The organism is Streptomyces sp. NPDC008086 (genome assembly GCF_042957325.1).
Classification (GTDB): Bacteria; Actinomycetota; Actinomycetes; order Streptomycetales; family Streptomycetaceae; genus Streptomyces.
Map to the genome: position 1 here is coordinate 452,242 of NZ_JBIBIA010000005.1, position 56,391 is coordinate 508,632.

Sequence of the window (56,391 nt, forward strand, 5' to 3'; positions counted from 1 at the left end):
GTACGAGTGGGCACGGTTCGGGCCCTTGTGGGGCGGGCGGACGACGGGGTGAGGGGAGCGGCGGGGCGGGTGAGGGGCGGCGCGGGGCCGGTCCCTCAGTGGGCTGTCATGGCACCCGGCAACGCCCGCCCCAGAATGCCGTCCAGGTCGGCCGCGTCCGGCAGGGTCCCGAACGCGTGCCCCCAGTCGCCGCTCAACCGGCTGGCGCAGAAGGCGTCGGCGATCGCCGCGGGGGCGTGCCGGACCAGGAGGGAGGCCTGGAGAGTCAGTGCCATCTGTTCGACCAGGCGGCGGGCGCCGGCCTCGGAACCGGTCGCGAGCAGACCCTTCAGGCGGGTGACGGCAGCGTCCAGCCGGGCGTCCGCCCCCTGCGCCAGGGCGAGTTCGGCGAAGAGCGCCTCCGCGGTGCCCGGTTCCCTGCTCAACGCCCTGAGCACGTCGAGGGCGTTGACGTTCCCCGAGCCCTCCCAGATGGACAGCAGCGGAGCCTCGCGGTAGTGGCGGGGCATGCCCGACTCCTCGACGTAGCCGTTGCCGCCGAGGCACTCCAGGGCCTCCGCGGTGAAGGCGGGCCCCCGCTTGGTGACCCAGTACTTGCCGACCGCGGTGGCGACGCGGCGGAACGCCGTCTCGGTCCCGTCCGGGTCGGCGCCGCGCACCGCACGGTCCGCCGCCCCGGCCAGCCGCAGCGTGAGCGTCGTCGCCGCTTCGGACTCCAGCGCCAGGTCGGCCAGGACGTTGCGCATCAGGGGCTGGTCGATCAGCCGGGCGCCGAACGCGCTGCGGTGCCGCACATGGTGCCCCGCCTCGACGAGCGTCTTGCGCATCAGCGTCGCCGACGACATCACACAGTCCAGCCGGGTGCAGTTGACCATCTCGATGATCGTCTTCACACCCCGCCCCTCGGGCCCCACCAGCCAGGCCACGGTCCCGTCGAACTCTGGCTCGGAGGACGCGTTGGAACGGTTGCCCAGCTTGTCCTTCAGCCGCTGGACGCGGAACGTGTTACGGCTGCCGTCGGGCAGGACGCGCGGCACGAGGAAGCAGGACAGACCGCCGGGAGCCTGCGCCAGCACCAGGAAGACGTCGCACATCGGCGCCGAGGTGAACCACTTGTGCCCGCGCAGCGTGTACACGCCGGGCTCGGCGGTCGGCGTCGCCGTGGTGGTGTTCGTCCGGACGTCTGAGCCGCCCTGCTTCTCGGTCATCCCCATGCCCGCGAGCAGACCCCGCTTCTCGGTCGGCACACGCAGCTCCGGGTCGTACTCCCGGCTCGTCAGCAGCGGCTCGTACACCTTCGCGAGCTCGGGTTGTCGGCGCAGCACGGGGACGGCGGCGTACGTCATCGACGTCGGACAGCCGTGCCCCGCCTCCGTGTGCCCCCACACCAGCCCGCCGGCCGTCCGGGCGACATGCGCCCCGGGCCGCTCGTCCGCCCACGCCGCCCCCGCGAGCCCCTCGGCGACCGCCACCCGCATCAGGTGATGCCAGCTCGGATGGAACTCGACCTCGTCGACCCGATGGCCGTACCGGTCGTGCGTCCGCAGCTCGGGTTCGTGCCGGTTGGCCAGCTCACCCCACTCCTGCGCCTCGGCGCTTCCGGCTCGCAGCCCGAGTCGCCGGACACCCTCCTCGGCCCACCCGGCCCCCTCGCGGCGCAGCCCTTCGAACAGGGCCGAGTCCTCGGACGCGTCGTACGGGGCCAGCGGAGGGGGCTGGTTGGTGACGTCGTGGGTGGCGTACTGCCCGGCGTGCTCCTGCGTGACTGCGGACCGCTCCTGCGCGGGTATCGAGACCATGCCGCCAGTGTTGCATCTTCGCTGCGGTCGCAGCAATGGTGTAATACGTTGCCGTGGTCGAGCCCGTACAGTCGTGACCATGCCGAACGACGCGTCACCGCAGGCCGACGAGGTGGAGCTGCGCCCGCTCTCCGCCCGGTCGGTCGTCCTGAGCCTGCTGCTGGGCACGCATCCGCCCGAGCTGCCGGTGAGGGACCTGGTGCGCGGCGTGGAGCCGTTCGGGATCGCGGGATCCACCCTGCGGGCCGCGCTCAGCCGAATGGTGGCGGCCGGTGATCTGCGGCGCGCGGACACGGTGTACGGCCTCAGCGAACGGCTGCTGGAACGCCAGCGGCGGCAGGACGACGCCGTCCACCCCGAGACCCGGCCCTGGGACGGCGACTGGGAGATGGTCGTGGTCACCGCCACGGGGCGCGGTCCCGCCGAACGCGCCGAACTCCGCACCGGGTTGACCCGGCTCCGGCTGGCGGAACTGCGTGAGGGCGTCTGGCTGCGCCCGGCCAATCTGCTCCGCCCCCTGCCGCAGGCCCTCGGCCAGGTCGCCGAACGCTGCACGGCCCGCCCCGACCGTCCGGCCCCCGAACTCGCCGCGACCCTGTGGCCGCTGGACACATGGGCGGAGACGGGGCGCGCCCTGCTCGCCCATGTCACCCACGCCCGCCGGCCGTCCGACCGCTTCACCGCCTTCGCGGCCGTCGTACGGCACCTGCTCGCCGACCCCGTGCTGCCCCCCGAACTCCTCCCGGCCGACTGGCCGGGTGCCCGGTTGCGGACCGCGTACGCGGACTACCGGCGGGAGTTGGCCGGGGACACGCGCGTGCGTGACGTCCGGGACGCCGTCGAGACCCCGCGCGCGCGTACCCGCCGGACATGACGGGGCGGCCGTACGAAGCGCCGTGCGGGGACGCTTCGTGCGGCCGCCCTCCCCGTGGGGGGACCACCTATGTGTGGGGTCTATCTGTGTCGCACCCGCCCAGGTGTGAGAGCCACATGTGTGAGCCCCCACATGTGGGCTAGCCCCTACCGGTAGGTGATGTCCGAGGTGGAGTACAGGCAGTTCGTGCTGTCCGGCCCCGTACCCACCGCGGTGTTGTTGTTGTACTTCTGGCACGGCACGACCTTGCGACTGGAGTCGTTGAGGATCGTGATGCCGCGCAGTGTCGCCACGTCGTTGCGGTTGACGTTGATGCCGACAAGACGCGCCGTCGACCCCGTGCCGGTCACCTCGATGTTGCTGAGGTTGACCTTGCGCGTGTACTGCGTCGAGCAGTCGCCGCACGAGCGGTACAGCGTCTTGAACTCGCTGACCGCGAAGTTGGAGATGTTCAGCGTGCCGGGTCCGTTGTGCTGGAAGACCTTGTCCGCCGCCTTCTTCGCGCCACCGCCGGTCACCGTGTAGGTGGAGCCGCCCCGGAACGTGGCCGCGTCCTCGCCGACGTCCTCCCACCACACGTTCTGCAGCGTGCAGTTGCCCTCGCAGTGGATGCCGTCGGCGCCGGGCGCGCCGATGATGACGTTCTTCAGGGTCGCGCCGGGCGCGAGCTTGAAGATCGGGTCCTGGCCCTCCTCCTGGCCGTCACCGGCCAGCTCGCCGCTGCCGTAGTAGCGGACCATGCCGCCGTCGCGGACGCCGGAGACGTTGATCGTGGAGCTCACCGGCTGGCTGCTGCTGGGCGTCGGCCAGGTGGCGGCGCTCGCCGGCGGCGCTCCGACTGTCGTGATCATGACAGACGAGAGGCCGAGTGCGGTCAGGGTGCCGGTCAGTGCGCGCCGGCGGGCGCGGGGCTTTGCTGGTGAAGTCATGTCCCGGATGCCTTCCTCCAGTTGGGGGGTGGTCAGAGCTTTCCGGCGCCCGCGCCGGACGTCACCGAGGCGACGACGGTGGACGCGGACTCCGCGGTGTAGCTGTAGGGCGGCGAGGTGAAGGAGCCGACCTGGGAGATCTCGGTCGCGGCCCCGCCGAGATCGTTGCCGCGCAGATTGGCGTGGCCGTCGACGTCACTGCTGCGGTTCGTGGTGACGGCGATCTTGGTGTTGCGGAAGACGTTGTTCTCCACGAGCATCTGGGCGCCCATGCGCGAGTGGCAGGCGGTGTCCGCGCCGGCCACGTAGTTGTTGTAGAAGTGCCCGGTGCCGAAGCGCAGGCTGGGGATGCGCGAGTAGACGTTGCTGAACTGGTTGTGGTGGTACGTCACCTTCAGATGGCCGGTGTCCTCGCTCGCGTTGTTGTCGCTGTGACCGACGAGCGAACCCTTGAAGTGGTCCTTGAAGGTGTTCCAGGACACCGTGACGTTGTCCGAGCCGTGATTGATGTCCAGCAGGCCGTCGTAGTAGTCCTTGTCGTGGTTCCGGTCGGCCGAGAAGGAGTTGTGGTCGATCCACACCTTCGTCGACGCCTGGACCGTGACGCCGTCGGCCGGTGCCACCGGCTTGCTGATGTTCAGGTTGCGCACGACGACGTTGGTGACGTTCTTCAGCCGCAGCCCGCCTCCGGTGAACCCGGACGACGAACCCACGCCCAGCACCGTGGTGTTGGAGCCGATGTCGACCTGACCGCTCAGCGAGATCAGGCCGTTGACCCGCACGACCTTGGCCGAGTTGCCGGTGACCGCCGTCTTGAAGGCGGCCAGCGTGGAGACGGTGACCGCCGACGTGCTGCCGCCGCCGGTCGTCCCGGCGCCGAATCCGATCGGCGAGGTTTCGGCCGCGCCGGCGGACTGCGGCAGGACCAGGACGGCCGCGGTGGCGAGGGCGGCCGCGGTGGCCGTCACCAGTGTGGTTCTTTGCGAGCGTGCACGTGGGGGGAGCGTACGCATGTGGATGCGTCCCTTCGGAGGAGCCGATCGATCGTGTACATGAACGATGTGCTTCATGCTGAACGCTGTGCGCGGACGAGGCGACCGTGTGGGGGTGCGCCAGTGCGGCTCGGTCACCCTGCTGAACGGAACGTAAAGGGCAAGCGCTTTCTGGTCAACGCCTTTGCGCGGAGGAATTCCGTCAGTCCTGGTGAGGGGTAAGGGCTCTCTTCAAGGCCAGTGGGGGAGTGGCGTGGGAGCGCTTCCATGGTGAGCGTGTCCATGCCACGATGCCTTCGGGCGTGTCGGCTGCCACCTGTCCGGTCGCGCAGTTCCCCGCGCCCCTTCAGGGCGCACGCCCGGCCCGCGGACCCGCACCCACAGCGCCAGAAGGGACATGGACGTGCCCACCCCCATCGGCACCACCCCCAGAAGACCGCTCCCGTCGCTCGTCGCCCTCCTCGCAGCACTCCTGCCGCTGCTCGCGACCCTGTTCGTCACCGCCCCCACGGCCGCCGCCCGCGCCGAGGCCGCCGACGTCGTCCCCACCGCGACCCTCACCGAGGTCACCGACTTCGGCACCAACCCCAGCGACCTGCGCATGTACGTGTACGTCCCGGATACCGTCACTGCCGCCCCGGCCGTCCTCGTGGCCGTGCACTGGTGCACCGGCTCCGGCCCGGACATGTACAACGGCACCGAGTACGACACGCTCGCCGACCAGTACGGCTTCATCGTGCTCTACCCGTCCGTCACCCGCAGCAGCAAGTGCTTCGACGTCTCCTCGCCCCAGGCGCTCAAGCGGGGCGGCGGCAGCGATCCCGTCGGCATCAAGTCCATGATCGACTGGGTCAACCGCACCTACGACGCCGACGAGAGCCGCGTCTACGCCACCGGCATCTCCTCCGGCGCGATGATGACCAACGTCCTGCTCGGCGACTACCCCGACGTGTTCGCCGCCGGCGCAGCCTTCTCCGGCGTCCCCTTCGGCTGCTTCGCCACCACCGACGGCTCCGAGTGGAACAGCGCCTGCTCGGGCGGCACCGTGTCCCACACCCCGCAGGAATGGGGTGACCTGGTCCGCGGCGCCTACCCGGGCTACAGCGGCCCCCGCCCCCGCATGCAGCTGTGGCACGGCACCGAGGACGACGTCCTGCGCCATCCCAACCTCCGGGAGATGATCAAGCAGTGGACCAACGTCCAGGGTGTCGGCCAGACCCCGGCCGCCACGGACACGCCCCAGTCCGGCTGGACCCGCACCCGCTACGGCGGCACCGGTGACCGCGCCCCCGTCGAGGCGATCAGCCTCCAGGGCGTCGGCCACAACCTGTACGGCTACGGCATGGCGGCCCGCGTCCTCACCTTCTTCGGCCTCGACAGCGACGGCCCCGCGCCCCAGCCGCAGCCCGGCGCCTGCAAGGTGACCGCCACCACCAACGCCTGGAGCACGGGCCTGACCGCCTCCCTGACCCTCACCAACACCAGTACGACGGCGATCAACGGCTGGCGGCTCGGCTTCACCCTGCCCGCCGGCCAGACGATCACCAACGGCTGGGGCGCCACCTACACCCCGGCGTCCGGCGCGGTGACGGCCACCAACGCCGCCTACAACGCGGCCCTCGCGCCCGGCGCCAGTGTCAGCATCGGCTACCAGGCGAACCACACCGGGAACAGTGCGGCGCCGGGCGCGTTCACGCTGGGCGGGACCGCCTGCACGGTCGGTTGACCTTCCGGTACCTCGCGGCACGACCGGGCTCCCGCACACGGATGACATGCCGTTTTGCGGGAACCCGGGCTCCACCGAAGGCGACGTCGAACGAGGTGGAGCGAGGCGAGCGATGGTTCTGGGACTGCTCTCACGTCCGACAGCCGCCGCGGCCGGACTGGTCGCGGCCGGACCCCGCCTGCTCGTCAGAGGAGCCGCCCCCGCGGTGGGCGCCGCCGCTGGGGTGGTGGCCGGGACGGCTCGGGCGGGTGTACGAGGCGCCGACACCGCGGCACGTGTCGTACGGGTCGCCCGCGACACCTGGCCCGGGCGACCGCACCCCTGGCGGTCCGGCACCCGGGCCCACCTCGCGTTGCGGGCCGAGGAACCGGAGCGGGTACGGCGGGAGGGCGGGATCGAGCGGGCCGCGCGCAAGGTCGCCGCGGCGCTGGCGGAGCGGCCGGACGTGGCCCTCGCGTACTGGGACGGCGGACTGCGCCGGCTGGTGGTCACCGCCGTCGAGGAGTCGGCCGGCGACCGGGTGCTGGAGAGGGCGAGCGAACTCGCCGCCCGGCACGGGCTGGCCCGCACGGACGAGGAGGTCGAGGAGATCCCCCACCCGGCCAACCGGGCCGGCGTACGGGACGCCGCCGTGACGCTCGCCGCCGACGGGCTCGGCATCGCGGCCGCGTTCATCGGCTACGGCCTGCGGCTGCCGGCCTCGCCCCGCTCGGTGACCGCCCTGGTGACCCTGCTGCGGGAGAACCCCCGCTTCCGCGGCTGGCTGCGGGCGCGGGTCGGCCGTTCCCGCATGGACATGCTGCTGGCGATGGCGAACGCGGCAGCCCACGGCGCAGGACGGACCCCGACCGCCCTGGTGCTCGACGGCGCGCTGCGCTCGCTCCAACTCGCCGAGACGGTCGCGCGCGCGGCGGCGTTCGACCTGGTCCACGACGACGTCTGCGCGCCCGAGCGCGGCAGCGTGGCCGGAGACCGGCACCCGCGCCCGCCGCTGCGCACCTCCCCGGCCCAGGAGTACGCCGCGCACGCCGAGACCGGAAGCCTCGTCGGCGCGGTCGCCACGCTGCTCGTCAAGCACGACGGCACCGAGGCGGCGGAGGCCGTGCTCGCCGGCTCTCCCAAGGCCGCCCGCTACGGTCCGGCCGCCTTCCACGCCGTACTGAGTTCCGCGCTGTCCCGCGCGGGCGTCCTGGTGCGCGACACCGAGCGGCTGCGGCAGCTGGAGATGGCCGACACGGTCGTGCTGCATCCGAGCGCGCTGCGGATCCCGGGTGCCGACGCGGACCCGTGGGCCGAGACGGTGCTGGACGCGGCGCGGCGCGCGGGCCTGCGCGTCGTCATGGTGGACGACCCCGCCCTCGCGGACTTCACCAATCTCGCCGACCAAGTCGTGCGCGACGAGCGGTCGTTGAGCGACGTGGTCGACGCGCTGCGCGCCGAGAACGACGGCGTCGTCGTCACCGTCGCCAGGCCGGGGAAGGACGACGAGGACATCCTCGCCGGGCTGCTCGCCGGTGATGTGGCCGTCGCCCTCACCGACCGCGACGGGGCCGTGGTCTGGGGCGCGGACGTACTGGCCCTGCACGGACTGGCCGACGTGTGGCGGCTGTTGCGGGCGGTCCCGGCCGCGCGCAAGGTCGGTCGCAGGTCACAGGTCCTAGCCCGGTCCGGTGCCGCCCTGTCCGGGTTGCTGGTCGCCATCGGCAAGTCCCGGCGCGGCCGCCCCACCCCGTGGCCCGGGCTGCGGCACACACCGGTCGACGTGAGCGCGACCTGGGCCCTGCTCACCGGCACACGCGCCGCCCTCGGCGTGGCCACGGCCCGCGCACCGCACCCGCGGCCCCGCGTCGCCTGGCACGAACTGGAGCACACCGAGGTCCGCGAACGACTGGAACACGAACCGGGCCCGGAGCGGACCGTGCCCGAGCAGGCGACGGGCCGTGCGCGCAAGACACTTCAGGCGATGGGCCGGCACCGCGTGTTCGCGCCGCTGGCCGCGCCGGTGCAACTCGCCCGCGCCGTGCGCGGTGAACTAGACGACCCGCTCACCCCGGTGCTCGCCGTCGGCTCGGCCGCCGAGGCCATCCTCGGCTCCGTGGTCGACGCCCTGCTGGTCGTCGGCGCGCTCGACCTGAACGCACTGGTCGGCGGCATCCAGCGGATGCGGGCCGAGCGGGCGCTGTCCGGACTGCTGGCGAAGCAGACGCAGAAGGCACGCGTCACGGCCGAGGAGCCGGAGGCCCGCCCGCACCTCGTGGACGCCGCCAAGCTCAGCCCCGGCGACCTGATCGAGCTCCGGGCGGACGACGTGGTGCCCGCCGACGCCCGACTGGTGTGGGAGGACGGCCTGGAGGTCGACGAGTCCGCGCTGACGGGGGAGTCCCTGGCGGCCGACAAGGGAGTCGACCCGACGCCGGACGCCGCCGTGCCGGACCGCAGCTGCATGGTGTTCGAGGGCACGACCGTGGTGGCCGGGGAGGCCCGGGCCGTCGTCGTCGACACCGGGGAGCGCACGGAGGCCGCACGCGCCGTGGCCCTCGCCGCCCGTACACCCCCGTCCGCCGGAGTCCAGGCCAGGCTCCGGGAACTCACCGACAAGGCACTGCCGTGGACCCTCGCGGGCGGTGCCGGGGTCACCGCCCTCTCCCTCCTGCGCGGCACACCGGTCCGCCGGGCGGTCAGCGGCGGCGTCGCCGTGGCCGTCGCCGCCGTGCCCGAAGGGCTGCCGCTGGTGGCGACCGTGGCCCAACTGGCCGCCGCCCGCAGGCTGAGCCGCCGCGGAGTCCTCGTCCGGGCCCCGCGCACCCTCGAGGCGCTCGGCCGGATGGACACCGTCTGCTTCGACAAGACCGGCACGCTCACCGAGAACCGGCTCCGCCTCGTCCGCGTCACGGACGCCGACGGCACGGTCCGCAAGCCGGACGCGGACGACCCCACGCTGCGCACCGCGGCACGCGCCTGCCCCCAGCTGAACGGCGGCTCGGACCGGCCGGTGCACGCCACCGACGAGGCCGTCCTGGACGCGGCCGGGCCCGACCCCGAGTGGTCCCAGACCGAGGGCCTGCCCTTCGAGGCCGGCCGTGGCTACGCCGCCGCGATCGGCGAGGCGGAGGACGGCACCGCCGTACTCGTGGTGAAGGGCGCCCCCGAGACGGTGCTGCCCGCCTGCGCCGACCTGCCCTCCTCGGCGTCCGAGGCCGCGCACGACCTGGCCGCCGACGGACTGCGGGTCCTCGCGGTGGCCCGGCGCCGGCTCGACGCGGCGGACGACCCGGCGGACGTTCTCGAACAGCCGCTGGGCGAGCTGGAGTTCACGGGCCTGCTCGCGCTCGCGGACGTACCCCGCGACACCTCCACCGCCCTCGTCGAGGGCCTGCGCAAGGCGGGCGTACGCCCCGTCATGCTGACCGGCGACCACCCACAGACCGCTCGCGCGATCGCCGCGGAACTCGGCTGGCCCGAGGACACCGGCGTCGTCACCGGCGACGAACTCGCCTCCGCCGGCCGGGAGGAACGCGCCCGCATGCTGCGCGACATGGGCGTGGTGGCCCGCGTGGCGCCCGAGCAGAAACTCCAGGTCGTCGAGGCACTGCGGGACGCCGGGCGCGTGGTTGGCATGGTCGGCGACGGAGCCAACGACGCGGCGGCCATCCGCGCCGCCGACATCGGCGTCGGCATCAGCGCCCGCGGCTCGGCCGCCGCCCGGAACGCCGCCGACCTGGTCCTCACCGACGGCGACCTGACGGTCCTCATCGAGGCGGTCGCCGAGGGCCGGGCCCTGTGGCACAGCGTCGCCGACGCCATCGCCATCCTGATCGGCGGCAACGCCGGCGAGGTCGGCTTCGGCCTCCTCGGCACCCTCCTGTCCGGCGCGGCGCCCCTGTCCACCCGTCAGATGCTGCTGGTGAACCTCTTCACGGACCTGTTCCCGGCGATGGCGGTGGCGGTGACGCCGAAGGAGCCGGAGGGAACGGAGGGGACAGAGGGTACGGACAGGACCGACGCGGAATCCGCGGCGGCCGGCCCCGAGGGCACCGAACCGCTGGGCACCTCACTCCTCGGCGCCCCCCTCACCAGCAAGATCCGTCACCGTGCCCTGACGACCACGCTGGGCGCCACGTCCGCCTGGCTGATCGGCCGCTTCACCCCGGGTACCGCCCGCCGGTCCACCACCATGGCCCTGTGCGCCGTGGTCGGCACCCAGCTCGCCCAGACCCTGGCCGACCGCCGCGGCAGCCCCTTGGTCCGCGCCACCGCCCTCGGCTCCGCCGCCGCGCTCTTCGCCCTGGTCGAGACCCCCGGCCTCAGCAACCTCTTCGGCTGCACCCCGCTCGGGCCGCTCGCCTGGACGGGCGTAGCCGCGTCGATCGCGCTGGCGGTGTCGGGGCAGCGGGCCCTGCCCTACCTGGAGCGGGCCGTCCGCCGGCAACTGCCCACGGGATGAGCTCGGCCGAGCGGAGTCTGCCAACCCAGGCGCGCGGGGAACTGCGCGAGCCCCCACGAACCGGCAGTCGCGAGACGGGACAAGCCATCCCGGCGAGTAGTAGGCGATCAAACGGACCGGTGGTACTGGTCCGGCACACGCACCTCCCCACCCAACTCGCGCGCAGCCTCCCGAGCCCACGACGGTCGACGCAGCAACTCCCGCCCGAGCAGTACCGCGTCCGCCTCCCCGTTCGCGACGATCTTCTCCGCCTGCTCGGCATCGGTGATCAGTCCCACCGCCGCCACCGGCAACGAGGTCTCGGCCTTCACCCGCGCCGCGAACGGCACCTGGTAGCCCGGCCCGACGGGGATCCGGGCACCTGCGGCGTTACCACCGGTGGAGACGTCGAGCAGATCGATGCCGTGGGCCTGGAGGTCGGCCGCGAAGCGCACCGTGTCGTCGGCGGTCCAGCCCTGCTCCTCCAGCCAGTCCGTCGCCGAGATCCGGAAGAACAGCGGCTTGTCGTCCGGCCACACCTCCCGTACCGCGTCCACGACCTGGAGGGCGAAACGGGTGCGGTTCTCGTACGAGCCGCCGTACTCGTCGGTGCGATGGTTGGAGTACGGGGACAGGAACTCGTTGATCAGATAGCCGTGGGCGCCGTGGATCTCGGCGATCTCGAAACCCGCGGCGAGGGCGCGCCGCGCGGCGTCCGCGAACTGCCCCACGATCTCCTGGATCTCGGCGACCGTCAGCTCGCTCGGCACCGGGTGCCCGTCGGCGAACGGCACCGGGCTCGGCGCCACCGGCTGCCACCCGTGCGCGTCCGCGCCCACCGGGGCACCGCCCCGCCAGGGCTGGTCGGTCGACGCCTTGCGGCCGGCGTGGGCCAGCTGGATCGCCGGTACGGTGCCCTGCGACACCAGGAAGCGCGTGATCCGGCGGAACGCCTCGACCTGGGTGTCGTTCCAGATGCCCAGGTCGTACGGCGAGATCCGGCCCTCGGGGCTGACCCCCGTGGCCTCGACGATGATCAGCCCCGTGCCGCCGGCCGCGCGGGCCGCGTAGTGCGCGAAGTGCCAGTCGGCGGGGGCACCCGCGTCGGGGCCGTCGGGGGCGGCCGAGTACTGGCACATCGGGGGCATCCACACCCGGTTAGGGATCGTCACATCGCGCAGGGTGTAGGTCTCGAAGAGCGCACTCACGGCGGACTCCATTCGTCACGGGGACCAGCGGTCGACTCGTACGATAGGCATCGTAGTACGGGAAGTGTCAAACTACGAGAGGTCTCGTACAATGAGGGAACCCGAGCAGAGGGACTCCCGAGTTCAGGGACCCCGACGAAGTGGAGCCGCCGTGACCAGCCCCGCTGTCAGCAGCCGTGACCTCCCGCACCCGACGCGCGAGGAGATCCGGCTGGAAGGCGTGCTGCACGCGCTGTCCGACCCGATGCGGATGCGGATCGTGCGGGAGCTCGCCGCCGTCGGCGACGAGCTCTCCTGTTCGCACTTCGACCTGCCCGTGACCAAGTCCACCACCACGCACCACTTCCGGGTGCTGCGCGAGAGCGGTGTCCTTCAGCAGGTCTACCGGGGCACGGCCAAGATGAACGGCCTGCGCAAGGACGACCTCGACGGCCTCTTCCCGGGGCTGCTCGACTGCCTCCTCGACGCCGCCGACCGCCAGGCCGCCCGCCTCGGCGGCGCCTGAACCGCGGTACCGCCCCGCCCGCTCACGGGGCGCTCTCGTGCGCGGCGGCCATGAGCGACCGCCAGTCCGGGAGCTTGACCACCCCGCGCCCCAGCGACGCCCCCAGCTCCGCCTCCGCCCGCTCGATGGCGCACCAGCCCGTCCACCCGACCGGCTCGACGCCTTGGGCGCGCAGGGCCGCGAGGGGGTCTTCGGGCCTCTCCTCGCGTGCGAGTGCGGAGGCGTCCGCCAGGAGGGCCGTCACCGTCTCCTTGGCGTCCGAGCGGTTCGTGCCGATGACGCCCGTCGGGCCCCGCTTGATCCAGCCCGCCACGTACTCGCCCGGCGCCACCCGGCCCTCGCGCAGGACGCGCCCGGCGAGGTGCGGCACCGTGCCGGTCGCCGGGTCGAACGGCAGTCCCGCCAGCGGCACTCCGCGATAGCCCACCGAACGCAGCACCAACTGGGCCTCGACGTCCTCGTACCGGCCCGTCCCCGTCACGCCGCCCTGTCCGTCCGGAACCGTCCGCTCGAAGCGCACCGCGCCCACGCGCCCGCCCTCGGCGAGGAGTTCGACGGGGCGCAGGAAGAAGCGCAGCCGGATGTGATGGCCGGCTTCCTGCGCCGGGGTCTCGGCCCAGCGGCGCAGGACCTCCACGTTGCGGCGCTGCGGCGCGGGCAGCCCGGAGGGTTCGGCGTAGGCCGGATCCAACGCCAGCTCGTCCCCGTCCACGCTCACGTCGGTGTCGGGCAGCGTGCCCAGCTCCCGTAGCTCCTTGGTGGTGAAGCGCGCCTGCGACGGGCCGCGCCGTCCGACCATGCTGACGTCGGTGACCCGGCTCGCGGCGAGCGCGGTGAGCGCGGCCTGCGGCATGTCGGTGGGGGTCAGCTCGGCCGGGCCGCGCGCCAGCATCCGCGTGACGTCCACGGCGACGTTGCCGACGCCGATCACGACCGCCGACCGCGCGCCGAGCACGAACCCGTCGTCCACGGCGTCCGGATGGGCGCTGTACCAGGACACGAACTCGGTCGCCGACCAGCTGCCCGGCAGGTCCTCCCCGGGAATCCCGAGGTGCCGGTCGGTTGCGGCGCCCACGCAGTACACCACGGCGTGGTACAGCTCCCGGAGCCGCTCGGCCGGCACTCCGCCAGGGCCGATCTGGACACCGCCGAGGAACCGCACCCGCTCGTGCTCGAGGACGGCCCGCAGGTTGTTCTGGAGGGACTTGATCTTCTCGTGGTCCGGCGCCACCCCGTACCGCACCAGGCCGTACGGGCACGGCAGCCGGTCCAGGACGTCGACGAGCACGTCAGGGTCCTGCTGCACCAGACTCTGGGCGGTGTAGCACCCGCCCGGTCCGGAGCCGACGACGGCGACACGCAGCACGGCGGAACTCCTCGTCCGGGGACCTACGGGGACCTTCAGGGACCTACGGGGAACCTTCGGGGATCTTGAGGATCTTCGGGAGTCGCTCTCGAGTCCAGCATCGCACCGCCGCCGCTCCGCTGACAGGGTGCTGTGCGTCGCACGGGACGCGTGTTCGTTCGTATGGAATGTGATCATGCGGTTACGTTGCGTGTGTGCTGGAAGCATCCTTTCTTAATCTTTCCGATCGCCTCGCGACGGATGGTGCCGTGTCCGTGTGGCCCGCGTGGGAAGTGCGGGACGGCACCGGGGCCACGGCCTGGTTCGGGCTCCGGCTGGAGTTCGGCGACGGCGCCCATGTCGACGCGGTCGCCGTGGTGTCCGAGGGGTGCGTCTCCATCGAGGACGTACGGGCCGAGCCGGCGCTCTCCCTGGACGACCTGGCGGCGCTCGCCGACTGGATCGAGGAGCCGCTCTCGGAGGCCTGCGGCATCGGGGCCGCACCGAAGGCGGATCCCGGACCGGACGGCACCGACGCGGACGCCGGCGAACCGGACGGTGAACAGGCCGACGGCCCCTGTCCGGCCGGGGCGGGCTGGCCGCGCGGCATCGAGGGGCAGTGGCTGGTGGCGCAGAAGTACCGCGCGGCCCAGGAGGAGGGAACCGACCCCGTTCTCGCCGTCATGACGGCGACGGGCTTCGGCCGCCGCAAGTCACTCCGGCTGATCGGCCAGGCCCGTGACGCCGGATTCCTGACGAGGCGTCGGGCCCGCCACTGACCCGCGGGCCGCGCTCGCGCCGACGCCCGCGCTGTGGCGGTGGAACGAGGCCCACTTGGTCACCGCCTGGAGCAGGTTCGCGACGGCCAGCGCCGCCCACAGCGCGGTGAGCCCGCCGGCCTCGGCCACGGGGACGGCGACCGCCGCGAGCGCCCCGAACCACACGGCGGTGGACACGAGGCTCGGCACGGTCCGTCTGAGCCCGATCAGCGCGAAGCCGGCGACCGCCTGAAGGGCGTCGGTGACCACCACCAGCAGTACCAGGGGCAGTTGGCGCACCACCTGCGGGAGCAGCGCGTCGTCCGAGGTGAACAGCGCTACGGTCCAGTGCCGACCGAGCAGCAGGAAGGCACCGAGCACGGTGATCGCGCTCAGCGTCACACCGACGCCCGCCCGCAGGCTTCGCCGTATGCCCGCGACATCGCCCGCGCTCGCGGCGCCTGCCGTCAGCGGGATCATGGCCTGGCCGACCGCCACCGCCACGGTGAACATCACGTTCACCAGCGACTCGGACACACCGTGGACGGCCGCGCTGTCCGTGCCGATCCGGGCGGCGGCGAACGTCAGCACACCCAGGACCGCGAACTTGATCAGCACCGTCCCCGCGAGCGGGATCCCCACCGCGGCCAGCCCCAGCACCCGGCGCGGATCGGGCCGTCCGGGGTGCAGCGGACGGCCGGCCAGGACGGTACGGCGGCGCAGGGTGCGCTGGTTGGCCCACGCGCCGACCAGGGCGGCGGCGAGCATGGCGACGCCCGCCCCGGTCAGACCGTATCCGGGAAGGGGGCCGGGCGCGCCGACCAGCAGGACCGACAGCGTGACGGACGTGGCGGTGCCCAGCAGTCCGGCGCGCATCACCTGGGCGCCGTGGCCGAGGGCCACCAGGACGGAGGTCGCCGACTGGCCGACGGCGACGAGCAGTACGCTCGCCGCCAACAGCCAGGGAAACAAGCCCAGTTGGTCCAGTACGGCGACGGGCACACCCGCCGCTCCGCCGATCAGCGGCACCGAGGCGACGGCTGCCGCGCACACCCCGCCCATGGCCAACGCCAGCCACATCGCGTTCCGGACGATCGGCAGCAGCGCGTCCGGCTCGTCCTTGCAGGGCACGACGAACGGCATGACGCCGCGCAACGCGCCCGCGACGGTCGCGGTGGCCGGAGCGAACACGGCGACGGCCACCGCGAAGGCCGCGAGGGAGACGGTCGCGTGCCGTCCGAGCAGGGCCGTGTCGACGAGCGCGCCCGCCGAGGCGGCCAGGGTGCTCAGGTAGAGCGGCAGTGCCGCCCTGGCGATGTCCCGTACGGCGGTCAGAGCATGTCCCGCATCCGCGAGATCTCGCTCGTCTGCTGAGCGACCACCTCGTCGGCCATCTCCTCGATCCGGATGTTGTTGCCCTGCCCCTTCACGTCCGTGGCCATGGTGATCGCCCCGTTGTGATGGGTGATCATCAGCGTGAGGAAGAGCTCGTCGAACGCCTTCCCCCGCGCGGCGCGCAGTTTGGCCAGCTGCGCCTCGGTCGCCATGCCGGGCATCGAGCCGTGGTCGTGGCCCTCGCTCTTCTCCGACTTGCCGTGGCCCTTCAGCCAGCCCTTCATGGCGGCGATCTCCGGCCCCTGCGCGGCGGCGATCCGCTCGGCGAGCTTTCCGACCTTCGTCGACTCGGCGCGGTCCGGGGCGAGTTCGGTCATCACCAGGGCCTGTTCGTGGTGCTGGATCATCATCCGTGCGTAGGCGACGTCCGCGGAGTTGGGGGAGTCGTCCTCGGCGCGCTGCCGTGCCGCCTCCTCGGCGGGCAGCACCCGGTTCGACTCGCCCGGCCGGCCCGGCACGATCACCGAAGGCCCGTCCTGCGCGGCCGAGTCGGAGCCGGATCCGGAGTCGCAGCCTCCGAGCACGAGCACGGCCAAGGCGGCCAGTGAGGCCGTAACGCAACGCGCCCGACGGAACGGCGCCTTCGTTACATGTTCATGGCACGCTCTTGAAATGCGCATGGTGAAGACCATACTCGGGCGTGCGTGAACCGTTCCAGTGTGAACGGCACAAGGGAGGAAAACAGTGATCCTGTTCAGCAATCCTCGAACGCGGCGCAGACACCTCGGAGTTGGCGCTGCCGCCGCCGGGCTTCTCGCCGCGCTGCTCACCGCGCAGCCGGCCGCCGCGATCCCCGACCCCGGGGACGGCCCCGTCGCGGAGAAGGAGGTCTCCGACAGCACCCGGGCCGAGGTGAGAAAGGCCCTCAAGGACGGCGAGATACCGGGCAAGGACGAGATCGTCCACTCCGACAACATCCAGCATCTGGCCAACATCCCCAAGGACGCCCTTCCGGGCACGAACTCGGACCTCGCCTTCCAGGGCAGGTACGCCTTCGCGGGCAACTACGACGGGTTCCGCATCTTCGACATCAGCAAGCCCACGGCGCCGAAGACCATCGCCCAGGTCCTGTGCCCGGGCTCGCAGAACGACATCTCCGTCTCCGGCGACCTGCTGTTCCTGTCGACCGACTCCTCACGCAGCGACAGCAGTTGCAACAGCACCACCCAGCCCGCGACCGAGAAGTCCTCGTGGGAGGGCATGAAGGTCTTCGACATCAGCGATAAGCGCAACCCCCGCTACGTCGCCGCCGTCGAGACCGCCTGCGGTTCGCACACCCACACGCTGGTGCCCGAGCGCAAGAACGTCTACGTCTACGTCTCCTCGTACTCGCCGAACGCCACCTACCCCGACTGCCAGCCCCCGCACGACGGCATCTCCGTCATCAAGGTGCCGCGCAAGGCCCCCGAGAAGGCGGCCGTCGTGGGCTTCCCGGTGCTGTTCCCCGGCGACGGCCCGGACGGTGGAGGCAACCCCGGCTCGCCCACCAACCCGGGCGTCTCCAAGACCACCGGCTGCCACGACATCACGGTGCTCGCGGACAAGGACCTGGCCGCCGGTGCCTGCATGGGCGACGGCATCCTGTTCTCCATCAAGGACCCGGAGCACCCGAAGGTCATCGACCGGGTCCAGGACAACGTGAACTTCGCGTTCTGGCACTCGGCGACCTTCAACCAGAAGGCGAACAAGGTCGTCTTCACCGACGAGCTGGGCGGCGGCGGCGCGGCCACCTGCAACGCGGAGATCGGCCCGGACCGCGGTGCCGACGGCATCTACGACATCGTCGGCAAGGGCGACAAGCGCAAGCTGGTCTTCCGCAGCTACTTCAAGATCCCCCGCCACCAGGCGGACACCGAGAACTGTGTCGCCCACAACGGCTCGCTGATCCCGGTCAAGGGCAAGGACCTCATGGTCCAGGCCTGGTACCAGGGCGGCGTCTCCGTCTGGGACTTCACCGACTCCTCCCACCCGAAGGAGATCGCCTACTTCGACCGCGGTCCGCTGACCACGGACACCATCAGCTCCGGCGGCGCGTGGTCGGCGTACTACTACAACGGCTACATCTACGCGAACGAGATGGCCCGGGGCTTCGACGTCCTGAGGATCGACGACCGGCGCACGAACCCGGCCCGCTGGGTCCACCTGCGCGAACTCAACGTCCAGACACAGCCGGACTACTTCGACTGATCGTCCGGGCGGCCGGGTGAGAACCCGGTGGCGAAGAACCGCGACAGATCCGTGTCGCACGTCCCGCCGGGCACGGTCACCGAGTCCGGCGGGACTCCCATCTCCCAGTCGAGCCGGTAGCGGTCGAACAACTCGGCGCGCAGCACCGGCACGGGCATCGGTGCCCCGGGCACCAGCGCCGCGTAGACGGCGCCCATGAGGAGGGAGCGCAGCATCGGGTAGTCGGCGTCGACGTCGTGCGAGCCGGCCCCCGCGCAGACCTCCCGCAACAGCTCGGCCAGCCGTCGCTGCTCCGGGCACTGCACGAAGCCCTCGGCCTGGAGGATCCCCGCCATGTGCTGGCGCATCAGCACGGGCCGGTCCCGGGCGAGCCCGAGGATCGCGTCGATGGCCCTGGCCATCCGCTCCCGGCCGTCCTCGGAGCGGGGCTCGCGCTCCAGCGCCTCCTGCAGCGTGCGGTGCATCAGCCGGTGCACGGCGGACTGCACGAGCCGGCGTTTGCCCGGGAAGTAGTACGACACCAGACCTCGCGCCGAGCCCGCCCGGTCCGCGATGTCGCCGAGCGTGGTCGCCTCGTAGCCCCGCTCGCCGACCAGCTCCACCGCCGCCTGCAGAAGTCGCTCCCGGGAACGCCGCCGCAACTCTTCATTGACCGAGGCGCTGCGCGGGGACATCCTGTAACTCCTGCGTTGACTGGCTGCCAGCCAACTATACTCAGGGCTTCCGGCCCGGCATCGATCCGGCCTGGTCGGGGTTGCCGTCTGCTCTGGGCGACGCGGGGGATCGTCCAGAGCGGGCCCGGCCCCCTCGAATGGTCGCCGGAGGCTACTTCTTCTCCGGCATCTCCTGCCGTGCGCCGACACCGTTCGCCCGATACCCGGCGCCCACCAGATCCAGCACCGGCCGCAGCGCGTCGGGCCGCTGGTCGGCCGGCAGATGGTCCACGAAGTGCACCGCACAGCCCAGGGCCGCCGCACCGCCGTCCGCCCGCCGGTTGTCGCCGACCATCACCACCTCGCGCGGATCGGCGTCGAGCGCCGCGCAGGCGACCGCGAACAGCCGCGGGTCGGGCTTCTGGATGCCGTGCTCGTACGACAGCACATAGGTGTCCACGTACGGATCGAGGCCGTGCTCCCGGAACACCGGGCGCAGATCCCAGCCGATGTTGCTGACCACCCCCACCCCGACGCCGTGCTCGCGCAGTGTCCGCAGCACCTCGGCGGTGTCGGGGTACGGCCTCCACGCGGCCGGCGCCATGTGGCGGTCGTACAGCATGTCGTGCAACCGGTCGTCGGGGAGCCGTACGTGCCGGGAGAGCCCGGTGTAGGCGGCCCGGTGCAGCTCGGCGCTCTTGTCCCGCACTCCCCAGACGCTCGCGACGTCCTCGGGCAGCCAGGACGGATCGACCCCGCCCGGCAACGCCCCCATGGCCTCCAGCGCCTGGGCCGCGCCGGCCAACTCGGTCTCGTCGAACTCCACTTTGGCCTCGGCGAGTGTTCCGCGCAGCCAGGACTCGGTGGACTCGACACGGAAGAGGGTTCCGGAGAAATCGAACAGGACGGCGGTCATGGTCCGGATCCTACGGGCCCCGCCGCCCCCGCGCGGGAAGATCGCGCGGCCCGCGCACCGAACCGGCCGCGCGCTCAGCGCCGTTGCCGCGCGTGCACCTCGATCGCCAGCACCACGACCAGGGCGCCCAGCAGCCAGCCGCCGACGACGTCCGTGGCCCAGTGGACGCCCAGCCAGATCCGGGTCAGCCCGACACCGGCCACGGAGAGAGCGGCCACGGCGACGGCCGTGCGCCACAGGACGCGTCCGGCGCCGTAGTGGTGCAGGAGCCACAGCAGGAGGCCGCAGACCACCGTGGCCGTCATGGCGTGGCCGGAGGGGAAGGCGGCGTAGTGGGCGGAGTCGACGGGGTCGGGCCAGACCGGGCGCGGGCGGTCGACCACGGCCTTCAGGGTCTGTTGGACCAGTGTGGCGAGCAGACATGTGGCCACCAGCCATACGGCCGTCCAGCGCGCGGCTCTGCGCCACACCAACCAGATCGCGACCGCGAAGGTCAGGATGCGCATCGTCCACGGGTCCCAGACCCAGTCCGTCAGGATGCGGAACGCGTGCGTGACGCCGTCCTCCTCGACGGCCCAGCGGTGCGTGGTCTCCGCGACGTCGCCGTCGAGGGTCATCAGCGGGTACCACCGGACCGCGACCAGGGCGAGCAGCAGCATGGAGCCCACGGCCAGGGCGCCGGCCCAGCGGGCGGTCCTGCGCTCGGCCGGCGGGCGGGGCGGGGAATCGACGGACTGGGTGTGCATACTGCGATCCTCGCCGACGAACGGGGCGAGAGGCCAATGAGGGGGCGTGTTTGCGTCGCCCACCAGGTTTTCAGAGGGCGAGCAACATCGCCACCATCGCGATCCCCATCGACAGCCGGCACGCCCGCGCCAGCTCCGGACGGTCGCCCCAGCCGACGCCCCCGCCCCCGCCCACAACGGGCACCAGCCGGACCCCGGACAGCAGCACATAGCCCGTGAAGTACAGGAGCAGGGTGCCTGTCACGATCGGGACGCCCAGGTCGCCGTGACCGCCGTGACCGCCGGGCGAGGCGGCCATAGTGACCGCCATGTAGACCATGGCCGAGGCCCCCACCAGGTGATGCAGATGGTGCGCGCCCTCGCGCGCCGACCACAGGGCGTGCAGGGCCGCCGCGCCGAACACGGCCGCGTATACGGGCCAGGCCCACGCCGGCGGCGTGAACACCGCGGCGGGCACGGCCATCGCGGCCATCCCGAAGCCCATCAGCGCCTCTCCGCCCGCGGCCCGGCGCTGCTCCTCGACCTGACTGCGCATCCGCAGCAGACAGTAGGCGCCGGTCGCCGCACACAGCGCGACCAGCAGCCAGCCGTGCGAAGCCGGTCCGTGCACGCGCACCTCCCCGCTCGACGGTCCCGGACAGTGCGTCGATGCCCCGGCGATCGGGCGCGCACGCGAGCGCAAGGGTGTACACGGGGAGCATTCGACGGAGCACGGCAGGTCACCTCATATGCTTTACGAGTAAAACACTTGCTAAGGTGTTGGGTATGAAACTGGTGACGAGTACGCGCGACCGCCTTCCCCTGGCCGGAGTGCTGCGCCTCGGGCGCCCCTCGGACATCTGGTTCAAACCCGCCCTGAGCGTGGTCGCCGCCGCCGCCCCGCCCAACCTCGCCCTGCTCGTCCTCGGCCGGCTGGACCTGGCCATGTACACGATGGCCGGATCCCTGTGCGCGCTGTACGCCCACAACCGCCCCTACGCGGCCCGCGCCCGCGTCCTGGCGTGGGTGGCGCTGGGCATGCTCGGTGGCCTCGCCACCGCCCTGGTCACCGCCTCGCTCACCGGCAGTGCCGTCGTCCTCGTCACCGTGGGCGCCGTGCTGGCCGCCGCCCAGAAGGCGCTGTGCGACGCGACCCGCATCGGCCCGCCTGGCAACGTGGTCCTCACCTTCATCAGCTCCGCCGCCCTGTTCACCCCGCAGACCCCGGACCGGATCCCCGGCCATCTCGCCCTGGCCGCCGCGGCTGCCGCCTGGGCCTGGCTCGTCGGCATGGCCCCCGGGCTGCCGCGCCCGCACGGTCCGGAACGCCGGGCTGCTTCCGCCGCCCTGAACGCGACCGCCGCGTACGTCGAGACGGCCGGTGCGGGCGACCGGGCCGGGCGTGACTCGGCCGGGGGCGACCCCGGCGACACCGCCCGCGCCCACGCCGGCGCCGCCGTACAGGCCGCCCGGCACGCCCTGCTCTCCGCCCGCCGCCCCACCGAGACCCGCGCCGCCCTCGAACGCCTCGTCGTCCGCGCCGATATCGCCCTGGCCGCTCCCGCCGACGCCGACCCGGCCCTGCTGCGCGCCTGGGCCCGCCAGGTGCGCCGAAACCGCCCCGTGCCGGAGGCCGACGACCTCACCGGCCTCACGGGCGTCGCCAGCGAACCCATCCCGCCCCATGGCGCGTTGTGGCACCGCCTGCGCCCCCTGGCCCCGCTCGCCCTCCGCACCGCCCTCGGCTGCGCCCTCGCCGGATACGCCTCCCTCGCGCTGGGAATCGGCCGCCCCTACTGGGCCCTGGTCACCGCCGCCTCCCTGTACCAGGCCAACCTCACCCTCACCTGGGGCCGCGGCGTCCAGCGCGTCGTCGGCAACCTGCTCGGCGTCCTGCTGTTCGCCGCGCTGGTGCCGCTCGCCCACACCGGCGAGGTCGCCCTGGTCCTGTGCTGTCTGGCCCTCAACTTCGGCGCCGAGGCGCTGATCGCCCGCAACTACTGGCTCGGCAGTGTCTGCGTGACCCCCATGGCGCTGCTCGTCACCGAGTTCGCCGGGTTCCAGGAACCCGGGCCGCTGATCACCGAGCGGGTCGTGGACACCGTCGTCGGCGCGCTGGTCGGCCTCGTCGCCGCTGTGGCCGTACCGGACCGGCGGTGGCAGCGGGTCGTGCGCACCGCGCGGACCGGACCCCGTACGCTCGCGGCCACGGGGCGGAGTCAGGGACCACGCCCGGACCGACGCACAGGCGAGACGACGGAGGGCGCACGGCCATGACGGCGACGAACGGCGGGCCGACCGGGACGAGACAGGACACGGTGGCCGCCGTGGTCCGGCAGTGGCAGAGCGTCCACCCCGACCTCGACACCGCCCCGATGGAGATCATCGGCCGGATCAACCGCTGTGCCGCCCTGCTCCAGCAGGCCGAGGACGCTCCGCTGCGCCGGGCGGGCCTCAGCCGCCCCGAGTTCGACCTGCTCGGCGCGCTGCGCCGCACCGGCCACGAGCTGACGCCCAGTGAACTCGCCCGCGAGACCTTCTCCTCGGGCGCCGCCGTCACCAAACGCCTCAAGCAGCTCACCGAGCGCGGCCTGGTCGAACGCCGCGGTGACACCCGCGACCGCCGCGTCGCCCACGTCCGCCTCACCGACGCGGGCCGGGACCTGGTCGACGGCATCCTGCCCGAACAACTCGCCTACGAGACGACCGTACTGTCCGGCCTCCACCCGCAGGGGAAGGGTGAACTCGCCGTCCTGCTGGGCGAGTTGCTCGGCGAGCTGGAGGGACGCCTGGGCGTGCCGCGCGGCTGAGACCGACCCGGCCCGCTCGCGCGGCCCGTCACTTCTCGTCGGCCGCGCGGTACACCCCGAACACCGCCCCCTGCGGGTCCCGCAGCACGGCGATGCGCGGCCCGTCGGGGACGGAGGTGGGCTCCATGAGGACGGTGCCGCCCGCCGACGTCGCGTCCGCCGCCGTGGTGTCCACGTCCTCGACGGCGAAGTACGGCAGCCAGTGCGCCGGCACCTCGTGCGGGAACTTGTCGTCCATCGTCACCATGCCGCCGAAGTCGGCGCCGTCGAGGCCCCACTGCGTGTAGTGCTCCGAGGCGTTGACGCTCCAGCCGAACACCGTCGTGTAGAACTCCACGGCCCGCTCCGGCGCGCGGGTCAGCAACTCCACCCAGCCGAGCGCGCCGGGTGCGCTCAGCAGCCCCGCGCCCGGGAACGACCGCGCCTGCCACAGCTGGAACACCGCCCCCGTCGGATCCACGGCCACCGCGAAACGGCCCACGTCGAACACGTCCATCGGACCCACCAGCACCGTCCCGCCGGCGTCGGTGACCCGCGCCGCGGCGGCGTCCGCGTTAGGCACCGCGAACGACACGTTCCACGCCACCGGCTGGCCCTCCTGGTACAGCGGCGTCAGCGCGGCCACCGCCGCGTCCCCGAGGTGTGCGATCGAGTAGCCGCCTGCCTCGCTGCGCGGATCGGTCTCGGCACGCCAGCCGAACAGCCCCACGTAGAACCGCTTCGCCGCGGCCAGATCGCTGGTGCCCAGCTCCGTCCAGCAGGGCCCGCCGGTCACCGGCTTGTCGAACTTCATGGCGTTCCTCCCGCGGGAAAACCCCTTCCAGCACGCTAAGCCCGGCGCGAGGCCCCGGCCATCCGGCCGACGCAAGCCACTGGAGCCGGGCGCCGCCAGCGACGTACCCCCGAAGCACATCGATCCGTCGGCCTGCGGCAAGGCCTGGAGCGCCCGCTGCTGGGCCGGGCGGCCGACTGGCCGCGGCTGTGCGGGGTGGGCCGCGTCCTCGCCTACGAGAGGGCCGACGACGGCACCGCGATCGATCGTCTCACCTCGGCGGGCTTCCGTGAGCTGACCCGCACCGACCGTCGCTGGGAGCACCGCCCGGAGTGAGTCAGATCCCCGGCCGGTACCGCAGCGGATGGTCCGCCGGGACCTCCACCAGCACGATCCGCGTCCCGTCCGGGTCCGCGATCCACATCTCGATCAGCCCCCACGGCTCCTTCACCGGTGGCCGCACGATCTCGACGCCCTTGCCCCGCAGTTCGTCGTGGGCCGCCGCCACGTCCGCGACCTGCATCCACAGCTGGACGGCCGGGGACGGCGGGGTCTCGGAACGGCCGGAGACCTCCAGGAAGCCACCGCCGAGGAAGTAGACGGTGCCGCGCTCCGGCCCGGTGCCGAACTCGCGGTAGACGGCCAGGCCGAGCTGTTCGCCGTAGAAGACGCGGGAACGCTCGGGGTCGGTGGGGTGGAGGAGGGTCCGGCCGCTCAGTACGTGCACCATGCAGCCGGATCCTAGCGGCGCGTTACGCTCTGCGGTGCCGAGTCGTGCCCGAGAAGTGGAGAAGCACACCATGGACACAGCCGCGACCACCGCCGCCGACGGCCTCACCTTCCGCGACGCCACCGACGCCGACGTGGACTCGCTGGTCGCGCTGATCGAGTCCGCCTACCGCGGGGACTCCAGCCGGAACGGGTGGACCACCGAGGCGGACATCCTCGAAGGCCAGCGGACCGACCCGGAGGGTGTGCTGGAGGTCGTCAAGTCGCCCGACAGCCGGTTGCTCACGGTCGAGCGGGACGGCACGCTCGTCGCCTGCTGCCAGCTCGAACACCGTGGCACCCACGCCTACTTCGGGATGTTCGCGGTCAGCCCCGCCCTCCAGGGCGCCGGCCTCGGCAAGGTCATCATCGCGGAGGCGGAGCGGCAGGCCCGCGCGACCTGGGGCGCGACGGAGATGCACATGACCGTGATCTCGGTACGCGACGACCTGATCGCCTGGTACGAGCGGCGCGGCTACCGCCGTACGGGACGGATGACCCCGTTCCCGTACGGCGACGAGCGCTTCGGCATCCCGCAGCGCGACGACCTGCAGTTCGAGCTGCTGGTCAAGAAGCTCGCCTAATCATGTGCGGCTGGACAGTGCCCTAGAGGGGCGCGGGGAACTGCGCGCCCAGCCCCCACGAAGCCGCAGACGACCGACGGCGCAACGCGGCACCACCCACGGCCCAGCCCAGCGGAGCGCTCACGCGGTGAAGCGGCCGGTGCGTTTGATCTCCGGGTAGTCGGTCGTCGCGCCGTCCAGTTCCAGGGCCCGCACGAGACGCAGGTGGTCCTGGGTGTTGACCACCCAGCCGATGATCTTCAGGTCCGCCTTGCGGGCGTGCTCCACGACCTCCAGGGTGAGGCGGCGGATGTTCAGGCAGACGGTCGGGGCGCCGACCGCTACGGCGCGGTCCACGATGTCGGTGCCGTAGCGGCTGGCGATCAGGGCGGTCCGTACCCCCGGCACCAACCGGGCGATCTCGGCCACGGCGTCGTCGTGGAACGAGGACACCTCGACCCGGGAGACCAGATCCCGCCTGGTCATCACCTCGGCCAGCGCCCGTGCCGCCGCGACGTCCTTGATCTCGGCCTGGAGCGGTGACTTCACCGCGTCCAGGACCTCCTCGAAGACGGGCACGCGCTCGCCGCGGCCCGCGTCCAGGGCGCGCAGCTCGGCGAGGGTCTTGTCGGCGATGGCGCCGGAGCCGTCGGTCGTGCGGTCCACGTCGGTGTCGTGCATGACGACGAGGGCGCCGTCCTTGCTCAGGTGGAGGTCGAGTTCGATGACGTCGAGGCCGGCCTGCTGGGCGGCGACGAAGGAACGGAGGGTGTTCTCGGGTTCGACACCCATGACTCCGCGATGACCGATGGTAAGGAAGTTCAAGGTTCAACTCGCTTCCGTCGACGGGCGGCTCGGCGCGCGCACGAACCGGAGCGGGGTGTTCGCGCGGCAGATCCGCAGCCTAGTGGCCCGGGGGCGTGATGAACCCCACGTGTACACAGGGTTTGCGCCAGTCGACTTGGCGTGCCTGGAATGCACGCCCCGCGGTGGTCACCCTGGCGTGGGCGAGTCCCCCGCGGATTGACCGACCGTGAAGGGGCGCCGCGCCCGTCCGCGGCCCTCCGTATGCCCAGCCGTGGCGGGAGTATGCGTCTGCTCGGATGACCGACAGGAAAAAGTGCGGTGACCATGGTGGTGCGCAGGATAATTTCCTGAGGCTGCTCTTGCTGGGAGGAAGCCCGTGTGTATACGGTCTACTCACGCGAGGTTCTCCCGTGGAGGATGGGACATGACGGAAATTCTTGTGCAGGCGGCTTCGGGGGAGCGGGTTCCTCCGGCGACCAGGGTGGTGGAGCACCCGGCGTGGCCGGTGCTCAAGGATGCCGTGGAGCAGATCCGGCCATGGCAGTCCAAGGACGGATCGATCGACTTCGACGCCGAGGGCGCGCCCGGGCGCGCGGACGCCGAGGCCGCCGTACGGCGTGTCGTGGACGCCGTCGAGGAGCTCTCCCCGCTGCTCCCGCACGACGCCGCCTACCACCAGGCGCTCGTGAAGGACCTGCGCCGCTGGGCCGACGACGGCTTCCAGGTGCCCGACTTCCTCGACTCGCTGCTGGCCTTCCAGCCCGCCGCGAGCCGCGCCGACGGCCTCCAGCACCTGGTCGTCTTCGCGATGTACACGCAGAACGGCAATCCCGACCGCAACCTCGAGGCCGTCGTGCTGCGCATGGTCTGGCCGGACTGGCTGGCCGAGCTGGAGCGCACCCGCTACGACAACCCGCTGTTCTGCGGCATCAAGTTCGAGGACTTCACGGCCGGCTACGACACCAACTCCGCCGTGCTCTTCCCCGAGACGATCGCCGTGCGCGAGGCGCCCGAGCGCTTCAGCTGGGGCGGCATCTTCTGCGACCGCGAGGCCGCCCGCTTCCGCCGCGTCACCGACGCCGCCGTCGACATCCTGGGCCTCGACCTGCCCGAGGACATCGCCGCGATGGTCCACGACCAGAAGCGCTGCGAGGAGGCCTTCGTCCTGTGGGACATGGTCCACGACCGCACCCACAGCCACGGCGACCTGCCGTTCGACCCGTTCATGATCAAGCAGCGCCAGCCGTTCTGGATGTACGGCCTCGAAGAGCTGCGCTGCGACCTCACCGCCTTCAAGGAGGCCGTGAAGCTCCAGGCCGACGGCGTCCCGCAGGCCCGTGACGTGCAGTACGCCGTGCTGCTCGACCGCATGTTCCGTTTCCCGGTCACCGGCGAGCGCGTGCGCAACTACGACGGCCTCGGCGGCCAGCTGCTCTTCGCCTACCTGCACAAGCACGACGTCCTGCGCTGGACCGACAACAAGCTGCACATCGACTGGGACCGCGCCCCGCAGGTCACCAACCAGCTGTGCGCCGAGATCGAGAACCTCTACCGCGACGGCATCGACCGCCCGAAGCTCGTCCACTGGTTCGCCGGCTACGAGCTCGTCTCCACCTACCTCGCCCCGCACCCCGGCTCCCGCTGGGCCAAGGGCCCGGACGCCCTGGACCTGACCCAGCCGCCGCGCAAGCTCGTCGATGACGTGCTTCCGGACGAGTTTCCGCTGAGCATGTTCTATGAGGCCCTGTCCAAGAAGCTGAAGAACGTGATCGCCTCCACCAAGGGCATCACCGCGGACAGCGCCGAGCGGATCGCCGCGTGAGCGGCACAGTCGTCCGCGTGACCCAGAACGCTGCTCAGGAGGCGAAGAAGATGGCGGGGAACGGAGCTCTCAGCGGTGCGGTGATCGCGGTGGCCGGCGCGGGTGGACCCGCGGGCCGGGCGGCGCTGCTGCGGCTGGCCGAGGCGGGGGCGACCGTCGCCGCCGCCGACAACGATCCCGAGCGGCTCGCGGAGGCCGTGGACGCGGCCCGTTACGCGTCGGGCGGCGCGACCGTCACCGGCGAACCCGTGGACCTGCTCGACCTGCAGTCCACCCGGGACTGGGCCGACCACATCGAGAAGGACTTCGGGCGCGTCGACGGCCTGGTCCACCTCGTCGGCGGCTGGCGCGGCAGCGAGACCTTCATCAAGACCAGCCTCGACGACTGGGACTTCCTGGAGCTGCTGCTGATCCGCACCGTGCAGCACACCTCGCTGGCCTTCTTCGAGGGCCTCCAGCGCAGCGACCGCGGCCGGTACGTGCTGATCAGCGCCGCCGGCGCCACCAAGCCGACCGCCGGCAACGCCTCGTACGCCGCCGCCAAGGCCGCCGCCGAGGCCTGGACGCTCGCGCTGGCCGACGCCTTCCGCAAGGCCGGGGGCGGCGAGGAGCTCACGTCCGCGGCTGCCATCCTGGTGGTGAAGGCGCTGGTGCACGACGCGATGCGCGCCGACCGCCCCAACGCGAAGTTCGCGGGCTTCACGGACGTCAAGGACCTGGCCGACGCCGTCGTCGACGTCTGGGACAAGCCCGCCGCCGAAGTGAACGGAAACCGTCTGTGGCTGACCGAGAAGCCGTGAACCCTCCGAAGACCGACGCCCGGCGCCACCACGACCCGAACGTCCGCGGCTTCGCCAGTGACAACTACGCCGGCGCCCACCCGGAGGTGCTCGCCGCCCTGGCCCTGGCCAACGGCGGGCACCAGGTGGCGTACGGCGAGGACGACTACACCGAGAACCTCCAGCGGATCGTCCGCAGCCACTTCGGCGCCACCGCCGAGGCGTTCCCGGTCTTCAACGGCACCGGCGCCAACGTCGTCGCGCTCCAGGCGGCCACCGACCGCTGGGGCGCGGTGATCTGCGCCGAGAGCGCGCACATCCACGTCGACGAGGGCGGCGCCCCGGAACGCATGGGCGGCCTGAAACTGCTCACCGTGCCCACCCCCGACGGCAAGCTCACCCCCGAGCTGATCGACCGGCAGGCGTACGGCTGGGACGACGAGCACCGGGCCATGCCCCAGGTCGTCTCGATCACCCAGAGCACCGAGCTCGGCACCCTCTACACCCCGGACGAGATCCGCGCGATCTGCGACCACGCCCACGCGCACGGCATGAAGGTGCACCTGGACGGCTCCCGCATAGCCAACGCCGCCGCCTCGCTGAACGTGCCCATGCGGACGTTCACCAACGCGGTCGGCGTCGACATCCTCTCCCTCGGCGGCACCAAGAACGGCGCCCTGTTCGGCGAGGCGGTCGTCGTGCTCAACCAGGACGCCGTCAGCCACATGAAGCACCTGCGCAAGCTGTCCATGCAGCTCGCCTCCAAGATGCGCTTCGTGTCGGTGCAGTTGGAGGCCCTGCTCGCCAAGGACCTGTGGCTGCGCAACGCCCGGCACGCCAACGAGATGGCCCAGCGCCTCGCCGAGGGCGTGCGTGCGGTGCACGGGGTGGAGATCCTCTACCCCGTGCAGGCCAACGGCGTCTTCGCCAAGCTCCCGCACGACGTGAGCGAGCGCCTCCAGAAGCGGTTCCGCTTCTACTTCTGGGACGAGGCGGCCGGTGTCGTGCGCTGGATGTGCGCCTTCGACACGACCGAGGACGACGTGGACGCGTTCGTGGCGGCACTGAAGGAGGAGATGGCGCGCTAGGGGGTGTTCCGTCAGTTGACGACGATCCACGCCTTGTTGTTGCGCAGATTCGGGTCGAACTTCCTGATGGAGAGCTCCGGATCGTCGTTCAGGGTCTCGACGGTGGTGCGTGCCCCGCGCACCACCTCGTCGATCCGCAGCCGCACGTCGAAGGAGTGCGACGCCTTGTCACGCAGGTGGATCGGCGTCCGGCAGAAGTAGGTCGCGACGGCCGGCCCCTCCTCGGACGGCAGCTCCTCCGCGCACTCCTCCTCCGGCCATCCGACGACCGTCGTGCCCTCCGGCGCCTGGAACCGCACGGTGGCGACGGCCGCGCCCGCACCCAGCGACGCCACCCACGCCGGGCCCCGGTTGGTCACGGTGACCCGAGCGGTCACGGTGTCCCCGGCGGCCCCGCGCACCTTGCTGCCAGTGACCTTCAGGTCGGCGGTGTTGCGGGCGTCGAGGATGACGGCCCGGTAGTTGTCCGACAGATCGAGGTCCTCGTCCCCGGCGGCGGCCTGCCGTGCGGCCACGGCACGCAGATCCAGCTCGGGGCCCGTGCCAGGGGTCCAGGTCTCCCCGCCGCGCGCCTCTTCCAGCGCCGCGTCCGAGTAGGGCAGTACGGAGTGGTCGAACCGCTCGTACAGCGCCTGGCGCCCTACGCGCAGGGGGCTCGTCAGCTCGTACCGCTCGCCCGGAGCCACCGGCTCGTCCAGCACGCACAGCGCGAACGTACCGATGGCGTGGTCGCGGTACTCGCAGTTGGAGTTCCGCTCCTGGAACCGCAGCCCGTAGGACGCGTAGAGCGACAGCAGCGTACGGTCCACCGCGCGGCTGCCGTTGTTGGCGACCGTTGCCCGCACCTGGGTGTTCGTGCCGGGCCTGAGGCCCCGCTGATCCTCGGCCTGGCTGAGTCCGAGGTCCGGCCCGTCACCCAGGCTGACCACGGTCTCCGCCGGGTAGGCCGTCAGGTCCCCGGCGGCGGCCGAGTAGCGCACGTGCCCGGACGCCTCGGCCTCCGCGTCCGGCAGTGCGCGAAGTCCCAGCAGGGCGGCCGCCGTGCTGTCCGTCCCGGCGGGCATCCCGGCGAAGTCGCAGACGGCCCGGACCGCCGACTCGGGCGCGCAGTTCGCGGGCCACGACACCTGAGCGAAGGCGGCGATCTCGCCGACGTCAACGGTCAGTCGCCCGGCCGGCACCCCGTGGTCGGTGTTGTCGTGGGTGACCCGCACATCGAGGGTCCGCTCGGACGCCTCACCGCCGGCGGCCGGCACGGGCAGCACCGTCTCGGACGGGGCGCTGATCCACAACTGGTCGGACGCGGCGCGCACGGGTCCGGCCCCGACCGCGGCCAGGGCACAGCCGGCGATCGCGGCCGCGAGAAGGCGATGTCTCATGGTTCCCCCTTGTCGATGAGCGGTCGGTGGCCGAGACCCGCGGGACGGGGGAGGGGTTGTAGGCCGGCTACAGGGTTGCGGCGATGTTCAGCCGTTCCTCTCAGCCGATCCGGCGTCCAATGAGATGGACTGTGCAGTCCTGTATGCTGCACTGCATTCCGATCCTCGAGGCAAGGTGAACCATGACCCTTTCGCTGACCGTCTCCGACGAGGTGCGCGCCCTGGCGCCCGGCTTCACCCACGTGGCCGTCGAGGCGCACGGTCTGGTCAACGGGCCGAGCACCGAGGAGAGTTCCTCGCTCCTCGACGACGCGGCGCGTCGGCTCGCCGTACGCCTGGAGGGGCGCGCTCCGCACGAGGACCCGCACATCGCGGCCTGGCGTGAGGTCTACACGGCGTTCGGATCGAAGCCCTCCAGGACCCGCAACTCCGCCGAGGCGCTGGCCAAGAGGGCGCTGACCGAGGCCGGACTGCCCCGGATCAATCTGCTGGTGGACGTCTACAACGCGATCAGCGTCGCCCACCTCGTCCCGGTCGGCGGCGAGGACATCGACCGCATCCAGGGCGGGATGCGCCTGGTGCGCGCCACCGGCGAGGAGGACTTCGTGACCGTCGCCGGCGGCGAGGAGGTCGTCGAGCACCCCGACGCGGGCGAGGTCGTCTGGCGCGACGACGCGGGCGTCACCTGCCGCCGCTGGAACTGGCGCCAGGGCCCACGCACCCGGCTCACCGAGCAGACCGTCTCCGGCATCTTCCTCCTGGAGACCCTGACCCCGATGCCGCCGGCCGAGGCCGACCAGGCGGGCGCCGAACTGGCCGAACTCCTGGAGAAGTTCAGCCCGGGAGCCCAGATCACAGTCCGTCGATAGAGGCGGTCCGGAAACCTGCCTCAGGGGCGCGGGGCCGTATCGATCTGCGGCCCTGCCGCGCGGGCGCGACCAGCCCCGACGGCACCGTCCCTGATCGACAACCCGTGTCCGGGCACTACCCGGCGGAGCTCTCCGCGGCACGCACCTGCTCCGGCGTGGGCGCCGTGCCGCCGAGGTGGGCCGGCATCCACCAGGTGTCGTGCGCGTCCTTGGGGCGGACGGGATAGGCACGCTGCGCGGCCTCCAGGAGCTCCTGGACGCGCTCGCGCAGCTGCCGGGTGATCGCACCCGCGTACTTGTCCTTGGAGGCCTCGATCGCCTCGCCGACCCGGATCGTGATCGGGGTGTGGCTGCGCTTGAAGTTGCGCGGGTGGCCCTTGGTCCACAGTCGCTGCGTCCCCCACACGGCCATCGGGATCAGCGGAACGCCGGCCTCCTGGGCCAGCCGGGCGGCGCCCGACTTGAAGCTCTTCAGCGTGAACGACTGCGAGATCGTGGCCTCCGGGAAGACCCCGACGATCTCGCCGGAGCGCAGCGAGTCCAGCGCGTGGGCGTACGCCGCCTCACCCTGCTCGCGGTCCACGGGGATGTGCTTCATGCCGCGCATCAGCGGGCCGGAGATCCGGTGCCGGAACACCGACTCCTTCGCCATGAAGCGCACCAGGCGCTTCTGCGGGAGCGCCGCCAGGCCGTTGAAGACGAAGTCCAGGTAGCTGATGTGGTTGCTCACCAGCACGGCGCCGCCCGAGCGTGGAATGTTCTCCGACCCCTTGCAGTCGATCTTGAGGTCCCACGCCTTGAACAACGCCTGGGCGAAACCTACGACGGGACGGTAGACAAGCTCTGCCATGGACGGGGTGGACCCTTCTTTCTCTGCCTGGGAAGGAAGCTCCCAGTGGAAAGTTACGCAGCCGTAGGTTTACGGCTTGTCGCAGATCGTGCCCCAAGAACGGCCGAGGGCCAAGCCCAAGTGCCGGGGAACGGCGAGATCCTCGTCACGTCGGCCCCTTGATCCACCTCGGTCTTTTGTGCCGCCTTTACCCTGCGCGCACCGTCACCCGCCGCACGAGCAGGTACATCTCGCAGCCCAGGCAGTACCCGAAGACGGCGTTCAGGAAGGCGGCCGCGAGGGCCGCCCCGGTCGCGGCGAGCCCCAGCCAGTCCGGCCCGAGCGTGTAACCGACCAGCCCGAGACCCGCGAAGACCAGGCCCACCGCCTGCGCGAACCGCGGCGGCTCCGGCGCCTCGAACTCGGTCGGCGGCCCGATCCGGGGCCGTACCGCCGTGCGGAACACCCAGCCGTACGGCGAACGGCTCACCCCGCCCGCCGCGCCCAGCGCGAACGCCAGCGTCTGCCAGGCCAGCAGCCAGGCGCTCCCGGTGACCAGAACGACGGCCAGCACCGCGGTCGTCACGGCCGCCCCGAAGCGCGGCCCCCTCACATCGATGTCCATGAATCAAGCATTCCGCAATGGACAGGATTCAGGGCGTCGGGAATCTTTGCAGTCTCGTGAAGGGTTGAGGACGGTGATGACAGGACTGGTGGTGTGCGTGGCGGTGCTCGCGGCGGCGAGCGCCTACGGAGTGCTGCAGCGGCGGCGGAGCGGGAGAGTACGGGTGCGCGGGCGGGACGACGGAAAGCGGATCGCGGCGGCCGACCTGGGCGGCGAACTGGGCGCCCGCGCGACCCTCGTGCAGTTCTCCAGCGCCTTCTGCGCGCCCTGCCGGGCCACCCGGCGAGTGCTCGGCGAGGTGGCCGGCATGGTCCCGGGCGTGACCCACGTCGAGCTCGACGCCGAGGACAACCTGGACCTCGTACGCCGCCTCGAGATCCTCAAGACGCCGACCGTGCTGGTCCTCGACGCCGACGGGCACGTCGTACGGCGGGCCACCGGACAGCCCCGCAAGGCGGACGTGATCGCGGCGCTGGGCGAAGCGGTCTGAGGGGCCGTGATGCCGAGGGTGAGTCATCTCCCACATACCGGAACACACTTGACTGTGCGCACCACCTATCGTCAGCCTGACCTGATGCCTGAGGAACTCCTTCTCCACGGACGGGCCCACGTCGATCTGGCCCGCACCGCGAGCGCGCGCTGTCCGGGCTGTTGAACAGCCACCGGCCCGCACGCATCCCCTCGCAGAAGGACAACTCCATGACGGCCACGTCCGGCCTCGGCACCTCGAGGCTCGCCTCACCCGATCTGCTCCGCTCCGTCTTCCGGCGCCATGCCGCCGGAGTGGCCGTGATCACCGCCCGTGGCGAGACGGGCCCGGTCGGCTTCACCGCCACCTCCCTCAGCTCCGTCTCCGCCGAGCCCCCGATGCTCTCCTTCGGCATCGGCACGGGCGCCTCCAGTTGGCCGGCCATCTCCGCGACGGACCATGTCGGCGTCCACATACTCGGCGAGCACCAGCAGGACCTGGCGGCCACCTTCGCCCGCAGCGGCGCCGACCGCTTCGGCCCGCCCACGCTCTGGAGCGAGGGTCCCGACGGCGTCCCCGTCCTCGACGACGTGCTCGCCTGGACGGTGTGCCGCGTCGTCGCGCGCGTGCCCGCCGGCGATCACCGCATCGTGCTGGCCGAGGTGCTCCTCGGCGACTCCACCGGACCGGGGCGTCCGCTGCTGTACCACCAGGGCCGCTTCAACGCCCTGCGTGACTGAGCTCACCGGGCCTGTGTGACGAAGCCCGGCCGCCCGGTGTTCTGCGAAGCCGTCGGTTTCCGATTACGCTGCGTTGCAAAGGTCACAGTTCAAAGCGCTTGCTTAGCGGGCACGAACTGGGTGTACTGACGAGTAATATTTCGCTCGGAGCGCAGGTCGCCCCGATCGGGATCGGCCGCTTGGGGCGCCTATGCTGCCTGCAAGTAGGCAGCATAGAAATGTCGACGCAGTAGGAGAGCCGGCGTGAGCTTGAGGATCGTTGTCACCGTGAAGTACGTGCCCGACGCCACTGGCGACCGGCACTTCGCCGATGACCTGACCGTCGACCGGGACGACGTGGACGGTCTGCTCTCCGAACTCGACGAGTACGCGGTCGAGCAGGCGCTGCAGATCTCCGAGAACTCCGACGACGACGTGGAGATCACCGTTCTGACGGTGGGCCCCGAGGACGCCAAGGACGCGCTGCGCAAGGCGCTGTCCATGGGCGCCGACAAGGCGATCCACGTCGAGGACGACGACCTGCACGGCACCGACGCGCTGGGCACCTCGCTGGTGCTGGCCAAGGCGATCGAGAAGGCCGGCTACGACCTGGTGATCTCCGGCATGGCCTCCACCGACGGCACCATGGGCGTCGTACCGGCCCTGCTCGCCGAGCGTCTGGGCGTCCCGCAGGTCACCCTGCTGTCCGAGGTCTCCGTCGAGGACGGCACGGTCAAGGGCCGCCGGGACGGCGACGCCGCCTCGGAGAACCTGGCGGCGTCCCTGCCGGCCGTCGTGTCGGTCACCGACCAGTCGGGCGAGGCGCGCTACCCGTCCTTCAAGGGCATCATGGCCGCCAAGAAGAAGCCGGTGGAGTCCTGGGACCTGTCCGACCTCGAGATCGAGGCCGAGGAGGTCGGCCTGGAGGGCGCGTACACCGTCGTGGACGCCGCGACCGAGCGTCCGGCCCGTACCGCCGGCACGATCGTCAAGGACGAGGGCGAGGGCGGCAAGCAGCTCGCCGAGTTCCTCGCGAGCCAGAAGTTCATCTAAGGGTCCTGGCCCGCTCGAGGCTCAACCCCCTTACCGCCCCTCAGACTTCGCATTCCGCAGGAGAGCAATCCCATGGCTGAAGTTCTCGTCTACGTCGACCACGTGGACGGTGCCGTCCGCAAGCCCACCCTGGAGCTGCTGACCCTGGCCCGCCGCGTCGGCGAGCCCGTCGCGGTCGCGCTGGGCAAGGGCGCCGCCGACACCGCCGCCGCGCTCGCCGAGCACGGCGCCGTCAAGGTCCTCACCCACGACGCGTCCGAGTACGCCGACTACCTGGTCGTGCCGAAGGTCGACGCCCTGCAGGCCGCCGTCGAGGCCGTCTCCCCGGCCGCCGTGCTGGTGCCGTCCTCCGCGGAGGGCAAGGAGATCGCCGCCCGTCTGGCGCTGCGTCTCGGCTCCGGCATCATCACCGACGCCGTCGACCTGGAGGCCGGCGACGAGGGCCCGGTCGCGACCCAGTCGGTGTTCGCCGCGTCGTTCACCACCAAGTCCCGTGTCGCCAAGGGCACCCCGGTCATCACGGTCAAGCCGAACTCGGCCGCCGTGGAGGCCGCCCCGGCCGCGGGCGCGGTCGAGGCGCTCGCCGTGACCTTCTCCGCCGCCGCGACCGGCACCAAGGTGACCGCGCGTACGCCGCGTGAGTCGACCGGGCGTCCGGAGCTGACCGAGGCCGCGATCGTGGTCTCCGGTGGCCGTGGCGTCAACGGCGCGGAGAACTTCGCGATCATCGAGGCCCTCGCCGACTCGCTCGGTGCGGCCGTCGGTGCCTCGCGTGCCGCGGTGGACGCCGGCTGGTACCCGCACACCAACCAGGTCGGCCAGACCGGCAAGAGCGTGTCCCCGCAGCTGTACATCGCCTCCGGCATCTCCGGCGCGATCCAGCACCGTGCCGGCATGCAGACCTCGAAGACGATCGTGGCGATCAACAAGGACGCCGAGGCCCCGATCTTCGAGCTGGTCGACTACGGCGTGGTCGGCGACCTGTTCGACGTCGTCCCGGCGCTGACCGAGGAGATCAAGACCCGCAAGGGCTGATCGCCGTCGGGCACGTCGAGGCCCCCGTGACCGTCCGGCGGTCACGGGGGCCTCGTGTCATCCCAGGCTCAGGAACGCCTGCACGGGCAGATGGTCGCTCGGGAACTGGCCGTCGGCGGAGAACGTGTTGATCGCCGCCCGGTGCGCCGTGACCCCCGGCGTGGTCAGGACCCAGTCGATGCGGTCGCCGTCCGGCGTCAGCGGCTTGTAGCCGTGGAAGGTCGCGTACAGCGCGCTGCGCTCGCGCGCGGTGTCCCAGGTGTCGACGAGACCGGCGCCGAGCAGGGTGTCGTACGCCGTGTTCTTGTGGGCGGCGACGTTGAAGTCCCCGGTCACCACGACCGGTAAGGAACGGTCGAACCCGGCGATCCGGGCGGCGATGAGCGCGGCGCTGCGCTCGCGCGCGTACTGGCTGACATGGTCGAAGTGGGTGTTGAGGACGTAGAACTCCCGTCCGGCGTCGGCCAGATCGCGGAAGCGGACCCAGGTGACCATACGGGCGAAGGCCGCGCCCCAGGTGTTGGAGCCGATCACGTCCGGGGTGTCGGAGAGCCAGAAGTGGTCGTACTCGGTCGGGCGCAGCCGCCGGGTGTCGTAGAAGACCGCCATGGCCTCGTCGCGGCTGCCGTGCAGCCGGCCGGTGCCCAGCCAGTCGTAGTGCGGGCCGAGGTCGGAGTCGATGTCCAGCAGCTGCGCGAAGAGGCCCTCCTGGGTGCCGATGACGTGCGGTGCCTCGCGGCGCAGCAGCTCGCGCATGACCGGTCTGCGGACCGCCCAGCTGTGGGGCTCGGCGGTGCTGGCAAAGCGCAGGTTGAAGGACATGGCCTGGAGGTGCCCGGCGGGGGACTCGCCCGCCGAGGCGGACGACGTGGGCAGTGCTGTACTGGAGAGGGGCGCGGTGACGGCGGCGGCCAGCACGGCCTTCAGGCCCAGACGGCGCGTGACTCGGCTGTGTTTCGGCACAGGGGCTCCTTCGGTGGGAACGGCCGGACGAGTCGTGCGGGGCGTGCGTATGGAAGTGTGATACCGCGTCCTGAGATGAGCGTGAACATGACGAGATGGTGGAGTGACTCCCCGTGGACATGGTGTTGACCAGTCGGAAGGTGGCCAGATAGCTTCGTTCTACGGATTGTTGATTCCGTATAGCGGAAAATAGGAGGGTGTGGGATGGGTCAGGGCCAGCAGGAGAAGGTGGCGACGAGCCTCGCGGGCGCCGTCAGCGAGGAGATCAGTGCCTCCCTCGCGCCGGTCGACGCCGAGCTGGAGCGCCGCTACCCCGGGGACCTCGGCGGCCGCCAGCCCGTCCACACCGTCTACGTCCCCGGCGACGTCTTCGCCGCCGACACCATCCGCTCCTGGGGCGAGAAGGCCCTCGCCTCCCTCGACGAACACGCCCCGGACGCCGCCTCCTTCGCCGCCGTCCTCGGCCTCCCCGACGACCTCGCCGAGCCCGTGTACGCGCGCGTGCGCGCCAAGCTGGAGCGCGAGCCCATCGAGGACCTGCGTGTCGACTTCGAGGACGGCTACGGCCCCCGCCCGGACGCGGAGGAGGACGAGTCGGCCGCCCGCGCGGCCCGGCTGATCGCCCAGGCGTACGAGAACGGCACGGCGGCTCCGTACATGGGCATCCGCATGAAGTGCATGGAGGCGCCCGTACGCGACCGGGGCATCCGCACCCTGGACATCTTCCTCACCGGCCTGATGGAGGCCGGCGGCCTGCCCGACGGGCTCGTCCTCACCCTGCCCAAGGTGACGTACCCCGAGCAGGTCACCGCCATGGTGCGGCTCCTGGAGGAGTTCGAGAAGGCGCGCGGCCTCGAGCCCGGCCGGATCGGCTTCGAGATCCAGATCGAGACCAGCCAGTCCATCCTCGCCACCGACGGCACCGCCACCGTCGCCCGCATGATCCAGGCCGCCGAGGGCCGCGCCACCGGACTGCACTACGGCACCTTCGACTACAGCGCCTGCCTCGGCGTCTCCGCCGCCTACCAGGCCAGCGACCACCCGGCCGCCGACCACGCCAAGGCGATCATGCAGGTCGCGGCGGCCGGCACCGGCGTACGCGTCTCCGACGGCTCGACGAACGTCCTGCCGGTCGGTACGACCGAGAAGGTCCACGACGCCTGGCGACTGCACTACGGCCTCACCCGCCGCGCCCTCGCCCGTGCCTACTACCAGGGCTGGGACATGCACCCGGGCCACATCCCCACCCGGTACGCGGCCGTCTTCGCCTTCTACCGTGAAGGTTTCGAGCAGGCTGCCGCCCGCCTCGCCCGCTACGCCAACCGGGCCGGTGGCGACGTCATGGACGAGCCCGCCACCGCCAAGGCCCTCAGCGGCTACCTGCTGCGCGGGCTGGACTGCGGCGCCCTCGACATCGGCGAGGTCGCCCGGCTCACCGGTCTGACCCGCGCCGACCTGGAGGGCTTCGCGGCGCCGAGGAGGGGCGATCTGACGGCTTCCGCGAAGTAGCGGACCTGTCACTTTCGCAACCACCGGCTGGTGTTGTCACCGCCGCCCCGTAGTCTGTACGCCACGCATCGACGTGTCAGTGGTGTCACAGGAACGGGGCAGCGGTGTCATCGGGGGAGAACGGACAGGCGGACGAGACCGGTCGGCTGCTGGCCGGACGCTATCGCGTGCTGGCGCAGCTCGGACGCGGCGGCATGGGCGTGGTCTGGCGGGCCGTCGACGAGGTGCTCGGCCGCGAGGTCGCCGTCAAGGAACTGCGGACCTACTCGGACGCCGACGGCCCCGAACTCGCCGATTTGCGGCTGCGGATGCAGCGCGAGGCCCGCGCGGCGGCCCGGGTCAAGCATCCCGGCGTGGTCGCCGTGCACGACGTCGCCGAGGTCGACGGACGGCCCCTGATCGTCATGGAGCTGGTCGACGGCCCCTCCCTGGAGGCGGTGCTGCGCGAGCGCGGCACCCTCGACCCGCGGGAGGCGGCCGGGCTCGGCGCCAAGGTCATGGACGCGTTGGCCGCCGCCCACCGGGCCGGCGTCCTGCACCGTGACGTCAAGCCGGGCAACATCCTGCTCGAACGCTCCGGCCGGGTCGTCCTGACCGACTTCGGCATCGCCACCATGGAGGACCCGGCCGACGGCTCGGCCACCCATCTCACCCGCACCGGCCATCTCGTCGGCTCCCTGGACTACATGGCCCCCGAGCGCGCCCAGGGCACCGACCCGGGTCCCTCCTCGGACGTCTGGGCGCTGGGCGCCACGCTGTACGCGGCGGTGGAGGGCTCCGCACCCTTCCGCCGTACGTCGACCTTCTCCACCCTCACCGCGATCGTCAGCGAGCCCCTGCGGGAGCCCCGCAACGCCGGAGCCCTCGGCCCCGTCCTGCAGCGGCTGATGGACAAGCGGCCCGAGTCCCGTCCCGAGGCCGAAGAGGCGCGCGAACTCCTCCAGGCGGTGGCCGAGTCGGGCGGCACGGACGCTGCGACCACGGCGCTGCGGGGTCCCGTGGGCGCGGGGCCCGTACCGGACGAGACGGAGCGCGACGTCCCCTCGGCGCCGCCAGGATCCGGACCCACGGCGGGTGTGAACCCGGTCGGGCAGCAGGGCGTACCCGCCTCCGACCTGCCGGGGGCCCCGCGCTTCGGGGGCACGGCACAGGGCGCGTCGGCGGCTCAGGGACCCGGGACTCCCGGACAGGGCACACCGCCCGTCCAGGGCTTCGGCGCCGCCGGTCAGCCCGGCTCGACGGGACAGGCAGGTCAGGGCCACGGATACGGCGTCCCAGGGCACCCGTCCGCGGCCCCGTACGGCGGCCCGCCCCAACCGCCGCACGGCCCGGACGCCACCGGCCCGATGGTCACGTCCTCCGGCACCCCTGCCCGCCGCAAGGGCCGTGCCCTGCTCGCCGCCGTGGCCGTCACCGTCGTCCTCGCGGCGGCCGGCGTCACGATCGCCCTGGTGAACAACAAGGGCGAGTCCAGGACCGAGGCACAGAACACCTCGGCCACCACCTCCACCGGCGCCTCCGCCCCGGCGACCGTCAGCCCCGACTCCCGCCCCTCGGGCGAGGCCGGCCTGACCGACACGGACGACGACAAGAAGTCCCCCGACGCGTCCAAGTCCCCCAGTGGTACGACGGAGGCCGACGCCACCGACGGGCCCACCGCCGCGTCCCCGACCAGGACCTCGGGTGGTGGCGGCACCGACGGAGGCAGCACGGGCGGCGGTTCCGGCAGTGGCGGCGGCACCGGCGGGGGAGGAACCACAGGCGGCGGAACCACCGGCGGTGGCGGAACCACGGGCGGTGGCGGCAGCACCACCCAGCCCGACGCCTGCCAGTCGATCGGCGGCGGCAAGTACAACTGCCAGGTCTGGACCCAGGCCAAGTCGTACACCGCGTCCGGCACCGAGGTGGGCGTTCTCAACGCGGGCACCAACTACTTCTACTGTCAGCAGAACCTGGGCCGTCGTGAGACCTCCGGGCAGTGGACCAACGTCTGGTGGGCCAAGACGGACGACGACAGGGGCAACACCGGCGTCTTCATCAGCGACGTCTACATCCAGGGCGGCAACAACGACGAGCCGGTGCCCGGACTCCCCGTCTGCTGACCCTCAGCTCCGCCGCGCCTCGACGTACTTCTCCAGCCCGGAGGCCGTCACCATCCGCTCCTGCGCGAACAGCCGGGTCCCGCGCTCGCACAGCCGCGCGTCGGCCCGCGCCCGGGCGCAGAACTCCTCGGGGGTGTCACCGAACAGCTCCCGCAACCGGGCCGAGCCCGTGAGGAGTTCGGTGATCAGCGCCCGCTGACCGGGGTGGGTGCGCGGGGCGCCGGTGCCGCCGTGCAGGACGCCATGGCGGTTGACGTACACGAAGGTGCCCGGAAGCGTGCCGCCGTCGGCCAGGTCGATCCGGACGTCGGGCGCCGGCAGCCAGGCCCGGGCGTAGTTGCCGTACGGCAACGGCACGCCCTCGCTCGCGTCGATCACCTCGAGCTGCTCGGCGTCGAGCCAGGTGACGAACAACTCCCGTACGTGGCCCGGCGCGTGGAAGGGGGACGCGGAGACGTATCCGAGGCGGCTCACGTGTGCGGAGACGCCGACGTCGATGCCGGTGATCCGGACCTTCACCATGGGGATGGGGGAGGTGATCCCGAACGCGTCCATCTTGTGCCGCAGTTGGCCGGGACAGGCGTTGGAGCCGACCGCGAGCACGGGTACGCGGTCGTCGTGCACCAGATGGTCCAGGGGCAGCAACTGGTCCCCGTCGAGCAGGCCCGAGTCCGCGGGCCAGGCGCCCGGGTAGAGGAGCGGTCGATCGCGTGGCGCGTCGGCCAGGCCGAGCGCCTCCAGCGTGCGGCGGTGCGAGGTCGAAGATGAGGGCGAGGCCGAGGAGTGCGGCGTCCCGGTCGTGAGGTCGTCCATGGGCCGCTCAGTCCGCCGGCGGCAGTTCGCCCGAGCCACGGGTGATCAGCCGGGTGGGCAGCTCGATGCGTTCGGGGGTGACCTGGGTGCCGTCGAGCTGGCGGAAAAGGCGTTCGGCGGCGGTGCGGCCGAGGGCCGCGGCGTCCTGGGCGACGACGGTGACGCCGGGCTGGAGCAGGTCGGCGAGCTCGATGTCGTCGAAGCCGACGAGGGCGACGGGGCGGCTCTGCTCGGCGAGGACCCGGATCACGGTGACCGTCACCCGGTTGTTGCCCGCGAAGATCGCGGTGACGGGGGAGGGGCCGGAGAGCATCTCCTCGGCCGCCCGGCGCACCCGCTCGGGGTCGGTGACACCCAGGGACATCCAGGAGTCCGCCACCGGTATGCCCGCGTCCTCCATGGCGGCCCGATAGCCGCGCAGCCGCTCGGCAGCCGTGTGGATGCGGGGCATGTCACCGACGAAGCCGATCCTGCGGTGCCCGTGCGCGATGAGGTGGGCGACGCCGTCACGGGCACCGCCGAAGTTGTCGGACAGCACGCAGTCGGCGTCGATCTTCCCGGCCGGCCGGTCCACGAACACCGTGGCGACACCGGCCTTGAGCTCGGGCTCCATGTACCGGTGGTCGTCACCGGCCGGAATGATCACCAGCCCGTCCACCCGCCGCGCGCACAGCGCCAGCGCCAGCTCCTGCTCGCGGTCCGGGTCCTCGGCGCTGGAGCCGTTGATGAGCAGGGCGCCGTGCGCCCGGGCGACCTCCTCGACCGCGCGGCTCAGCGGCCCGTAGAACGGGTCGGCGAGATCCTCCAGGACCAGGCCGATGCTCGCCGTCCGGCCCTTGCGCAGCACCCGCGCGCTGTCGTTGCGGCGAAACCCCAGGGCGTCGATGGCGTCCTGGACGCGGCGCTCCGTCTCCGGAGTGACCCCCGGCTCGCCGTTGACCACGCGCGAGACGGTCTTCAGACCGACTCCGGCCCGCGCCGCCACGTCCTTCATGGTCGGACGGTTGCCGTAGCGGTTCTCGGGTGCGCGGTCGGATCGGCGGATGGTCTCGGGCACGATGCGGCGTCCTGTCCTGTCGTCCACGGGGAGGCGTCGGTCCACGGGGATGCGTCGGTCCATGGGTTTGTATGAGGATGTGGCGTCGAGCATAGAGCCTGGACAACGTTGTCAGATCCAGGGGACACTGTCCACCGCAATCTCCGGCCTGCGCCCCCACCGCGAGACCGGCTCGCCCAATTCCCGTGGTTGACGGGGAGATCCGAATGGTTGACGGGGAGAACTGACACTGATGCACACCGACCTCGTGGCTGCGCTCGACATCGGCGGTACCAAGATTGCCGGAGCGCTGGTGGACGGCCACGGCACGATCGTGGCCCGGGCCCAGCGCGCGACGCCGGCCCGGGAGGACGGCGAGACGGTGATGCGGGCCGTCGAGGAGGTCGTCGGCGAGCTGACCGCCTCGCCCCTGTGGGGCCGCGCCACGGCCCTCGGGATCGGCAGCGCCGGACCGGTGGACGCCTCCGCGGGCACCGTGAGCCCGGTGAACGTGCCCGGTTGGCGCGAGTACCCGCTGGTCCGGCGGGTCCAGGAGGCGGCCGGTGGCCTCCCCGTCGAGCTGATCGGCGACGGTGTGGCCATCACCGCGGCCGAGCACTGGCAGGGGGCCGCCCGGGGGCACGACAACGCGCTCTGCATGGTCGTCTCCACGGGCGTCGGCGGCGGCCTGGTGCTCAACGGCCGGCTGCACCCCGGCCCCACCGGCAACGCCGGCCACATCGGCCACATCAGCGTCGACCTGGACGGCGACCTGTGTCCGTGCGGTTCGCGCGGCTGCGTGGAACGCATCGCGAGCGGCCCCAACATCGCGCGCCGGGCGATCGAGAACGGCTGGCGCCCCGGCCCCGACGGCGACACCTCCGCCGCCGCTGTGGCCGCCGCCGCCCGGGAGGGCGACCCGGTCGCCGTGGCCTCCTTCGAGCGCGCCGCGCAGGCCCTGGCCGCCGGGATCGCGGCCACCGCGACCCTCGTCGAGATCGACATCGCCGTGATCGGCGGGGGAGTGGGCAAGGCGGGCGACGTCCTCTTCACGCCGCTCCGCAAGGCGCTGAGCGACTACGCCACCCTGTCCTTCGTCCAGCGTCTGGCGATCACGCCGGCCCAGATGGGAACGGACGCCGGGCTGGTGGGGGCCGCGGCGGCCGCGCTCGCGGGCAAGGCCGGGGCGACGGCGGCGGGGGTGTGAGCGCCGACGCATTGCGAGGGCGCGGCGGGGCAGGAACGTTCACTCGTCGGGGCGGGAGGGCGCGGCGGGACGTGAGCGGGGACCCGCGTGGCACACCCCCTAGCGCGGCGAGGTCGTAGCGAGCGCGGCCGACAGGTCCGGCAGGGAGTCCGCCGACACGTACACCGTCGCGGCGTCCACGAGCCCTGCCGTGCCCAGGTCGAGGCGGACCGGTGGGTCCAGGCGCAGGACCGCGTTCAGTGAGCTGCCCACGGAGCAGGCCACCGCGCCCGGTTCGCCCGGCACGGGCCGCGGGCCCCGGCCCGGAACGGTGCGCACCACCGACGACACGGAGCGGACCGCCGAGCGCGGCAACGTCACCTCACCGAGGAACCCGGTCCGCAGGACCACCCGCTCCGCCGCCACCTCGTGCGGATGTCGCAGCACCGCCGCCACCAGCCCGAGCCCGGTCAGCACCAGCAGCGCCTCGAACGCCGCGTGCACCGGCCGGGCCGCGGGCGGCAGCATCGACGACAGCAAGAAGGCCACCACGATCTCCATCGCCACCAGCGGCAGCACCAGTTGCCGCACTCCGGCCGAGTGCCGCAGCCCGGGCACCGGCCCACGCCGCAGCAACACCGCCGCCAGTGACCTGACCCAGACGCGTACGACACCGAACCTGGTCGGCCCGGCCGTCACGGAACCCAGCACCCGCCCTGTCGCCGTCACCCTTGCTCCTGTTCCCTCGCTCCGTCCTCAACTCCCCCCAGGTTCGGGTGAGTCGACGGGGCGAGGGCAGTGACAAATGTCAACAACTCATCCGCGCCGCCGCCCAGTCCGCGTGATCCGAGTCGATGCCGTCGCCGCCGTCGGTGACGACCAGCCGGACCACCCGGGCGCCGGTCACGTCGGCCGTGAGCGACCGGGCCGGCATCGCGTTGGTGAGGACGCCGGTGGCGGCGGCCCTGGTCCCGTCCGCCCAGATCTCGAAGGCGACGGTGCCGTTCGCGCCCTTCTCGTCGTCCAGGCCGACCTCGGCGGTCACCGTCTCGCACGCGCCGCCGGCGTAGTACTCGACGGCACTCTCGGCGTGGACGCCGAGCCCCGTGCCGTACACGACACCCCCGATCGTGATCGGGTTCCCGTCGCCCGCGTCGCTCTCGCCGTTGCTGGTGTCGCGCTCCACCGGTCCCCAGCCGTTGCCGGCCGACAGCCACGCGAGGTCACCGAGCCCGGACGTCCCCGAGGGCGGTGGCGTCACCACGGTCGCGGTCAAGGGGAGCGCGTTGTCGACGCGGACGCCGGACAGTGAGCGGTAGCTGGTCCTGAGGGTGAGGCCGTACGCCCCCGTCGGCGTCCCCTCCGGGGCGGTGACCTTCCATGTGGTGCGCAGGGAACGGCCCGGCGGCAGCGTGGGCGAGGTGGTCGGGGAAGTCGCCTGCACGGTCCACCCGTCCGGCCCGGTCAGGGCGGCGGACACCCGTCGGGCGGCCGTACGCCCGAGGTCGGTGACCGTCGACGTCCACACGGCCGTCCCGCCCGCCTCGACCAGCGAGTCGCCGTCCAGGCCGAGTTCGACGGCCGGCGGGTGGTGGGCCCACCCGGGGTCGGCGGAGACGCGCAGGAGAACCGTGCCGTGTGCGGGGACGGTCGCGGAGATCGCGCCGGCCGTGTTGTAGCTGCGGTGCTGCCACAGGTCGCGCAGCGTGTACGCGTCGGCGTCGGGCAGGCCGACCGCGTCGGCGGTGGTGGCGATGCGCCGGGCGGTACTGGACTCGTTGAAGAGGGCGACCGCGCGGCTGCCGTCCCGCATCTCCTTGGCGACGACCCAGCGCCCGCCCTCGGACGAGATCACCGCGCCCTGCCTGCCCAGCGGGTCCTGGTCGACCGCGATGACCTCGCGGTTGCCGAGGATCTCGAAGGTCTCCTCGGAGGCCGACCGCAGATCGGAGCCGATGAGCAGCGGAGCGGCCATGATCGCCCACATCGAGAAGTGTGAGCGGTACTCGGTGTCCGTCATGCCGCCGTTGCCGACCTCCAGCATGTCGGGGTCGTTCCAGCGGCCGGGTCCCGCGTACGGCGCGAGCGGCAGGTTCCGCTTGAGGATCGACAGCATCGAGCCCCAGTTGTCGCTGATGTCACCGGTCGTACGCCAGAGATGACCGACGTCGGCCGCCCACTCCCACGGCTTGTTCTCGCCCCACTCGCAGATGCTGTAGACGATGGGCCGGCCGGTGGCCTTCAGGGCGTCGCGCATGGTCGTGTAGCGCAGCTTGGCGTCCACACCCTGGTTGTTGCAGTTGTCGTACTTCAGGTAGTCCACGCCCCAGTCCGCGAACTGCCGGGCGTCGCTGTACTCATGGCCGAGGGCGCCCGGAAAGCCCGCCGTGTTGCAGGTCTTCGTGCCCGCGCTGGTGTAGATGCCGAGCTTCAGGCCCTTGGCGTGGACGTAGTCGGCGACCGCCTTGATCCCGTGGGGGAAGCGGACCGGGTCGGGTACGAGCTTGCCGTTCGCGTCCCTGGAAGGCAGGGCCCAGCAGTCGTCGAGGTTGACGTACTGGTATCCGGCGTCCTTGAGGCCCTTCTCGACGAAGAGGTCCGCGATCCCCTTGACCATGGACTCGTTGAACTCGGCACGGCAGTGGGTGGAGTTCCAGTTGTTGAAGCCCATGGGCGGGGTGAGGGCTAGGCCGTCGTCCACGGCGGGTGGGGCGGGAGCTGTGGGCGCGGCGGGGGCCGCGGGGGCTGGGGCCGCGACGGCGGGGGCGGCGGGGGCGGCGAGTCCCGCCGCGCACAGCAGCCCCCCGGCGAGCGCTCCGACCGCTCTGCGACGGGTTGTGCGGGTGTGAAGGTGACGCATCGTTACGTTCCTCCGTACCTGCGAGATCGGGATGACGACATGTACGCGTCATGGTGGGCTCACGGTAGAACCTGTCGGAGTCTGTTGGAAGTCGTCGGATGGCAGGCGAGTTTCCGTGACGTGGTTTTGAACACGTTCAAGAGTGTGCGCTAGGCTCGTCCCCACACGCGAGGGGAAGCCGATGAAGATAGTGATCCCCGGGGGAACCGGGCAGGTGGGCGCGGTCCTGAACCGTGCGCTGAGCGGCGCGGGCCACGAGGTCGTCGTCCTGACCAGACGGCCCTCACGCAAGGGCGAACTCCACTGGGACGGGGAGACGCTGGGTCCCTGGGCCGAGGCGATCGACGGCAGCGACATCGTGATCAACCTGGCCGGGCGCAGCGTCAGCTGCCGCTACACCGCGCCCAATCTGCGGGCCATGATGGATTCGCGCGTGCACTCCACCCGGGTCGTGGGAGAGGCGATCAGTGGCGCCGCCCGGCCGCCGCGGGTCTGGCTCCAGATGAGCACGGCCACCGTCTACGCCCACCGGTTCGACGCCCCTCACGACGAGGCGACGGGCGTCATCGGCGGCGGCGAACCCGACGTACCGGACTACTGGGCGTACAGCGTCGAGATCGCCAAGGCATGGGAGCGGGCGCAGGAGGAGGCCGACACACCGCACACCCGGAAGGTCGCCCTGCGCTCCGCCATGGTGATGAGCCCCGACCGCGGCGGCGTGTTCGACGTCCTGCTGCGACTGGCGCGGCTGGGCCTCGGCGGTCCCGTCGCGGGCGGCGGACAGTACGTCTCCTGGATCCACGACCGGGACTTCGTCCGCGCGGTCGAGTTCCTGGTGGATCGGCCGGATCTCGCCGGTCCGGTGAACCTCGCCGCTCCCGAACCCCTGCCGCACCGCGTGTTCATGCGGGCACTGCGCTCCGCGTGGGGCGTCCCCGTCGGCCTGCCCGCGACGAAGTGGATGGCCGAGATCGGCGCGTTCGCGCTGCGCTCGGACACCGAGCTCCTGCTGAAGAGCCGCCGTGTCGTGCCCGGGCGGCTGCTCGACGCGGGGTTCGTCTTCGAGTACGCCCGGTGGCCGCAGGCGGCGGACGACCTCGTACGGCGCGTGCGACGGCGCCGGCTGCGAGCGGAGGGGCCGGGGGCCGAAATCGCGTCGCCGTCCCGATCGTCCCGGGGCGGAGCGTGACTCCCGCCTCCGTTTCGCAGTTGAAACGGTCATGAAGAAGCGCAGCATGCTCGCCATCGCCTCCCTGGCCACCGGATTCGTCGTCGCGGCGGTCACCCCGTCCCACGCCATCGAGCTCCCGGTCACCGGTTCCCCCGCCACCGGAACCCCTGACGCCGGGCTGCCGGCCGGCGCCGAGACCAAGCTCGGCGGTGTGAGCGTCGACAAGGCCCTGGACACCGTAGGCCGGGCCATCAACCGTGAGACGGAGCGGGCTGTGAACGACGCCCCGCACGGGAAGAAGGCAAAGAAGGGCTGACGAGCCCCCCGACTCGACCGCGGCGCCGTACCCCCGCATCCGAGGGGGCCCGGCGCCGCTGTCATGCGCTCTCTACGGGAGCTGGTTTCCGTGGCAGGGTGGAGCGGGCAAGCCACAGGGGGCCAACAGAAGAGGGGGAAACGTGATCGTCTGGATCAACGGCGCGTTCGGTGCGGGGAAGACCACCACCGCACGCGAACTGATCGAGCTGATCCCGAACAGCACGCTCTTCGACCCCGAGGTCATCGGCGGAGCACTCACCCACCTGCTACCGCCCAAACACCTCACCGAGGTCGGCGACTTCCAGGACCTGCCGATCTGGCGGCGTCTCGTGATCGACACGGCGGCAGCGCTGCTCGCCGAGCTCGGCGGGACCCTCGTGGTCCCGATGACGTTGCTGCGCCAGGAGTACCGGGACGAGATCTTCGGCGGCCTCGCCGCTCGCCGCATCACCGTCAGACATGTTCTCCTCGCCCCGGCGGAAACGATCCTGCGCGAGCGAATAGCCGGCCGGGAGATCCCGCCCGAGCTCTCCGACGGCGAGATACGGGCCCGGCAGTGGTCGTACGACCACATAGAGCCGTACCGCACCGCGCTCGCCTCCTGGCTCACGGCCGACGCCTATCCCGTCGACAACGGCCGGCTGACCCCGTACGAGACCGCCGTCCGCATCGCCGAGGCGGTCGGCAGCGGTACGGTCCCGGTCTGCGACATCGTCCAGACACCCGAGCCCACCGCCGAGACCGTCGCCTCGGGCGTCCTGCTCTTCGACGAGGAGGACCGGGTCCTGCTCGTCGACCCCACCTACAAGGCGGGCTGGGAGTTCCCCGGCGGGGTCGTCGAACGGGGCGAGGCGCCCGCGCGGGCGGGCATCCGGGAGGTCGCGGAGGAGACGGGGATACGGCTCGACGACGTACCGCGGCTCCTCGTGGTCGACTGGGAGCGGCCCTCGCCACCGGGTTACGGCGGCCTGCGCCTCCTCTTCGACGGCGGGCGCCTGGACTCCACGGTGGCCGAACGCCTTCTGCTGCCGGGACCCGAACTGCGCGACTGGCGGTTCGTCACCGAGGAGGAGGCGGCCGATCTGCTCCCGCCGGTGCGCTACGAGCGGCTGCGCTGGGCGCTTCGGGCGCGCGAGCGCGGGGCGGCGCTCTATCTGGAGGCCGGGATTCCGACGTCCTGAACCACGCCGAACGTCTCCGCGTCCGGGTACGGGGTCAGCCTGCTCTCCTGATCCCAGCGACGCACGAAGTCGTCCATCACGGCAGCGCTTCGGGCATGGCGGGCGATCAGCGCGGCGGCGGCCTCCGGGATCCCGCCGCCGGGCAGCGCGCCGTCGGCGCAGGACCGGACGAAGGCGCTCCGCTCCTGCCCGCGGTACCCGTACAACTCGGTGACCAGCCAGATCACCAGGAACCAGCTGGTGTAGGCGCGGTCGTAGTGGCGGTGACCGGCGAGGAAGTCCCGCTCCCGCCCGGACAGCCGGAAGCGTGTGGAGAGCGCGAGGCCGTAGTCGGCGAGGTAGAGCTGCCGGCCGTCGGTGAGAAGGTTCTAAAAATGGGCGTCGAAGTGCAGGAGGCCCTGCGCGCCCAGGAAGGCGGTGAGGTCTTCGAGGCCCTGCTCCACCAGGGCGCAGGCGGCCTTTGCGTCGCCCGCCGTGAGCTGGTCGCCGAGCCAGTCGTGCAGGGTGTGCGGGAGGTACTCCAGGAACAGCGCCAGGCTCGACGTGGCCGTGCGCAGGGCCTCGATGCGCTCGCGCACCCGCGGGCCGCCGCCGAAGAAGGCGACGGCCCGCTCCACGTCCGCCCGGTCGTCCGGAAGGGGCTGCGGCCGTTGCGGCAGGACCCGCCAGTGGTGCATCAGCGGAAACCCCGCGGACCGCTCGGAGACGACCCAGTTCGTCGTCATCGTGTGCACCGCCAGCTCACGCCAGGCGCCGACGCCCGGGCCTCCGACACTGCCGACGCCGTAGTGGCAGAAGACGGGCACGTCGAAGACGTTCGCGGTGGACCTGACGTTCTCCGGGAGCAGTTCGGCGTCCGTGAGCCGGACCAGCTTCACGAAGACCCGGGCGCCGTCGACCTCGATCACCTTCGTCGGCCCGCCGATGCCGGCACCCACCGGCGTCCCCTCCGCCACGAGGTCGGCGAGCTCGTGGTCGGAGAGAAGCGCCAGGGACGTGGCGATGTCGGTGTGGGCGCGGAGGCGCTCGGTTCGGTTCACGGACCCATCCTGAGCGCCGACAGCCTCAGCTCGCCGCGTAATTGCGCAGGAACAGCGCCTCGGCGACCGACAGCCGCTCCAGCTCCTGCGGCGACACGCTCTCGTTCACGGCGTGGATCTGGGCCTCCGGCTCGCTCAGCCCGATGAGGAGGATCTCCGCGCGCGGGTAGAGCGCGGCGAGGGTGTTGCACAGCGGGATCGAGCCGCCCTGACCGGCGTACTGCATCTCCTGGCCCGGGTAGGCGACCGCCATCGCGTCCGCCATGGCCTGGTACGCCGGGCTGCCGGTGTCGGCGCGGAACGCCTGGCCCTGGCCGATCTGCTCGGTGCGCACCCGGGCGCCCCACGGCGTGTGCGCCTCGACGTGCGCCTGGAGCAGCTTGGTCGCCTCGGCCGCGTCCACGCCCGGCGGCACCCGCAGGCTGATCAGCGCACGCGCGCTCGCCTGCACGGACGGGGTGGCGCCGACGACCGGCGGGCAGTCGATGCCGAGGACCGTGACGGCGGGGCGCGCCCAGATGCGATCCGCGACCGTGCCGGAGCCGATCAGCTCGACGCCGTCGACGACCTTGGCGTCCTGGCGGAACTGTTCGTCCGCGTACTGGAGCCCCTCCCACGACGCCTCACCGGTCAGCCCGTCCACCGTCGTGGAACCGTCCTCGGCGCGCAGCGAGTCCAGGACGCGGATCAGCGCGCCGAGCGCGTCCGGCGCGGCCCCGCCGAACTGGCCGGAGTGCAGGTTGCCTTCGAGGGTGTCGATCTGCACGCGGACCAGGGTCATGCCGCGCAGAGTGGAGGTGACCGTGGGCAGGCCGACACGGAAGTTGCCCGCGTCGCCGATCACGATGGCGTCGGCCTCCAGCAGGTCCGGGTGCCGCTCGGCGTACCGCTCCAGACCGCCGGTGCCCATCTCCTCCGAGCCCTCGGCGATCACCTTGACGTGGACCGGTATGCCGCCGTTGGCCTTCAAAGCGCGCAGGGCGAGCAGGTGCATGATCACGCCGCCCTTGCAGTCGGCGGAGCCGCGCCCGTACCAGCGGCCGTCGCGCTCGGTCAGCTCGAAGGGCGGGGTGCTCCAGGCGGCCTCGTCCAGCGGGGGCTGCACGTCGTAGTGGGCGTACAGCAGGACCGTCTTCGCGCCCTCGGGCCCCGGCAGATAGCCGTACACCGACTGCGTGCCGTCCGGGGTGTCGAGCAGGGCCACGTCCTGGAAGCCCTCGGCGCCGAGCGCGTCGGCGACCCAGCGGGCGGCGCCCTCGCTCTCGCTCCTCGGGAACTGGTCGAAGTCGGCCACCGACTTGAACGCCACCAGTTCGGTGAGCTCCGCCTTCGCCCTGGGCATCAGCGAGGCGACGGTCTCGGCGACCGGATTCGACGACATGGGCACGCTCCTCGTGGGTGCGACGTTGTACGGGTGAGTGCTGTGATCCTCCCACAGCGGCCTGCGACGATGCCCGCCGTAGGATGCGGGGGACAGCAGGCGTAGGCGGCTTGATCGGGAGCAGTAGACCATCGTGAGCAGCGAGAACTCTTCGGCGGACGACGTGCAGCGGGTGTGGGACGTCGTCGTGGTGGGCGCGGGACCCGCGGGGGCCTCGGCGGCGTACGCGGCGGCCGTCGCCGGGCGGCGCGTGCTGTTGCTGGAGAAAGCGGAGCTGCCGCGCTACAAGACATGCGGCGGCGGCATCATCGGCCCCTCGCGCGACTCGCTCCCGCCCGGCTTCGAACTGCCCTTCCGCGACCGCGTGCACGCGGTCACCTTCTCCAACAACGGCCGCTTCACCCGGACCCGGCGCTCCAAGCAGATGCTGTTCGGGCTGATCAACCGGCCCGAGTTCGACCAGCAGCTCGTCGAGCACGCGCAGAAGGCCGGCGCCGAGCTGCGTACGGGCGTCACCGTGCAGCGCGTCGAGCAGCACGGCTCGGCGGTGCCGGACCGGCGCAGTGTCGCCGTGGTCCTCCAGGGCGGCGAGACGCTGCTCGCGCGGGCCGTGGTCGGCGCGGACGGCAGCGCCAGCCGGATAGGGGCGCATGTCGGGGTCAAGCTCGACCAGGTGGACCTCGGCCTGGAGGCGGAGATCCCGGTGCCGGAGACGGTCGCCGAGGACTGGCAGGGGCGGGTGCTCATCGACTGGGGGCCGATTCCCGGCAGTTACGGTTGGGTGTTCCCCAAGGGCGACACGCTGACGGTTGGCGTGATCTCGGCGCGCGGTGAAGGTGCCGCCACGAAGCGGTACTTGGAGGAGTTCATCGGGCGGCTCGGCCTTGCCGGGTTCGAACCGAGCATCTCCTCAGGGCACTTGACCCGCTGCCGTGCCGACGACTCGCCGCTGTCCCGCGGGCGCGTGCTGGTGTGCGGGGACGCGGCGGGGCTCCTGGAGCCGTGGACGCGCGAGGGCATCTCGTTCGCGCTGCGGTCGGGGCGGCTCGCGGGGGAGTGGGCGGTCAGGATCGCCGAGGCGCACGACGCGGTGGACACCCGGCGCCAGGCCCTGAACTACGCCTTCGCGATCAAGGCGGGACTCGGCGTCGAGATGAGCGTCGGCAAGCGGCTGCTGACCGTGTTCGAGCGCCGTCCCGGCCTCTTCCACGCCACGCTGACCGGTTTCCGTCCGGCCTGGAAGGCGTTCATGGACATCACCCGCGGCTCGACGTCACTGGCCGAGATCGTCCGCACCCACCCGATGGCCCACCGCGCGCTCACCGCGATGGACCGCCGTGCGGAGCCCGTGGCCGACGACGTCACTTCCTGACGGTGATCCGGAAGACCGGGTGGTCCTGGGCCGCCGCGACGATCTCCTCGTCGGAGGACTTCGCGGTGACCCCGTTGAAGTACTGGTCGACCTCCCAACCCCACTTCTCCAGATAGGTCCGCAGGATCGGGAGCTTCTCCTCGTCGGGCAGCTCCACCGCGGAGAACGCACGGACCCTGCGCCCCACGCGCAGTTCGCCACCGCCGGCTGCACGCATGTTGCGCACCCACTGGGAGTGGCCGCGGGCCGAGACGAGGTACCGCGCGCCGTCGTGGCTGTGCGGGTTGACCGGGATGCGCTGCATCCTGCCGCTCCTGCGTCCGCGCACGGACATCTCCGCGGTGCCCGCGATGCTGAGCCCGTGCCGGGCCAGCCAGCCGATCACGCTGTTGAAGCGGACGTTGAGCGGGCTGCCCTTGAGGTAGTACGGCGATGACATGGCGACCCCTTGTGTTGAGAGAGCACTGCTCTCGCTTGAGAGCAGTGTGCACGAGAACGCTGATCCAAAGCAAGAGCACCGCTCTCGAATGTGTGCACCGCTCTGTTCTTCTGGAAGACTGATCGCATGAGCAGCACCGCAAAGGGCGTACGCGCCCGTGCCCGGATGGAAGTCACCGCGGCCATCAAGGACGAGGCCCGCAGACAGCTCGCGGCCGAGGGCGCCGCCAAGCTCTCCCTGCGTGCCGTGGCCCGCGAACTCGGCATGGTCTCCTCCGCGCTCTACCGTTACTTCCCCAGTCGCGACGACCTGCTGACCGCCCTCATCATCGACGCCTACGACTCCCTCGGCGAGAGCGCCGAGGCCGCGCACGCCAAGGCCGTCGACGCCGGGCCCGTCCAGCGCTGGACGGAAGTGGCGCAGGCCGTCCGCGACTGGGCGCTGCGCCATCCGCACGAGTACGCGCTGATCTACGGCTCGCCCGTGCCCGGGTACACCGCGCCCGACACCACGGTCCCGCCCGCCTCCCGCGTCGGGCTCGTCTTCATCGGCATCCTGCGCGAGGCCCACGGGACCTCCGCCCTCACCGAACCGGCACCCCTGCCCGCCGACCTGCGCCCCGAGGCCGAGCGCATGACCGCCGACCTGGCTCCCGACCTCCCGCCCGCCAATGTCGCCGCCCTCGTCGCCTCCTGGGCCGAGCTCTTCGGCCTCGTCGGGTTCGAGCTGTTCGGGCAGTTCAACCGGGTCGTGGAGGACCGGGAGGCGTTCTTCCGGCACGCGGTGGGCCGGCTCGCGCACGGGGTCGGCCTGACGGACGGGCAGGGTTAGTAGGCGGCGTTGCGAAAGTCCCGCCTGCCGGCCAGCCCCCGGCACGCTCCCCCAGAGGGGCCACCCCCATCGCCGCACCGGACGCCGCCCGGCCCGCCCTCCGGGCGGACGACGGGACTTTCGCAACACCCCCTGGACCGGCGCGAGGCGTCAGGGGAGCGGCAGCGGGGACGGCAGCAGTTCCGGGGCCTGGCGCAGGATCCGGATGCGTGGGGCGCGGCGCGGGTCCAATCGGCGTCCGGGGTGTCCGCCGGCCGATGCCGGGCCGGCGCCGCGGCGGCTGCGCGGGCCGCGGATTCAGGCGGCCGAGACGGCGGGCGTACTTCGCGGGGAGTACGTGTGATCACCACGCACGGGTGACGCCGCCCGGACGTCATCGCGTCTAGCGTGGCGGACATGGACGAGCAGCAGGCACGCCGGGGCGGCGGTCCGCGGACGTGGTGGCGGCACGGGCCGCCGGGGTGGAACCGGTGGGCCGACGAGGAGCGCGCGCCTCGCTGGCCGTGGCGCTCCACCCTGCTGGTCACCTTCTTCGTGATGGCCGGTTCGAACTTCGCGGCCCAGGCCCAGCTCGACGACCGGGCGCGGCTGGACCCCTTCGCACGCGCGCTGCTGTTCGTGGCGCCGGCGCTGCTGCTGTGGCGCAAGCGGTACCCGGTGGCCGTCGCGTTCGGGACGGCGACGGCGGCCACGGTCTACCTGGGCGCCGGTTACCCGTACGGGCCGGTCTTCGTGGCCGTCGCGCTGGCCTGCTTCAACGCCATCGTCCTGGGGCACCGCAAGGCCGCCTGGGCGGCGGTCGGGGTGTTCTGGGTGGGGCATGCCCTGGTGGCGCACTGGCTGTACCAGTGGCTGCCGCCGTCCGGTGACTCGGCCGCGCCCTGGGGGCAGGAGGGCGTGATCGCCGCGTGGGTGGCGGCGATCGTGGCGGTGTCGGAGCTGGCCAGGACCCGGCGCGAGCAGTGGGCGAAGGAGCGGGCCGAGCGGGCGCAGGCGGCGCGGCGCAGGGCCGACGAGGAGCGGCTGCGGATCGCCCGTGAGCTGCACGACGTCCTCGCGCACAGCATCAGCGTGATCAACGTGCAGGCGGGCGTGGGCCTCGCCCTCCTCGACACCGACCCCGAACAGGCCCGCACCGCGCTCACCACCATCAAGGCCAAGAGCAAGGAGGCGCTCGGCGAGGTCCGCCAGGTCCTCGACACCCTGCGCACCCCCGGCGACGCCCCGCGCACCCCGGCGCCAGGCCTGGACCGGCTGCCCGAACTGGTCGAGCAGGCCGCGAGCGCGGGCCTCACCGTCGAGGTCGAGGGCGAGCCGCCCCGTCTGGCGCCCGGCACCGACCTCGCCGCCTTCCGGATCGTCCAGGA

At 72.1% G+C, this 56,391-nt stretch carries 53 protein-coding genes (2 of these 53 cut by a window edge); 27 read left to right on the top strand and 26 right to left on the bottom strand.

The features are described 5' to 3' along the window. On the top strand, positions 1–52 hold the end of the coding sequence (locus tag ACFZBP_RS19920) for a hypothetical protein (protein WP_383448846.1). The gene continues 533 nt to the left of window position 1, outside the view; the window shows 52 of its 585 coding nt (coding positions 534–585); its start codon lies beyond the left edge, outside the window; it ends in the stop codon at positions 50–52. 43 nt (positions 53–95) lie between these two features. Here the strand turns inward: ACFZBP_RS19920 and ACFZBP_RS19925 are convergent, their stop codons facing one another. Then, positions 96–1,799 (bottom strand): acyl-CoA dehydrogenase family protein, encoded by a 1,704-nt coding sequence (locus ACFZBP_RS19925; protein ID WP_391414705.1) that lies wholly within the window; start codon positions 1,797–1,799, stop codon positions 96–98. Positions 1,800–1,878: 79 nt separating this feature from the next. Here ACFZBP_RS19925 and ACFZBP_RS19930 point away from each other — a divergent pair, with 79 nt between their 5' ends. After that, the gene (locus ACFZBP_RS19930; protein WP_391414707.1) at positions 1,879–2,673 is read left to right on the top strand and encodes a PaaX family transcriptional regulator C-terminal domain-containing protein; all 795 of its coding nucleotides are present in this window, start codon (positions 1,879–1,881) and stop codon (positions 2,671–2,673) included. 146 nt (positions 2,674–2,819) lie between these two features. Here the strand turns inward: ACFZBP_RS19930 and ACFZBP_RS19935 are convergent, their stop codons facing one another. Both ACFZBP_RS19935 and ACFZBP_RS19940 read right to left on the bottom strand, forming a co-directional pair. After that, entirely contained in the window at positions 2,820–3,602 is a 783-nt protein-coding gene (locus tag ACFZBP_RS19935; RefSeq protein WP_391414709.1) for a pectate lyase, read from the bottom strand. A gap of 32 nt (positions 3,603–3,634) precedes the next feature. After that, positions 3,635–4,615, bottom strand: a complete 981-nt coding sequence (locus ACFZBP_RS19940) for a polysaccharide lyase family 1 protein (RefSeq protein ID WP_391414711.1) — start codon at positions 4,613–4,615, stop codon at positions 3,635–3,637. Between the two features lie 376 nt (positions 4,616–4,991). Between ACFZBP_RS19940 and ACFZBP_RS19945 the strand changes: the two genes are divergently transcribed. After that, complete coding sequence (locus tag ACFZBP_RS19945; RefSeq protein WP_391414713.1) at positions 4,992–6,320, top strand: PHB depolymerase family esterase; 1,329 nt, start codon at positions 4,992–4,994, stop codon at positions 6,318–6,320. A 112-nt stretch (positions 6,321–6,432) separates the two neighbouring features. Next, complete coding sequence (locus tag ACFZBP_RS19950; RefSeq protein ID WP_391414715.1) at positions 6,433–10,764, top strand: HAD-IC family P-type ATPase; 4,332 nt, start codon at positions 6,433–6,435, stop codon at positions 10,762–10,764. Between the two features lie 107 nt (positions 10,765–10,871). Here ACFZBP_RS19950 and ACFZBP_RS19955 read toward each other — a convergent pair whose 3' ends face one another. Then, complete coding sequence (locus tag ACFZBP_RS19955; RefSeq protein WP_383448859.1) at positions 10,872–11,951, bottom strand: NADH:flavin oxidoreductase/NADH oxidase; 1,080 nt, start codon at positions 11,949–11,951, stop codon at positions 10,872–10,874. 151 nt (positions 11,952–12,102) lie between these two features. Here ACFZBP_RS19955 and ACFZBP_RS19960 point away from each other — a divergent pair, with 151 nt between their 5' ends. Beyond that, positions 12,103–12,456, top strand: coding sequence for an ArsR/SmtB family transcription factor (locus ACFZBP_RS19960; protein WP_383448861.1), 354 nt, complete (start codon positions 12,103–12,105; stop codon positions 12,454–12,456). Positions 12,457–12,478: 22 nt separating this feature from the next. Here ACFZBP_RS19960 and ACFZBP_RS19965 read toward each other — a convergent pair whose 3' ends face one another. After that, a complete protein-coding gene (locus ACFZBP_RS19965) occupies positions 12,479–13,822 on the bottom strand; it encodes an FAD-dependent oxidoreductase (protein WP_391414718.1) in 1,344 nt (447 codons plus the stop codon). 248 nt (positions 13,823–14,070) lie between these two features. On the opposite strand from ACFZBP_RS19965, the gene ACFZBP_RS19970 reads away from it, so the two are divergent. Then, positions 14,071–14,580 (top strand): DUF6214 family protein, encoded by a 510-nt coding sequence (locus ACFZBP_RS19970; protein WP_383448865.1) that lies wholly within the window; start codon positions 14,071–14,073, stop codon positions 14,578–14,580. Here ACFZBP_RS19970 and ACFZBP_RS19975 read toward each other — a convergent pair. Both ACFZBP_RS19975 and ACFZBP_RS19980 read right to left on the bottom strand, forming a co-directional pair. After that, complete coding sequence (locus ACFZBP_RS19975; protein ID WP_391414720.1) at positions 14,515–15,750, bottom strand: MATE family efflux transporter; 1,236 nt, start codon at positions 15,748–15,750, stop codon at positions 14,515–14,517. The two genes, ACFZBP_RS19970 and ACFZBP_RS19975, sit on opposite strands and share 66 nt — an antisense overlap. Positions 15,751–15,890: 140 nt before the next feature. Further along, positions 15,891–16,574 carry a DUF305 domain-containing protein gene (locus ACFZBP_RS19980; protein ID WP_391414723.1) on the bottom strand — a complete coding sequence of 228 codons (684 nt, stop codon included), beginning with the start codon at positions 16,572–16,574 and terminating at the stop codon, positions 15,891–15,893. A 64-nt stretch (positions 16,575–16,638) separates the two neighbouring features. On the opposite strand from ACFZBP_RS19980, the gene ACFZBP_RS19985 reads away from it, so the two are divergent. After that, positions 16,639–18,141, top strand: a complete 1,503-nt coding sequence (locus tag ACFZBP_RS19985; protein ID WP_391414725.1) for an LVIVD repeat-containing protein — start codon at positions 16,639–16,641, stop codon at positions 18,139–18,141. On the opposite strand, the gene ACFZBP_RS19990 is transcribed toward ACFZBP_RS19985, so the two are convergent. From ACFZBP_RS19990 to ACFZBP_RS20005, 4 genes are all read right to left on the bottom strand, one after another. Next, positions 18,129–18,815: a TetR family transcriptional regulator gene (locus ACFZBP_RS19990; RefSeq protein WP_391414727.1), complete on the bottom strand. Its 687-nt coding sequence runs from the start codon at positions 18,813–18,815 to the stop codon at positions 18,129–18,131. The genes ACFZBP_RS19985 and ACFZBP_RS19990 overlap by 13 nt on opposite strands. Positions 18,816–18,966: 151 nt before the next feature. Beyond that, the gene (locus ACFZBP_RS19995) at positions 18,967–19,710 is read right to left on the bottom strand and encodes an HAD family hydrolase (protein ID WP_383448875.1); all 744 of its coding nucleotides are present in this window, start codon (positions 19,708–19,710) and stop codon (positions 18,967–18,969) included. Between the two features lie 74 nt (positions 19,711–19,784). Continuing rightward, on the bottom strand, positions 19,785–20,456 hold the full coding sequence (locus tag ACFZBP_RS20000) for a phosphatase PAP2 family protein (protein WP_383448877.1): 672 nt from the start codon (positions 20,454–20,456) through the stop codon (positions 19,785–19,787). A gap of 70 nt (positions 20,457–20,526) precedes the next feature. After that, on the bottom strand, positions 20,527–21,066 hold the full coding sequence (locus ACFZBP_RS20005) for a DUF5134 domain-containing protein (protein ID WP_383448878.1): 540 nt from the start codon (positions 21,064–21,066) through the stop codon (positions 20,527–20,529). A gap of 155 nt (positions 21,067–21,221) precedes the next feature. Between ACFZBP_RS20005 and ACFZBP_RS20010 the strand changes: the two genes are divergently transcribed. Both ACFZBP_RS20010 and ACFZBP_RS20015 read left to right on the top strand, forming a co-directional pair. Next, a complete protein-coding gene (locus ACFZBP_RS20010; protein ID WP_391414730.1) occupies positions 21,222–22,712 on the top strand; it encodes an FUSC family protein in 1,491 nt (496 codons plus the stop codon). Next, the gene (locus tag ACFZBP_RS20015) at positions 22,709–23,245 is read left to right on the top strand and encodes a MarR family transcriptional regulator (RefSeq protein WP_391414732.1); all 537 of its coding nucleotides are present in this window, start codon (positions 22,709–22,711) and stop codon (positions 23,243–23,245) included. The genes ACFZBP_RS20010 and ACFZBP_RS20015 overlap by 4 nt, the downstream gene beginning before the upstream one ends. Before the next feature lie 28 nt (positions 23,246–23,273). Here ACFZBP_RS20015 and ACFZBP_RS20020 read toward each other — a convergent pair whose 3' ends face one another. Next, complete coding sequence (locus ACFZBP_RS20020; RefSeq protein WP_391414734.1) at positions 23,274–24,038, bottom strand: VOC family protein; 765 nt, start codon at positions 24,036–24,038, stop codon at positions 23,274–23,276. A gap of 316 nt (positions 24,039–24,354) precedes the next feature. Next, positions 24,355–24,747: a VOC family protein gene (locus ACFZBP_RS20025; protein ID WP_383448885.1), complete on the bottom strand. Its 393-nt coding sequence runs from the start codon at positions 24,745–24,747 to the stop codon at positions 24,355–24,357. Positions 24,748–24,817: 70 nt separating this feature from the next. Here ACFZBP_RS20025 and ACFZBP_RS20030 point away from each other — a divergent pair, with 70 nt between their 5' ends. Then, positions 24,818–25,369, top strand: a complete 552-nt coding sequence (locus ACFZBP_RS20030; protein ID WP_383448887.1) for a GNAT family N-acetyltransferase — start codon at positions 24,818–24,820, stop codon at positions 25,367–25,369. A gap of 120 nt (positions 25,370–25,489) precedes the next feature. On the opposite strand, the gene ACFZBP_RS20035 is transcribed toward ACFZBP_RS20030, so the two are convergent. Beyond that, positions 25,490–26,173 carry a glycerophosphodiester phosphodiesterase gene (locus ACFZBP_RS20035; protein ID WP_383448889.1) on the bottom strand — a complete coding sequence of 228 codons (684 nt, stop codon included), beginning with the start codon at positions 26,171–26,173 and terminating at the stop codon, positions 25,490–25,492. Positions 26,174–26,579: 406 nt separating this feature from the next. On the opposite strand from ACFZBP_RS20035, the gene ACFZBP_RS20040 reads away from it, so the two are divergent. The 3 genes from ACFZBP_RS20040 to ACFZBP_RS20050 are packed head-to-tail and all read left to right on the top strand — an operon-like array spanning position 26,580 to position 29,844. After that, on the top strand, positions 26,580–27,977 hold the full coding sequence (locus ACFZBP_RS20040; protein ID WP_391414738.1) for a DUF6421 family protein: 1,398 nt from the start codon (positions 26,580–26,582) through the stop codon (positions 27,975–27,977). Between the two features lie 50 nt (positions 27,978–28,027). After that, a complete protein-coding gene (locus ACFZBP_RS20045; protein WP_383449189.1) occupies positions 28,028–28,777 on the top strand; it encodes an SDR family NAD(P)-dependent oxidoreductase in 750 nt (249 codons plus the stop codon). Next, positions 28,774–29,844 carry a beta-eliminating lyase-related protein gene (locus tag ACFZBP_RS20050; RefSeq protein ID WP_391414740.1) on the top strand — a complete coding sequence of 357 codons (1,071 nt, stop codon included), beginning with the start codon at positions 28,774–28,776 and terminating at the stop codon, positions 29,842–29,844. Before ACFZBP_RS20045 ends, ACFZBP_RS20050 begins: the two co-directional genes overlap by 4 nt. 11 nt (positions 29,845–29,855) lie before the next feature. Here ACFZBP_RS20050 and ACFZBP_RS20055 read toward each other — a convergent pair whose 3' ends face one another. Further along, on the bottom strand, positions 29,856–31,223 hold the full coding sequence (locus ACFZBP_RS20055; RefSeq protein WP_391414742.1) for a hypothetical protein: 1,368 nt from the start codon (positions 31,221–31,223) through the stop codon (positions 29,856–29,858). A gap of 182 nt (positions 31,224–31,405) precedes the next feature. Here ACFZBP_RS20055 and ACFZBP_RS20060 point away from each other — a divergent pair, with 182 nt between their 5' ends. Continuing rightward, on the top strand, positions 31,406–32,092 hold the full coding sequence (locus ACFZBP_RS20060) for a phenylalanine--tRNA ligase beta subunit-related protein (RefSeq protein WP_391414744.1): 687 nt from the start codon (positions 31,406–31,408) through the stop codon (positions 32,090–32,092). 115 nt (positions 32,093–32,207) lie between these two features. Here the strand turns inward: ACFZBP_RS20060 and ACFZBP_RS20065 are convergent, their stop codons facing one another. Both ACFZBP_RS20065 and ACFZBP_RS20070 read right to left on the bottom strand, forming a co-directional pair. After that, the gene (locus tag ACFZBP_RS20065; protein ID WP_383448899.1) at positions 32,208–32,942 is read right to left on the bottom strand and encodes a lysophospholipid acyltransferase family protein; all 735 of its coding nucleotides are present in this window, start codon (positions 32,940–32,942) and stop codon (positions 32,208–32,210) included. 187 nt (positions 32,943–33,129) lie between these two features. Further along, positions 33,130–33,546, bottom strand: coding sequence for a DUF4395 family protein (locus ACFZBP_RS20070; RefSeq protein ID WP_391414746.1), 417 nt, complete (start codon positions 33,544–33,546; stop codon positions 33,130–33,132). Between the two features lie 76 nt (positions 33,547–33,622). On the opposite strand from ACFZBP_RS20070, the gene ACFZBP_RS20075 reads away from it, so the two are divergent. From ACFZBP_RS20075 to ACFZBP_RS20090, 4 genes are all read left to right on the top strand, one after another. Then, complete coding sequence (locus tag ACFZBP_RS20075; protein ID WP_383448903.1) at positions 33,623–34,036, top strand: TlpA family protein disulfide reductase; 414 nt, start codon at positions 33,623–33,625, stop codon at positions 34,034–34,036. 209 nt (positions 34,037–34,245) lie between these two features. Further along, positions 34,246–34,755, top strand: coding sequence for a flavin reductase family protein (locus ACFZBP_RS20080; RefSeq protein WP_383448906.1), 510 nt, complete (start codon positions 34,246–34,248; stop codon positions 34,753–34,755). 243 nt (positions 34,756–34,998) lie between these two features. Further along, a complete protein-coding gene (locus tag ACFZBP_RS20085) occupies positions 34,999–35,787 on the top strand; it encodes an electron transfer flavoprotein subunit beta/FixA family protein (protein WP_391414749.1) in 789 nt (262 codons plus the stop codon). A gap of 72 nt (positions 35,788–35,859) precedes the next feature. Next, positions 35,860–36,822 carry an FAD-binding protein gene (locus ACFZBP_RS20090; protein ID WP_391414751.1) on the top strand — a complete coding sequence of 321 codons (963 nt, stop codon included), beginning with the start codon at positions 35,860–35,862 and terminating at the stop codon, positions 36,820–36,822. Between the two features lie 57 nt (positions 36,823–36,879). Here ACFZBP_RS20090 and ACFZBP_RS20095 read toward each other — a convergent pair whose 3' ends face one another. Continuing rightward, a complete protein-coding gene (locus ACFZBP_RS20095; RefSeq protein ID WP_383448912.1) occupies positions 36,880–37,785 on the bottom strand; it encodes an endonuclease/exonuclease/phosphatase family protein in 906 nt (301 codons plus the stop codon). 204 nt (positions 37,786–37,989) lie between these two features. Here ACFZBP_RS20095 and ACFZBP_RS20100 point away from each other — a divergent pair, with 204 nt between their 5' ends. Together ACFZBP_RS20100 and ACFZBP_RS20105 are read left to right on the top strand one after the other, a co-directional pair. Then, entirely contained in the window at positions 37,990–39,294 is a 1,305-nt protein-coding gene (locus tag ACFZBP_RS20100) for a DUF6986 family protein (RefSeq protein ID WP_391414753.1), read from the top strand. 104 nt (positions 39,295–39,398) lie between these two features. Further along, positions 39,399–41,396: a protein kinase gene (locus ACFZBP_RS20105; protein ID WP_391414755.1), complete on the top strand. Its 1,998-nt coding sequence runs from the start codon at positions 39,399–39,401 to the stop codon at positions 41,394–41,396. A gap of 3 nt (positions 41,397–41,399) precedes the next feature. Here ACFZBP_RS20105 and ACFZBP_RS20110 read toward each other — a convergent pair whose 3' ends face one another. Both ACFZBP_RS20110 and ACFZBP_RS20115 read right to left on the bottom strand, forming a co-directional pair. After that, entirely contained in the window at positions 41,400–42,209 is an 810-nt protein-coding gene (locus ACFZBP_RS20110; RefSeq protein ID WP_391414757.1) for a hypothetical protein, read from the bottom strand. Between the two features lie 7 nt (positions 42,210–42,216). Beyond that, complete coding sequence (locus tag ACFZBP_RS20115; RefSeq protein ID WP_391415112.1) at positions 42,217–43,293, bottom strand: substrate-binding domain-containing protein; 1,077 nt, start codon at positions 43,291–43,293, stop codon at positions 42,217–42,219. A gap of 205 nt (positions 43,294–43,498) precedes the next feature. Here ACFZBP_RS20115 and ACFZBP_RS20120 point away from each other — a divergent pair, with 205 nt between their 5' ends. After that, complete coding sequence (locus tag ACFZBP_RS20120) at positions 43,499–44,452, top strand: ROK family protein (RefSeq protein ID WP_391414759.1); 954 nt, start codon at positions 43,499–43,501, stop codon at positions 44,450–44,452. A 99-nt stretch (positions 44,453–44,551) separates the two neighbouring features. Here ACFZBP_RS20120 and ACFZBP_RS20125 read toward each other — a convergent pair whose 3' ends face one another. Further along, complete coding sequence (locus tag ACFZBP_RS20125) at positions 44,552–45,160, bottom strand: hypothetical protein (RefSeq protein WP_391414761.1); 609 nt, start codon at positions 45,158–45,160, stop codon at positions 44,552–44,554. 79 nt (positions 45,161–45,239) lie between these two features. Beyond that, entirely contained in the window at positions 45,240–47,291 is a 2,052-nt protein-coding gene (locus ACFZBP_RS20130; RefSeq protein WP_391414763.1) for an NPCBM/NEW2 domain-containing protein, read from the bottom strand. A gap of 181 nt (positions 47,292–47,472) precedes the next feature. Here ACFZBP_RS20130 and ACFZBP_RS20135 point away from each other — a divergent pair, with 181 nt between their 5' ends. The 3 genes from ACFZBP_RS20135 (at position 47,473) to ACFZBP_RS20145 (ending at position 49,961) form a co-directional block, all read left to right on the top strand. After that, positions 47,473–48,480: a TIGR01777 family oxidoreductase gene (locus ACFZBP_RS20135; protein WP_391414765.1), complete on the top strand. Its 1,008-nt coding sequence runs from the start codon at positions 47,473–47,475 to the stop codon at positions 48,478–48,480. A 31-nt stretch (positions 48,481–48,511) separates the two neighbouring features. Continuing rightward, a complete protein-coding gene (locus tag ACFZBP_RS20140) occupies positions 48,512–48,778 on the top strand; it encodes a hypothetical protein (protein ID WP_383448925.1) in 267 nt (88 codons plus the stop codon). Between the two features lie 142 nt (positions 48,779–48,920). Then, the gene (locus ACFZBP_RS20145) at positions 48,921–49,961 is read left to right on the top strand and encodes an NUDIX domain-containing protein (protein ID WP_391414768.1); all 1,041 of its coding nucleotides are present in this window, start codon (positions 48,921–48,923) and stop codon (positions 49,959–49,961) included. Here ACFZBP_RS20145 and ACFZBP_RS20150 read toward each other — a convergent pair. The 3 genes from ACFZBP_RS20150 to ACFZBP_RS20160 all read right to left on the bottom strand — a co-directional run bounded on the left by ACFZBP_RS20150 (position 49,931) and on the right by ACFZBP_RS20160 (position 52,382). Then, positions 49,931–50,188, bottom strand: coding sequence for a hypothetical protein (locus ACFZBP_RS20150; RefSeq protein ID WP_391414770.1), 258 nt, complete (start codon positions 50,186–50,188; stop codon positions 49,931–49,933). The two genes, ACFZBP_RS20145 and ACFZBP_RS20150, sit on opposite strands and share 31 nt — an antisense overlap. 141 nt (positions 50,189–50,329) lie before the next feature. After that, on the bottom strand, positions 50,330–51,001 hold the full coding sequence (locus ACFZBP_RS20155; protein WP_391414772.1) for a hypothetical protein: 672 nt from the start codon (positions 50,999–51,001) through the stop codon (positions 50,330–50,332). A 25-nt stretch (positions 51,002–51,026) separates the two neighbouring features. After that, a complete protein-coding gene (locus ACFZBP_RS20160) occupies positions 51,027–52,382 on the bottom strand; it encodes a M20/M25/M40 family metallo-hydrolase (RefSeq protein ID WP_391414774.1) in 1,356 nt (451 codons plus the stop codon). Positions 52,383–52,515: 133 nt separating this feature from the next. Here ACFZBP_RS20160 and ACFZBP_RS20165 point away from each other — a divergent pair, with 133 nt between their 5' ends. Further along, positions 52,516–53,754 (top strand): geranylgeranyl reductase family protein, encoded by a 1,239-nt coding sequence (locus ACFZBP_RS20165; protein WP_383448933.1) that lies wholly within the window; start codon positions 52,516–52,518, stop codon positions 53,752–53,754. Here the strand turns inward: ACFZBP_RS20165 and ACFZBP_RS20170 are convergent. Further along, entirely contained in the window at positions 53,744–54,193 is a 450-nt protein-coding gene (locus ACFZBP_RS20170; RefSeq protein ID WP_391414777.1) for a nitroreductase family deazaflavin-dependent oxidoreductase, read from the bottom strand. The two genes, ACFZBP_RS20165 and ACFZBP_RS20170, sit on opposite strands and share 11 nt — an antisense overlap. Before the next feature lie 126 nt (positions 54,194–54,319). Here ACFZBP_RS20170 and ACFZBP_RS20175 point away from each other — a divergent pair, with 126 nt between their 5' ends. Next, the gene (locus ACFZBP_RS20175) at positions 54,320–55,024 is read left to right on the top strand and encodes a WHG domain-containing protein (RefSeq protein WP_391414779.1); all 705 of its coding nucleotides are present in this window, start codon (positions 54,320–54,322) and stop codon (positions 55,022–55,024) included. Between the two features lie 396 nt (positions 55,025–55,420). Next, on the top strand, positions 55,421–56,391 hold the 5' portion of the coding sequence (locus ACFZBP_RS20180) for a histidine kinase (RefSeq protein WP_391414781.1). Its footprint extends 274 nt past the window's final position; 971 of the gene's 1,245 nt are visible here — the first part of the coding sequence; it begins with the start codon at positions 55,421–55,423; its stop codon lies beyond the right edge, outside the window.

Bases quoted from the DNA above. Each gene is read 5' to 3' on its own strand.
- ACFZBP_RS20170 (WP_391414777.1), bottom strand. From the start codon at position 54,193: ATGTCATCGCCGTACTACCTCAAGGGCAGCCCGCTCAACGTCCGCTTC.
- ACFZBP_RS20025 (WP_383448885.1), bottom strand. From the start codon at position 24,747: ATGGTGCACGTACTGAGCGGCCGGACCCTCCTCCACCCCACCGACCCC.
- ACFZBP_RS19945 (WP_391414713.1), top strand. From the start codon at position 4,992: ATGGACGTGCCCACCCCCATCGGCACCACCCCCAGAAGACCGCTCCCG.
- ACFZBP_RS20100 (WP_391414753.1), top strand. From the start codon at position 37,990: ATGGGTCAGGGCCAGCAGGAGAAGGTGGCGACGAGCCTCGCGGGCGCC.
- ACFZBP_RS19980 (WP_391414723.1), bottom strand. From the start codon at position 16,574: ATGCGCATTTCAAGAGCGTGCCATGAACATGTAACGAAGGCGCCGTTC.
- ACFZBP_RS20120 (WP_391414759.1), top strand. From the start codon at position 43,499: ATGCACACCGACCTCGTGGCTGCGCTCGACATCGGCGGTACCAAGATT.
- ACFZBP_RS19930 (WP_391414707.1), top strand. From the start codon at position 1,879: ATGCCGAACGACGCGTCACCGCAGGCCGACGAGGTGGAGCTGCGCCCG.
- ACFZBP_RS19925 (WP_391414705.1), bottom strand. From the start codon at position 1,799: ATGGTCTCGATACCCGCGCAGGAGCGGTCCGCAGTCACGCAGGAGCAC.
- ACFZBP_RS20040 (WP_391414738.1), top strand. From the start codon at position 26,580: ATGACGGAAATTCTTGTGCAGGCGGCTTCGGGGGAGCGGGTTCCTCCG.
- ACFZBP_RS19990 (WP_391414727.1), bottom strand. From the start codon at position 18,815: ATGTCCCCGCGCAGCGCCTCGGTCAATGAAGAGTTGCGGCGGCGTTCC.
- ACFZBP_RS20160 (WP_391414774.1), bottom strand. From the start codon at position 52,382: ATGTCGTCGAATCCGGTCGCCGAGACCGTCGCCTCGCTGATGCCCAGG.
- ACFZBP_RS20045 (WP_383449189.1), top strand. From the start codon at position 28,028: ATGGCGGGGAACGGAGCTCTCAGCGGTGCGGTGATCGCGGTGGCCGGC.
- ACFZBP_RS20055 (WP_391414742.1), bottom strand. From the start codon at position 31,223: ATGAGACATCGCCTTCTCGCGGCCGCGATCGCCGGCTGTGCCCTGGCC.
- ACFZBP_RS19995 (WP_383448875.1), bottom strand. From the start codon at position 19,710: ATGACCGCCGTCCTGTTCGATTTCTCCGGAACCCTCTTCCGTGTCGAG.
- ACFZBP_RS20110 (WP_391414757.1), bottom strand. From the start codon at position 42,209: ATGGACGACCTCACGACCGGGACGCCGCACTCCTCGGCCTCGCCCTCA.
- ACFZBP_RS20000 (WP_383448877.1), bottom strand. From the start codon at position 20,456: ATGCACACCCAGTCCGTCGATTCCCCGCCCCGCCCGCCGGCCGAGCGC.
- ACFZBP_RS20030 (WP_383448887.1), top strand. From the start codon at position 24,818: ATGGACACAGCCGCGACCACCGCCGCCGACGGCCTCACCTTCCGCGAC.
- ACFZBP_RS20020 (WP_391414734.1), bottom strand. From the start codon at position 24,038: ATGAAGTTCGACAAGCCGGTGACCGGCGGGCCCTGCTGGACGGAGCTG.
- ACFZBP_RS19935 (WP_391414709.1), bottom strand. From the start codon at position 3,602: ATGACTTCACCAGCAAAGCCCCGCGCCCGCCGGCGCGCACTGACCGGC.
- ACFZBP_RS19950 (WP_391414715.1), top strand. From the start codon at position 6,433: ATGGTTCTGGGACTGCTCTCACGTCCGACAGCCGCCGCGGCCGGACTG.
- ACFZBP_RS20015 (WP_391414732.1), top strand. From the start codon at position 22,709: ATGACGGCGACGAACGGCGGGCCGACCGGGACGAGACAGGACACGGTG.
- ACFZBP_RS20130 (WP_391414763.1), bottom strand. From the start codon at position 47,291: ATGCGTCACCTTCACACCCGCACAACCCGTCGCAGAGCGGTCGGAGCG.
- ACFZBP_RS20080 (WP_383448906.1), top strand. From the start codon at position 34,246: ATGACGGCCACGTCCGGCCTCGGCACCTCGAGGCTCGCCTCACCCGAT.
- ACFZBP_RS20070 (WP_391414746.1), bottom strand. From the start codon at position 33,546: ATGGACATCGATGTGAGGGGGCCGCGCTTCGGGGCGGCCGTGACGACC.
- ACFZBP_RS20090 (WP_391414751.1), top strand. From the start codon at position 35,860: ATGGCTGAAGTTCTCGTCTACGTCGACCACGTGGACGGTGCCGTCCGC.
- ACFZBP_RS20135 (WP_391414765.1), top strand. From the start codon at position 47,473: ATGAAGATAGTGATCCCCGGGGGAACCGGGCAGGTGGGCGCGGTCCTG.
- ACFZBP_RS20065 (WP_383448899.1), bottom strand. From the start codon at position 32,942: ATGGCAGAGCTTGTCTACCGTCCCGTCGTAGGTTTCGCCCAGGCGTTG.
- ACFZBP_RS20075 (WP_383448903.1), top strand. From the start codon at position 33,623: ATGACAGGACTGGTGGTGTGCGTGGCGGTGCTCGCGGCGGCGAGCGCC.
- ACFZBP_RS20175 (WP_391414779.1), top strand. From the start codon at position 54,320: ATGAGCAGCACCGCAAAGGGCGTACGCGCCCGTGCCCGGATGGAAGTC.
- ACFZBP_RS20010 (WP_391414730.1), top strand. From the start codon at position 21,222: ATGAAACTGGTGACGAGTACGCGCGACCGCCTTCCCCTGGCCGGAGTG.
- ACFZBP_RS19940 (WP_391414711.1), bottom strand. From the start codon at position 4,615: ATGCGTACGCTCCCCCCACGTGCACGCTCGCAAAGAACCACACTGGTG.
- ACFZBP_RS20060 (WP_391414744.1), top strand. From the start codon at position 31,406: ATGACCCTTTCGCTGACCGTCTCCGACGAGGTGCGCGCCCTGGCGCCC.
- ACFZBP_RS20140 (WP_383448925.1), top strand. From the start codon at position 48,512: ATGAAGAAGCGCAGCATGCTCGCCATCGCCTCCCTGGCCACCGGATTC.